Genomic DNA, 57,671 nt, shown 5'->3' with positions numbered 1-57,671 from the left:
GAGCTGATCGATCACCCGGAAGCGATAGAGCAGGGGGCAGGTCATGAAATCGCCCGCCCGGGACGGGGAGAGAGCTCCGATGATCACCGGCTCGGTCAAGGTCATGCACCGCACTCTAGGTCAAGACGCCGACAGAATAACCTTCGCGCAACGAGGATCACGTGATCCGGCGCGTAGCATCAAGGCAGCAACAGCACGTTTGGGACGAGGAGTGCGGTGAGCGAGCAGAGGCCGCGACAGGAGTTCTCCGGTCTACGCATGGGCAGACCCTTCGGCATTCCGGTGTACGTCTCCTGGACCTGGTTCCTGGTGGCGGGCTTCATCACCATGATGTTCGGCCCGCAGATGCGGCAGATGCTGCCGCAGCTCGACGAGTTCGCCGCCTACGGCGTCGCCTTCCTCTTCGCGGTCCTGCTGTACGTCTCGGTGCTGCTGCACGAGCTGGCGCACAGCGTGCTCGCCAAGGCGTACGGGCTGCCGGTGCGCCGCATCACGCTCTACCTCCTCGGCGGCGTCTCCGAGATCGAGAAGGAGCCGCCCACGCCCGGCAAGGAGTTCATGGTGGCCGCCGCGGGCCCCATGCTCTCGCTCGGGCTGGCCGGGCTCGGCCTGCTCGCCGACGTCTTCCTGATCAACGGCGGCGGCATTCTTGAGGTGCTCACCTGGCAGCTGTGGTTCGCCAACCTCATCGTCGGCGTCTTCAACCTGCTGCCCGGGCTGCCGCTCGACGGCGGCAGGATGCTGCGCGCCGGCGTGTGGAAGGTGGCGGGCAGCCCCGGCTCCGGCACCGTCGTGGCCGCCTGGGGCGGGCGGGTGCTGGCCGTGCTGCTCATCGCCTTCCCCCTGGTGACCGCGCTGACCAGCGAGCGCGAGTTCGACCCCGTCGACCTGCTGTGGCCGATGGTGCTCGCCTCGTTCATCTGGATGGGCGCCACCCAGTCGCTGCGCGTCGCCAAGATCAAGGAGAGGATTCCGCAGGTCAACGCCCGTACGCTGGCGCGCAGGGCGATCCCCGTCACCGCCGAGACGCCGCTGTCGGAGGCGCTGCGCCAGGCCGCCGAGGCGCGCGCCGGCGCGCTGGTCGTGGTCGATCACGAGGGCAAGCCGCTGGCGATCGTGAGCGAGGCCGCCGTCCAGGCCACCCCGGAGCACCGCCGCCCCTGGGTGAACGTCGCCTCGCTGGCCAAGACGCTCGAACCCACCATGATCTTGAACGCCGACCTGGCGGGCGAGGCCCTCATCGAGGCCATGCGCGACGCCCCGGGCAGCGAGTACCTGCTGGTCGAGCGCACCGGAGAGATCTACGGCGTGCTCGCCACGTCCGATGTGAACAGGGTTTTCATCGGCGTCTGATATGTCCCACTCGTTTAACCGGCTGCCCATGGATAGGGTCGTGCCCAGCAGTTTCGCACCGGCTCACCGCCGGTCCCCGTGCGATTACTGCGATGTGACGACTGGCCGATAGTGTTCTGTTTGGCCAAACTTGCACAGTTAAGAGGTTTGTTGCGGCCCACCGGTTCATCGAATCGAGACGACGGGGCCGCGACACGGCCTCTGCGTCTGGGTATGCGTATGGCTGGTGGCCAGCACGGCAGTGCGGGGTGCCGTAACATCGCCGGCTTCCGGGGAGGAGAGTTGAGTGACCGAGCGCAGCGAGGGCACCAATGAGCGCAGCACGGTCGTCTTGAGGGAGGACGCATGACCGACCATGGATTCGGAGTGGTGCGTCCGCTTCCTGGAAACGGGCTCGTCGCCTACATGGGCGGGCTGCTGCTGGTGTGCGACTCGGGAGAATCCGCCGCCGACGCGCTGATCGAAGCGCTTCGCGAGACCGCCGAGTCCGGCGGCGACGGCCGCGCGCTGGCGCGCCGCGCCGCGCAGGTCCTGGCGGCCGACATGGCGGGCGACCCCGCCACCTGCGCGGTCGCGGGACCGGTCGGCGACGGCGTCGCCGTCCTCGTCAGCGGATCCGCATCCGCCACCGTCACCACCCAGGCAGGCGAGACGCGCCTGGCCGGCAGCGACAGCCTGACCTGGGCCGACCGCCTCGTCAACGGCCCGGTCGAGCGCGTCGAGCTCAGCCTGCCCGGCGCGGGCGGTCCTCACCCCGCCGTCCGCTTCGACGGCGGTGTCGTCCACGGCGGCGGCATCATCGGCGACCTCACCGACCAGCCGCGGCAGGCCGCCCCGGCCAGGATGCTGACCAGCGAGATGCCCGCCACCGGCCTCCACATGGAGCCCGACCTCATTCAGCCGCCCGCCCAGCCGCCCGCCCAGCAGCCGGCCGAGCAGCCCCAGCCGCAGCCTGCCGAGCAGCGGCCCCCCTACCCGCTGGCCGACCAGCCGCCGGTCACGCCCGGCCCGCCGTCGGGCCCGCAGCCCGCGCCCGCCGAGCAGCCCCCGTTCCAGCCCGAGCCCGCCTACCAGCAGCAGGACTCCGGCTACCAGCAGGAGCAGCCGGCCTACCTCACGCCGCCCGAGCCGCCTTTCCAGCCGGCTCAGGAGCAGCAGCCGCCCCAGCCCGAGCAGCAGCAGTTCCCCACCTTCGACGAACCGCAGCCCGCCTCGGGCAACGGCTCAGGCGACCACCCGGTGCCCCAGCCCATGGGCCCGCCCGACCACTTCGACCAGCCGGCGCCGCCCGTGCTGGGCACCCCCGACCCCTACGACCAGCCCGGCCAGCCTCCGCAGCAGCAGGAGCAGCCCGAGCACGGCGACCGGCCCATGGTCTACGGCGTCGACTGCAAGAACGACCACTTCAACGACCCGCGCTCGCCCTACTGCGCGGTCTGCGGCATCGCCCTCGTGCAGCGCACGCTCGTCCCCTATAAGGGCCCGCGCCCCTCGCTCGGCGTCCTCATCCTCGACGACGGCACCACGCTGCCCCTCGAGACCGACTACCTGCTCGGCCGCGACCCCGAGCGCGCGCCCGAGGTGGCCGGCGGCAGCGCCAGGCCCGCCAAGGTGACCAGCCCCGACGGCTCGGTCTCCCGGCGCCACCTGCGCGTCGCCCTCGACGGCTGGGACGTCAACCTGGTGGACCTGGGCTCCGTCAACGGCACCCAGATCCAGCCGCCCGGCGACCCCAACTTCTACGACATCCCGCCGAACGAGCCCGTTACCATCGCCCCCGGCACCACCGTGCGGGTGGGCGTCTCCCGGACGCTCCGCTTCGAGGCGCACCGGGGCTAGCTCTCGTCGCGAACGCCCGCGTCCAGCGCACTGAGCGCTGAACGCCCGCGTCCAGCGCACTGAGCGCCGGACGCGGGCGTCCGCGCTCTGCACGGGGTCTTAGGTTTGCGCAGGGCACGAGGTCACCCGGCGTCGCCCGGCGCATCGAACGTCGCCCTTCGGCCGCGGAGGGACGTGAGGCGGCTCTTCGAGCAGCAAGATCGAGCAGGCCCGCACCCGCGCGGCACACGGACGCCCACGCCCGCGGGGCCGCCGCGCTGATCTTGAATGGTCTCGGGGGTGGCCGGCGCGGACGCCCACGTCCGCGGGGCCGCCGCTGCAGACCCGGCACCCCGTGACGCGCCGCACCCTCGAATGTGTGCGGTGTGCAGGGTCCCGCTCTCCGGGAAGACCGCACGGACGCTCGCGCCCCGTGACACGAAATCCAGGGCTTTCGCCGGCGGCATCTGCGACGGACCGGACGCCGGTTAGCGGAGGCCGGAGCGTCGTGCTGCGGATGAGAGGAGCGGGCGGTGTGCCCGGCACCCGGCCATGAGGGCATCCCCCAGGCCCTGTGCACGTGCCTGGGCGGGCGATGGCGACGGGTCAGGAGTGGCCGGGGGCCAGGAACTCGGAGGCGGGGCGGAGGCGGGTGTGGAGCCTGCGGCGGGTCGCCGAGCAGTCCAGGCGGACCTCCAGCGGCCCGCGCACTCCGCCGGCGGCGCGTAGCCCCGGGCGCAGGCGCTTCTCGTCGAGGCCGTCCCTGCGGGCGATGAGCAGGCCCAGCTCGTAGCGGCTCAGAGCCTGGTCCCCGGCCGCGTGGTGCACGCCGGGCAGGCCCCGCTCGGCGATCTCCAGCAGCGCCGCCGCCAGGTCCGAGACGTGGACGGGACACCGTACGTCGTCCGTGAACAGCACGCCCGTGGCCGAGCCGGTCGCCAGCGAGCGTACGAAGGCCTCGTGCGCCGAGGCGCCGTGACCGACGATCAGGGACGTCCTGACGATCGCCGCCCCGGGCACCAGGGCCCGCACGGCCGTCTCGGCCGCCGCCTTGGCCGCCCCGTACGGGTTGACCGGGTCGGGCAGGCACGTCTCGTCGTAGGAGGGCGCGTCGCCCGAGAAGACGGCGTCACTGGAGACGTGCACCAAGCGGCCACCCGAGGCGGCGACGGCGGCCGCCACGTTCGCCGCGCCGTCCGCCGTGGTCGCCCAGTCGCCCGACCGGTACGCCACATTGATCGTCACATCGGGACGGAAGCCACCGATCACGGCCGGCACAGCCGCCCGCGACCGCACGTCCAGCCGAAACCACTCACACGTCCCGCATCCGCTTGCCGCTCCCGGCGCCGGGCTCGGCCCACCGGCCACGGTCGTCGGGCTCGGCCGCGTCCGCAGGTCAGGCCCGAGCCGCTCACCCGGCGCAGGTCCGCCTGTCGCTGCCGCTCCCGGCGCCGGGCTCGGCCCGCCGGTCACCGGGCGCCCGTCCGCCGTGACCGGCTCTGGGCCCGGGCCGTCGCTTCCCGGGCGTACGTCCTGCGCGGGCCCGTTCGTGCGGGGCGTGCCGGGGCCGGGTGGCGATGAGAAGCGGGTCGCGGCCACCGTGTGGCCCTGGGCGGCGCAGAGCCGTACCAGCTCGCCGCCGAGAAGACCGCTGCCACCCACGATGAGCACCCTCATGGACGGCCACGCTACAGCCGCTCAAGTGCCCAGCAGGCTCTCGGGGCGGCGCGCGTCCCTCCGGCGGAGCCGTGCCCTTGCGAGGGGCGGGCCGGGAGGGCCGGATCCCCGGGCGCGGACGGGGATCCGGCGGTCGCGGGGGGAGGGAAGAATCGGCCGCCGAATTCCGCGCTCCCGGCAATTCACATGTATCTGCGTGCCCGGTAGAAATCGAAGATCTTTCGTCGGCTGAATGCGATTGACGACTGCTTTTCCGGGGAAAAGCGCCTGAGAACCGGCCGTCCGCATCCGGTGATCCGGCCTGTCCCCAAGAGCGCCGCCGGGATCAGCGCGGAGACGGCCGGAAGGCCCGTACGCCGCGTAACAGCCGCACCGCCGCCTCCATCCCGCTGGCCGCCTCCAGAGCCCTCCCGGCGGCGGTGGCGTACCGGCTCAGCAGGTGCTCGTCCGCGTCGGAGAACTCCCGTCCCGCGACCCACACGAAGGCGTGATCGCACGCCGACGCCGGCACGGACGCGGCCAGGAAACCGGGCTCGCCCACCGACCGGTCCGCAGAGAGCCGGAGGGCCGCCGCCGAGACGGCCAGCTCCTTCAGCACCCCCGACTCGTGCAGCCACGGCCGCAGGCGCAGCGGATCGCCGGGCGGGCCGTGCACGTGGACGCAGCACGCCTCCTCCCGCAGCGGGTCCACGCGGACGAACCCGGCGTACGCGGCGCCCGCGACCGCGGCGGCGGCGCGCGCCAGCCGATCGATCAGGTCGGTGAGCTCCACGCCGGAGAACACGGTGATGAGCTCACGCACGGCGATATCGACACGGTTGTATGGCATCGCGGTGCTCCCTCGAGGCGGGGAGTGGGCGAGATCGCGCAGCCCGTTCGCGAAACTCGCCCGCGGGGTTCCCTGACTATCGCCCTCGATGCGGCACTTGGCCAGCCCTCAAGAGGAAATCGGGATTTTTGCCCGCTCTTAACGCCTTTCCTGCCGCAACTGCACCATACGTCCCCAAAACGGAAAGGCCCTCAGGCCGCCCCGGCCTCGCCGCTATCCCTCCGGCCGGCTCCGAACTCCTCTTCCGGCCCCTGGGAGGGCAGGCAAGACCCCTCAGGAGGAGCGCAGGACCGCCCAGTGCACGTCGTCGCCCCGCGTGCCGTCCGGGCGCGGCAGCAGCTCCCGGTGCAGCCCCTCCCGCTGGAACCCGGCACGTTCCAGCACCGCCTGCGAGGCGAGGTTGCCGGCGTCGGTCCCGGCCACGATCCGGTGCAGCGGCGTGGCGGCGAACGCCCAGTCCACCAGCAGCCGTACGGCCCGTGTCATGAACCCGCGCCCGCGGAAGCCCGGCAGCAGCGAGTAGCCGATCATCGCCTGTCCCAAAGGAGGCGCGACCTCCATGAGCTGCAGATGCCCCGCGAAGGCGTCGGAGGCGGCGTCCCTGATCGCCAGCTCGATGCGCTGCCCCGACACCCACCAGTAGCCGGTGTAGCGGCAGCGCCGCTCGTCGTCCTCCAGCGACCGGGGCGGGCTCACCGAGTACGCGGCCACGCTCGGCTCGGCCATCATCCGGTGGAAGTCGCCCGCGTCCTCGACGGTCAGCGGCGCGAGCCGCACCACGCCGTCGCTCAGCTCGCCGCCGGGGAAGAACGGCAGGTACGGCTCCGTGCGCGCGCCCGCCTCGCCCCGGAGCCTGGCGAACGTCACCAGGTCGGCCCAGCGGCCGTCGCGCAGCCGCACGGCGTCGCGCCGCCGCCCCTCCTCGACGAACCCGGCACGGCAGGCCGCCAGCAGCGCCGCGACGTTCTCCACCTCGGCCTGCAGCTCGACCCTGCGCACCCAGCGGTCGAACAGCCAGTCGGTCACCGCCCGCGCCGCCGTCGCCGCCACGCCCTCACCGCGCGCCCACGGCGCCACCAGGAAGCCCAGCTCGGCCGTCTCCCAGTGGTCGGGCGGGCTCACCCAGACGGCGCCCGCGTACCGGCCGTCGCGCGTGATCGCGAAGGCGGCGCCGCCGTCCTCCCAGCGCATCGCCGCCCGCTTGATCTCCTCGCGGGCCTCCTCCACCGAGTACGGCCACGGCAGCCCCGGCAGGAACCGCGCGGTGACCGCGTCGCCGCAGGCCTCGGCGATCGCGGGCGCGTCCGCCTCCACGGGAGGACGCAGGATCAGCGGGCCGGCGGAGATCACATCGCGAGGGAGCATCCCCCATAGATATCGTGCGTCCTGACGCCCCCGAAAGCCCTATAACCTTGCCGCCATGGGTTTCCGCAGGCATGGGCCTTTCCAGGTGGGGGATCAGGTGCAGCTCACCGACCCCAAGAACAAGCGCCACACGATCACGCTCAAAGAGGACGGCGTCTTCCACACGCACAAGGGCGCCATCCCGCACAGCGATCTGATCGGACAGCCGGAAGGCTCCGTGGTGCGTTCCTCCGGCGGCACCCAATACCTCGCCTTCCGCCACCTGCTGCAGGACTACACGCTCGCCATGCCGCGCGGCGCGGCCGTGATCTACCCCAAGGACGCCTCGATGATCGTCGGCATGGCCGACATCTTCCCCGGCGCCAGGGTCATCGAGGCCGGCGTCGGCTCGGGCGCGCTGACATGCTTCCTGCTGCGCGCGGTCGGCCCCGAGGGCCGCGTCACCTCGTACGAGCGGCGCGAGGACTTCGCCGGCGTGGCGCGCAAGAACGTCGAGAAGTTCTTCGGCGGCCCCATGGAGGACAACTGGCGCCTGGTGGTGGGCGACCTGGCGGACTCCATCGACGAGGCCGACGTCGACCGCGTCATCCTCGACATGCTCGCCCCGTGGGAGTGCCTCGACGCCGCCGCCAAGGCGCTCACGCCGGGCGGCGTGATCTGCTGCTACGTCGCCACGACCACGCAGATGTCCAAAGTGGTCGAGGCCATTCGCGATCACGGGTGTTTCACCGAGCCGCATGCGTGGGAGACCCTGGTTCGCGACTGGCACGTCGAAGGACTCGCCGTACGACCCGATCACCGCATGATCGGACACACCGGGTTCCTCGTCACCGCCCGCCGCATGGCCGACGGCGTGACCCCGCCGCCGCGCCGCCGCCGACCGAAGGGGACGACCGAGGAACTATGACAATTTGGCCACGAGGGTGCGCCGGTGCGTGACACGGGAACAGATCGCCGTGTTCCTATGCTGGGAGTATTAAACGCCCTATTGGGGATTATTCACCGAATACTGATTGTCACTCTACGAACACTGCCCGGCCAGGTTACGGAGGGGCCCGAGATAGGTAAGGTCCTAAGTAGTCGCCCTCGACTGGGAAGGAGGTGACGGGGCGTGGCAGCTCGCGATGATGCTGAGGCTCGAGCCGCGCAGCGCGAACGGGAGGTCGCTGATCTTTCAACACAGGTCTCCTTCCTCCAAGAGGAGATCGCCGCGCTGAGGCGGAAGCTGGCCGAGTCACCCCGTCAGGCCAGGGTCCTCGAAGAGCGTCTCCATGAGGCACAGGCGAATCTCGCGGCCGTGACAGGCCAGAACGAGCGCCTGGTCGCCACACTCAAGGAGGCCCGGGACCAGATCGTCGCTCTCAAGGAGGAGGTCGACCGGCTGGCGCAGCCGCCATCCGGCTTCGGCACCTTCCTCGAGGCCAGAGAAGACGGCACGATCGAGGTGTTCACCGGGGGCCGCAAGCTCCGGGTGAACGTCAGCCCGTCCGTCGACATCAGCCAGCTGCGGCGTGGCCAGGAGGTCATGCTCAACGAGGCGCTCAACGTGGTCGAAGCACTCGGCTACGAAGAGGTCGGCGAGATCGTGATGCTCAAAGAACTGCTCGACGAGGGCAAGCGGGCCCTGGTCATCTCGCACGCCGACGAAGAGCGCGTCGTGCGGCTGGCCGACTCGCTCATCGGCCAGCCCATCAGGGCCGGCGACTCGCTCCTGCTGGAGCCTCGCTCGGGTTACGTCTACGAGCGCATACCCAAGTCCGAAGTCGAAGAGCTCGTGCTCGAAGAGGTCCCCGACATCTCCTACGAGGAGATCGGCGGCCTCGGCCGGCAGATCGAGCAGATCAGGGACGCCATCGAGCTGCCCTACCTGCACTCCGAGCTGTTCCGCGAGCACAAGCTCCGTCCCCCGAAGGGCGTGCTGCTGTACGGCCCGCCCGGATGCGGCAAGACGCTCATCGCCAAGGCCGTCGCCAACTCCCTGGCCAAGCAGGTCGCGGAGAAGACCGGCCAGTCCGGCAAGAGCTTCTTCCTCAACATCAAGGGCCCGGAGCTGCTCAACAAGTACGTCGGCGAGACCGAGCGGCACATCCGCCTGGTCTTCCAGCGGGCACGTGAGAAGGCCTCAGAGGGCACCCCGGTGATCGTGTTCTTCGACGAGATGGACTCGATCTTCCGCACCCGAGGCTCCGGCGTGTCGTCCGACGTCGAGAACACCATCGTTCCCCAGTTGCTGTCGGAGATCGACGGCGTCGAGGGCCTGGAGAACGTCATCGTCATCGGCGCGTCCAACCGCGAGGACATGATCGACCCGGCGATCCTGCGGCCCGGCCGCCTGGACGTCAAGATCAAGATCGAGCGGCCGGACGCCGAGGCCGCCAAGGACATCTTCTCGAAGTACCTCGTCCCCGACCTGCCGCTGCACCCCGACGACCTGGCCGAGCACGGCGGTTCCCGCGAGGCCACCATCCAGGGGATGATCCAGAGCGTCGTCGAGCGCATGTACGCCGAGAGCGAGGAGAACCGCTTCCTCGAGGTGACCTACGCCAACGGCGACAAGGAAGTCCTCTACTTCAAGGACTTCAACTCCGGCGCGATGATCCAGAACATCGTCGACCGGGGCAAGAAGATGGCCATCAAGCAGTACCTCGAGACCGGCCAGAAGGGCCTGCGCGTGCAGCACCTGCTCACGGCCTGCGTGGACGAATTCTCCGAGAACGAGGACCTGCCCAACACCACCAACCCCGACGACTGGGCCCGCATCTCCGGCAAGAAGGGCGAGCGGATCGTCTACATCCGCACGCTGGTCTCCGGCAAGCAGGGCACCGAAGCCGGCCGGTCCATCGACACCGTCGCCAACACCGGCCAGTACCTGTAGAAGTCTCCAGACGGCAGGGCCGCGCGGACACCACCGCGCGGCCCTGCCGCGTTCCCCTACGTCCCGTAAAGACGTGATGCGTCCCCCGCGCGGCGCGCCGAGGACGCCCGATCACATGCACGGCACCCCCTGCAGGCGCACACTGGCCGTGTGACCACGCTCAAACGCGTCGACGTGCACGTCGAAGGCATCGTCCAAGGAGTGGGCTTCCGCCCCTTCGTGTGCTCGCTGGCCGGCCGCCTCGGCCTGTCCGGCCGGGTCCGCAACGACGTGAACGGTGTGCACATCGAGATCGAGGGCGCCCGTACCGGCGTCGAGGAGTTCCTCACCGCGCTCGAACGCGACGCGCCCGCCCTGTCGGAGATCGAACGGGTCACCGTCGTCAGCGGCGAACCCGCAGGACACCGCGGCTTCACCATCGCCACCGCCGACCCCGGAGCCCTCCGGACCGCCGCCGCGCTCGCCGACCTCGCCCCCTGCGACGACTGCCTGCGCGAGCTGGCCGACCCGGCGAGCCGCCGCCACCGCTACCCCTTCACCGGCTGTGCGAACTGCGGCCCCCGGCTGGGCATCACCCGCGCCCGCCCCCGCAAACGGCCGCACACCACCATGGCCCCCTTCGCCATGTGCGCCGACTGCGCCCGCGAGCACGACGACCCCGACAGCCGCCGCTTCGGCGACCCCGCCACCTGCTGCCCCGCCTGCGGCCCCGCGCTCAAGCTGCGCGACGCCCGCGGCACCGAGCTGTGCGGCGACCCCGTCACCTGCGCCGCCGCGCTGCTGCGCACCGGCCGCGTCATCGCCGTCAAAGGCCCCGGCGGCTACCACCTCGCCTGCGCCGCCGCCTGCGAACCCGCCGTCGCCGCCCTGCGCGGCCGCAAGCACCGCGCCGAGCAGCCGTTCACCGTCATGGCCGCCGGCCTCGCCCAGGCCCGCCGCTGCTGCGAGATCGACGACACCGCCGCGGCCCTCCTCACCGGCCCCGCCAGGCCCGTCGTGCTGCTGCCCCGCCGCCCCGGAGCGCCCGTCGCGCCCTCCGTCGCGCCCGGCCACCGCATCCTCGGCATCGCGCTGCCCGCCACGCCGCTGCACCACCTCCTGCTCGCCGAGCTCGGCGAGCCCCTCGCGCTTACCGGCGGCGACGTCGCGGGAGAGCCCATCGCGTACGAGGACGCCGACGCCCTCACCCGCCTGTCCGGCATCGCCGACGCCTTCCTCACCCACGACCGCGCCATCTGCACCCGCGCCGACGACACCGTCCTGCGCCCCCTCGCCGGCGAGATCACCGTGCTGCGCCGCGGCCGCGGCCACGCCCCCGACCCCATCGCGCTGCGCCGCCCCGCACCCCGCGCCGTCCTCGCCTGCGGCGCCACCATCGACAGCACCTTCTGCCTGCTCGACGGCCGCCGTGCCCACCTGTCCCAGCGCCTCGGCCACCTCGACGACCACGACACCCTGCGCGCCTTCGCCAGTGCCGTCGGCCACTACTGCGACCTGCTCGGCATCCGGCCCGAGATCGTCGCCCACGACGCGCACCCCGGCCACCTCGCCACCCGCCACGCGCTCCAGCTCACCGCCGCGGGCCACGTCGCCGTCCAGCACCACCACGCCCACGTCGCCGCCTGCCTGGCCGACAACGGCGACCTCGGCCCCGTCATCGGCGTCGTGCTCGACGGGATCGGCCACGGCCCCGACGGCACCATCTGGGGCGGCGAGTTCCTGCGCGCCGACCTCACCGGCTACCAGCGCCTGGCCCACCTCGCCCAGGTCCCCATGCCCGGCGGGCCCGCCGCCGCCCGCCGCCCCCTGCGCATGGCCGCCGCCTACCTGGGCGACCACCCCTGCGACCCGGGCCTGCGCGACCGGCTCGCCGGAGCGCTCCAGCAGGCCGGCACCGGCCGCGAGACGCCGCTCACCTCCAGCGCGGGCCACCTGTTCGACGCGCTCGCCGCGCTGCTCGGCCTGCGCGACACCATCACCTACGAGGGGCAGGCCGCCGCCGAGCTCGAACAGCACGCCGATCCGGCCGAAACCGCCGCCTATCCCGCGGCGCTCACCACCGGTGAGGGACCGCTCGTCGTCGAGACCGCCGACCTCGTCCGCGCCGCCGCCGACGACCTCGCCGCCGGCACCGCCACCGCCGCCATCGCCGGCCGCTTCCACAACGGACTCGCCGCCGCCGTCACCCGCACCTGCGTCGCGCTCAGGCAGGCCACCGGGCTCACCGCCGTCGCACTCACCGGCGCGCTCTTCCAGAACGCGCTGCTCCTCGACCGCACCCTTCAGCGGCTGCGCGCGGCCGGGTTCCGCGTCCTGCGGCACGTCCGCGTGCCGCCGGGAGACGGCGGGCTCAGCCTCGGCCAGGCCGCCGTCGCCGCCGCCCGAGACCACCCGGCCGCCCCCGCCTAGCATGGCGATCATGGAATTCGCCAACCCCGCCCGCGCCCCGTACACCGCGCACGACCGCGCGCTCATCGGGGCCGGGCACGCCCGGCAGGCCCGCGCCCGCATCGCCCGCCACCCCCGCTACCGGCCCACACCCCTGCGCGCCATCCCCGGCCTCGCCGGCGCCCTCGCCGCCGACATCAAGGACGAGAGCGGACGGATGGGGCTCGGCAGCTTCAAAGCGCTCGGCGGCGCGTACGCGGTGCACCTGCTCGCCGAGCGCGAACCCGGCGGCGCCCCGTTCGTCTGCGCCAGCGCCGGCAACCACGGCATCTCCGTCGCCTCCGGCGCCGCCGAAGCAGGCGTCCCCTGCGTCGTCCACCTCAGCGAGAGCGTGCCCGAGACGTTCGCTGACCGGCTGCGCGGCCTCGGCGCCGAGGTGCGCCGCAGCGGCCGTGACTACGACGACAGCATGGCCGCCGCCCGCCGGGACGCCGAGCGGCACGGCCTGCGGCTGGTGTCCGACAGCTCATGGCCCGGCTACACCGAGATCCCCCTGGAGGTCATGCGCGGCTACAGCGTGCTCTTCGACGAGGCCGCCGACGCCGGCGGGCCGTACACGCACGTGTTCGTCCAGGCCGGCGTGGGCGGGCTGGCCGCCGCCGCGGCCGGATACGTACGCGACCGGTGGGGCGAGCAGCCCAAGATCGTCGTCGTCGAGCCCGAGAGCGCGGCCTGCCTGCTCGAAAGCGCCCGCGCGGGCGAACCCGTCCGGCTGCCCCCAAGCCGCACCGCGCTCGGGCGGCTCGACTGCCGCGAACCCTCGCTCATCGCCCACCACCTCCTGCGCACCCTCGCCGACCTCTACATCACCGTCACCGACGAGCAGGCCGAACAGGCCGCACGACTGCTCGCCGGCCACGGCGTCCACCTGTCCGGCTGCGGCGCCGCAGGAGCCGCCGGTCTGCTCCATCTCAGCTCTGCCGCCCGCGCCGCGCTCGCCCTCGACGGCACGTCACGCGTGTTGCTGGTGGGAACAGAGGGACGGATGGAACCAGAGTGATCAATGTGACGTCCAAGGGGCGTGCACGCACCCAATCGGTCACGACACGCACGGGGGAACGGCCGGTTGGCCGAACTCGACCTGCTGCGCTTCCTCGCCGCCCTGGCCGTCGTCGCCTTCCACTACCTCGTCGCCTACGCGAGCGTCTGGGGAGACCGCCCCGCCGAGCTGTTCCCCGCGCTCGCCCCCTTCGCGGGCTTAGGCATCCTCGGTGTCGAGCTGTTCTTCGTCATCAGCGGATTCGTCATCCTCATGAGCGTCTGGGGACGCGGGCTCGGCGCGTTCGCCCGCTCCCGGCTCGTGCGGCTCTACCCCGCGTACTGGCTCAGCCTCGCCGCCATCGCCGCCCTGTACGCCCTCACCGGCGCCAAGCCGCTGAACCCAAAACTTTCCCCAGGCGAGTACCTGGTGAACGCCACCATGTTCCAGCGCCTGTTCAAGATCACAGATGCCAGCGGCGTCTACTGGTCGCTCTGGGCCGAGCTGCGCTTCTACCTCCTCATCGCCATCCTCGTCATCGCCGGCGTCACCTACGGCCGCGTCCTGATCTTCGCCGGCCTCTGGCTGGCCGCCACCGTCGCCGCCAGGCTCCTCGAGAACCCCGTGCTCGACGAGATCGTCATGCCGAAGTACGCCCCCTACTTCATCGCCGGCATGGCCCTCTACCTCATCCACAAACACGGCAGCGCCTGGCTCCCGTGGCTCTACGTACTCGCCGGATACGGCCTGTCACTGCCCGCCGCGCTCGGCCGCGTGCACAGCAGGATCGACCTCGCCGGGTTCAAGAACATGCCCGTCACCGACACGAGCGTCATCGTCACCATCACCCTCATCTACCTCGCGATGGCCCTCGTCGCGCTCGGCCTCCTCCGGCTGCGGCCCTCCAAGATCCTCACCGCGCTCGGCGGCACGACATACCCGCTTTACCTCTTCCATAGCGTCATCGCGGTGGCCCTCATCCCCGTGCTCACCGGGGACCTGCCGCCCTGGGCCGTCGCCACGGTGACGACCCTGGCCGCCGTCGTGCTGTCGTATCTCGTCTACTCCTTTGCCGAACGCCCCATCCAGCGGCTACTCAAGCCCCGCAGAACCCCACAAACCCCAGCAGCTCCGGCCGTACAGGTAGAAAAGGCGTCGGTGCCATAACTCTGTGACCCTGGGGCACTGTGAAGGGCATAGGCTCGGGCATATAAACGGCGGATAGACAGACCCGGACGAACAGAGGGTGTTGCATGACGGTGCGTCGGGTGATGGGCATCGAGACCGAGTACGGCATCTCCGTACCCGGCCAGCCAGGCGCCAACGCGATGGTGACCTCCTCACAGGTCGTGAACGCCTACCTGGCCGCCTCGGCGGCCCGCGCGCGCAGGGCACGATGGGACTTCGAGGAGGAGAACCCGCTGCGCGACGCGCGCGGCTTCGACCTGGCCAGGGAGGTGGCCGACCCCACCCAGCTCACCGACGAGGACCTCGGGCTGGCCAACGTCATCCTCACCAACGGCGCCAGGCTCTACGTCGACCACGCCCACCCCGAGTACAGCTCGCCCGAATGCACCAACCCCAGGGCCGCCGTCATCTGGGACAAGGCGGGGGAGAGGGTGATGTACGACGCCGCCACCCGCGCGTCCGCCATCCCCTCCAACGCGCCCATCCAGCTCTACAAGAACAACACCGACGCCAAAGGCGCCTCCTACGGCTGCCACGAGAACTACCTCATGCGGCGCGCCACCCCGTTCGCCGACATCGTCCGCCACCTCACCCCCTTCTTCGTCTCCCGCCAGGTCGTCACCGGCGCCGGCAAAGTCGGCATCGGCCAGGACTCCCGCGGCGAAGGCTTCCAGATCAGCCAGCGCGCCGACTTCTTCGAAGTCGAAGTCGGCCTGGAGACCACGCTCAAGCGGCCCATCATCAACACCCGCGACGAACCCCACGCCGACCCCGAGAAATACCGGCGGCTCCACGTCATCATCGGCGACGCCAACATGTCCGAGATCAGCACCTACCTGAAACTCGGCACCACCGCCCTCGTCCTCGCCATGATCGAAGAGGGCTTCCTCACCCGCGACCTCGCCGTCGAAAACCCCGTCCAGGCACTCCGCGCCGTCTCACACGACCCCACCTGCCGCTACGAGATCCCCATGCGCGACGGCCGCAAGCTCACCGCCGTCCAGCTCCAGATGGAATACCTTGAGCAGGCACGCAAATACGTCGAAGAGCGCGGCACCGCCCAGGACGAGATGAACAAGGACGTCCTCGACCGCTGGGAGTCCGTGCTCACCCGCCTCGCCGAAGACCCCATGCAGCTCTCCCGCGAGCTCGACTGGGTCGCCAAACTCGAACTCCTCGAGGGCTACCGCAGCCGCGACGGCCTCCCCTGGTCGCACCCCAGGCTCCAGCTCGTCGACCTGCAGTACAGCGACATCCGCCCCGACCGCGGCCTCTACAACCGCCTCGTCGCCCGCGGACGCATGCAGCGCCTCGTCACCGAGGAAGAGGTCCAGCGCGCCGTCGAACACCCGCCCACCGACACCCGCGCCTACTTCCGCGGCCGCTGCCTCAGCCAATACAGCGAATCCGTGGCCGCCGCCTCCTGGGACTCCGTCATCTTCGACATCCCCGGCCGCGAATCGCTCCAGCGCGTACCCACCCTCGAACCGCTGCGCGGCACCAAGGCCCACGTCGGCGAGCTCTTCGACCGCTGCCGCACCGCCGCCGACCTCGTCTCGGCGCTCACCGGCGGCGAGTGACGCACCCCGGGGCCGGCCGCCCCTCATGATCGCTGCGGCCTGTGCCGCTTCTTCGGGCTGCGGCGTCCGCCGCTTCACCGGGTTGCGGCGTGCGCCGCTTCACCGGGCTGCGGCCCGCCCCGCTCTGCCGGGCTGCGGCCCGCCCCGCTCCACTGGGGGGCTCACAGCCGTCCGCTCTTCCCCGAGCGGGGGATCGTCGGCGTGCCGCGCTGGCCGTGCTCGCGGCAGGCCGGTTCCGGCGTGACCGTGCCCTGCTCTGGGCGTACCTCTCGCTCGGCCTCTGTGTTGCCCAGCCGCGTGTCGCGTTCCGCCCCTGCACCCGCTCGGCCCGTACCTCGTGCCCGGCCTCTGCAGGCGCGTGTGCGCTTCCTGCCGTCTCTCGATCGCCCCGTGCAGGCGCGCCTGCGCCCGCCCAGACGGTCACAAGCGCACCAGCGGTACTGTGATGAGGAGCACATCAGTCCTGATCGGCGACATGTCGGACATCTCCCATAGCCTGTGGATATGGGGATCCGGGCCCGGACGACCGGGCCGGCCGATCATGAAAACAAGATCGCGGGGCGATCGGCGCGAAATGTCGGCCCGTTCGGGGAAGATATCCCTAGAGGCAGTCCCCCACTGGAGGTAGGACATGGCAACCAAGGACACCGGTGGTCAGAAGCAGGCCGGACGGCGCGAGACCGAGGTCGAGGAGACCGAGGCGGCCGTGTCGCCGGACGTCCAGGAGCGCCAGGAGAAGCTCACGGACGATGTCGACTCCATTCTGGACGAAATAGACGAAGTTCTCGAAGAGAACGCAGAGGAGTTCGTGCGCTCGTACGTGCAAAAGGGCGGACAGTAGGGCAAAACGGACAGGCAAAAGGGACAAGTCAGGTGGAAGCGCCGGACGGATTCAAGCGGTGCCCCGACTGCCGGGAGGTCAAAGAGCTCTCGGAGTTCGGGGCCAACAAGCGCATGCCCGACGGGCGGGCACGCTACTGCAGGGTCTGTTTCCGGCGGCGTTCCACCGCGAGTTACCGCAAGCGCAGAGCCGAGCAGGGCAAGACCGTGCGCGAGCGGGTCGAGGTCCCCGAAGGGTGCAAGTACTGCCCTCGATGCTCGACCGTCAAGGCGAAGGAAGAGTTCGGCCGTAATCGCGCCGCGCGAGACGGCCTCACGAGTTACTGCAAGTCCTGTCACAAGCAGGTGACGCTGGAAAACCGGATCAAGAACCACGGGAGCGATCGCAACTACAAGCTGAAGCTCCGCTACGGGATCACCGAGGACGACTTCGAGCGCATGCTCGCCCGCCAGGGCGGGCTCTGCGCCATCTGCCGGGTCGTTCCCGGGACGTTCGTCGACCACTGTCACACGACCGGCCGGGTTCGGGGCGTGCTCTGCTTCAACTGCAACAACGGGCTGGGGCATTTCGCCGACAACCTGGTGTTGCTGGAGCTGGCCGCGCTCTACCTGGAAGGTGAGGTGCTGTGGCCGGAGTTCGTGGTCCTTCCTGAGGGGCGTGGCGATTCTCCGGTGGCGCGGACGCGGACGTATCACTTGTCACGGCGTTATCGGGTGCGGCATGAGGACGTCGAGCGGATGATCTCGGATCAGCACGGGTTGTGCGTGGTGTGCTGGGATCGGCCGCCGGAGCACGTGGATCATTGCCACCGGTCCGGTGCGGTGCGGCATGTGCTGTGCCTGCCGTGCAATACCGGGATCGGGCAGTTCCGTGATGATCCGGAGGTGGTGCGCCGTGCGCTCTCCTATGTGGAGGCGGCGGCGGAGTATGGGTTCGATGAGGTGGTGGTCTCTGATGAAGAGCTGGAGGAGCTGATCAGAGCCGAGGAAGAGGCGCGGTCGGAGTTCTACTCGCGGGTGACGCGGGTGGGGTGAGGGCCGCGGTTCAGGGGCCGGGGGTGGGGCCCGGCTCCGTTTCCGTCTCGCGGGCGGGCATGGTGTAGTCGACGGCCACGCCGATGAGACGGATGGGGCGGGTGAGGTCGTGGCGGGCGAGTATGGCGCGGGCCGTGTCGGTGATGACGGCGGCGTCGGTGGTGGGGGCGGGGAGCGTGGACTGGCGGGTACGGGTCAGGAACGGCGTTGAGCGGATCTTCACGGTGACGCGGATGATCTCGCGGCCGGCTTCGGTGGCGTCGCGGGCGACCTGCTGGGCGAGGGCGGTGACGTGGGCGGCGACGTCGGCCGCGTCGGTGAGGTCGCGGGTGAAGGTGGTCTCGCGGCTGTGGCCGCGGGCGATCCATGGGGTGGTGACGACTTCGGCTTCGCCTCTGCCGAGTGCGAGGTAGCGGTACCAGGGGCCGTTGGTGGGGCCGAAGTGGCGGGCCAGGTCGGCGGGGTCGGCGGCGGCGAGCTGGGCGACGGTGTGCAGGCCGTGTGCGGCGAGTTTCCTGGCGGTTTTGGCGCCGATGCCCCAGAGTGCGTCGGTGGGGCGGTCGTTCATGACCCCGGCCCAGTTGTCGCTGGTGAGGCGGTAGATCCCGGCGGGTTTGGCGAAGGCTGAGGCGAGTTTGGCCTGGTGCTTGTTGTCGCCGATGCCGATGGAGCAGTCGAGGCGGGTGCGTTCGCGTACGGCGTGCTGGAGGGCGGCGGCGAGTGCCTCGGGGTCGGCGGTGGCGGCGCCGATGAAGGCTTCGTCCCAGCCCCAGACCTCGACGCGGACGGGGTGCTCGCGCAGGACGTCCATGACGCGTTGTGAGGCGGCCTCGTAGGCGGGCGGGTCGGTGGGGAGGAAGACGGCGTCGGGGCAGCGTCTGAGCGCGGTGCGCAGGGGCATGCCGGAGTGGACGCCGTATGCGCGGGCCTCGTAGGTGGCGGTGGCGGCGACGGTGCGCGGCTGGGTGGGGTCGCCGGTGCCGCCGACGACGACGGGTTTGCCGCGGAGCTCGGGGTGGCGCAGGAGTTCGACCGCGGCGATGAACTGGTCGAGGTCGAGGTGCAGGATCCAGTCCCTGGGGCGGGCCCCAGGTGACGGGGTGGACGTGCTGCCCATGCCGCCAGTATGACGGCCGGGCGGGGGAGCGGGGCGGGCCGGGATGCGGTTACGGAAGGGGGGCTGGAGGGGCGGTTGCTTACGTCTCGGGCGTACAACATCTTTCGGGCGGGACGGGGAGCCTGGTTCGCCGTGAGCTGATCGTGGGAAGTGCAGACAGCAACCCAACATGAGTAGGGTCGCCCTAGGAACACTGAACGTTTGGAGGGAGTCGCGTGGCATCGCACAGGGATCTGCCCGTCGGCTTGGTGAATCAGCTTTTCCAGAACACCGGGAGTTCCTCGTTCACGGAGTTCGTCAGCTCGTACGCGCCGGAGCTGCTGCCACGTCGCGACGAGATGCTGGCCACCCCGATCGGCGACCAGGTTCCGCACGCGACCACGATCGTGGCCGCCACCTTCGCCGGTGGCGTGGTCATGGCGGGCGACCGGCGGGCCACGTCCGGCAACATCATCTCGCAGCGTGACGTGGAGAAGGTGTTTCGCGCCGACGACTACTCGTGCATGGGCATCGCGGGCACGGCCAGCACGGGTCTTGAGTTCGCCCGCCTCTACCGGGTGGAGCTGGAGCACTACGAGAAGCTCGAGGGCCGCACGATGTCGGTCCAGGGCAAGGCCAACAGGCTCGCCACGATGATCAGGGGCAACCTGGGCATGGCGATGCAGGGCCTGGTGGTGGTGCCGCTGTTCGCCGCCTACGACCCCGACAAGGACGAGGGCCGCATCTTCAGCTACGACGTGGCGGGCGGGCCTTATGAGCGTGACAGGTTCGACGCGATCGGCTCCGGTTCGATCTTCGCGCGCGGGTCGCTGAAGAAGCTCTACCGCGACGGCGCGACGGCCGACGACACGGTGATGACGCTGATCCAGGCGCTCTACGACGCCGCCGACGACGACTCGGCGACCGGTGGGCCCGACGTTGCGAGGAAGATCTGGCCGGTGGTGGCCGTGATCGACGCCGACGGTTTCCGCCGCCTGTCCGACGACGAGGTCAGCGGCTACGTCCAGCAGATGCTCGACGCCCGCCTGATCGCGCCCGACGGTCCCATCGCCCCGCTGCGCTAGCAAAGGATCATGACTGTGTCCATGCCATTCGGATATGCGTCCCCCGAGCAGATCATGCGGGACAAGGCCGACTACGCGCGCAAGGGCATCGCGCGGGGCCGTTCCGTGGTCGTGCTCCAATACGTCGACGGCATCCTGTTCGTCGCCCCCAACCCGTCCAGGGCGCTGCACAAGATCAGCGAGATCTACGACCGCATCGGGTTCGCGGCCGTGGGCCGCTACAACGAGTTCGAAGAGCTGCGGCTCGGCGGCATCCGGTACGCCGACATCAACGGCTACACCTACGACCGGTCCGACGTCACCGGGCGCGGCCTGGCCAACCTGTACGCCTCCAACCTGGGCCGCATCTTCACCGAGTCGATCAAGTCGCTCGAGGTCGAGGTGGTCGTCGCCGAGGTGGGCGACACCAAGGACGGCGACGCCATCTACCGGCTGACCTTCGACGGCTCGGTCTTCGACGAGCACGGCTTCGCGGCCATGGGCGGGCAGGCGGAGGCGGTCGCCTCGCGGCTGAAGGAGCGTTACCGCGAGGACATGACGCTGGCCGAGGCGCTGGAGGTGGCGCTGGCCGCGCTGACCGAGCCGGGCGGGGAGCGTCCGCCGGTGAACCAGCTCGAGGTGGCGGTGCTCGACCGTAACCGCGAGCACCGCAAGTTCCAGCGGCTGACCGGGGCGCGGCTCGAGCGGCTGCTCGCGCAGTCCGCCACGCCGCCCGCGGAGTCGTCCGACTCCGGCTCCGGTTCCGGCTCCGGCGGCGAGGGTGCTGCGTCGTCGGGTGACAAGCCCTCCACGCCGCCGCCCACGGGTCCTGAGGGTCCGGTGGACGACGGGTCGTCTCCGCTGTAAGCGATCAGGTGTTCCGCTCCGGTGGGGCCGCCGTCCTTCGGCGGCCCCACCGGCGTGTCCGGCCATGTGCGGGCCGTCCGGCCCCGTAGGGGTGTCGTTCAACCACGTGCGGGTCGTCCGGGGGTGCGGGCGTCTAGGGGGCGGGTGCGGGTCGTCTAGGCCGTCGGGGTACCTGCGGGCCGTTCGAGTGTGCGGATCGTCCGGGCTTGTGCGGATGGTTCGGGCTTGTGCGGGCCGTTCGGCTGTGCGGGCTGTCCCGGCCGTCGGGTAGCTGTGGGCCGTTCGGGCGTGCGGGTCGCTCGGGCTTGTGCCGGCCGTGAGCGGCCCGCTACGGGCCTCTGGGAGGCGTCGTGTCCTCGTGGCGCTGATCACCCCGCCGTGGGGCGGGAGGGGGCTCAGGGGCGCGGACAGGTCCCGTTACGCGGACAGGCGCCGGCCGCCGGGGGATCAAGCCGGGGCAGTCCCGATCGGTGGGGGAGGGTTCTGCCTGGCGCGGGGCCGATCGGCGAGGGGTTCCACGTGGCGCGGACTAAGTAGCTGGCCGGGGTTGCGTGGAGCGGCCGGGTAATTGGCGGACGCGGCCGGGTAGTCGGCGGGGTTGCCTGGCGCGGCCGGGTAGTCAGGAGGGCTGCGTGGCGCGGGCCGAGCTATCGCCTCGGGGGTTTCGTGTGTGGGGGCTGAGCGATGGGCGGGGAGGGGACTGTTCGGAGAGGCCCGCGCCGCGAGGGACGGACCCCGTCACGGGTGAGCCGGGCGGTGGGGGAGCGGTTCCGTTCGGGGGCTCCGCGCCGGTAGGGGAGGGCGGAAGGGCTTGCTGCGCAGGGCGAAATGGAGGTTGGCAAGGGGCGGGGCCTGTCCGTGGGGAAGGGCGGGGAGTGTGACCTGTTTCACTCTGATACGTCCGAACTTGCCAGGCCGCCCCGGGATCTTAAAAGCCGTGAGAACTCCACTACGTGGCCTGGTGGCGTTAGGAGCCGCCACGGCCGTGATGCTGGCCTCGGGCGCGCCCGCTGAAGCGGCCCCGAAGATTCCGAAGTTCAAGGCGCCGAAGATTTTCGGCACCACCTTCCAGTCCGACCCGAAGCACGACTTCACCAAGGGCATCCACTCCCGCCGCAACGGCATCCTGCGCGGCCGGATCACCCACATCCGCGGCAACGTCGCCGAGTACGAACCCGTCAAGTGGAAGCCCGCCAAGCACACCGAGGGCTACTTCGTGGGCCCGCCCGAGGGCAACGTGATGGCCTACGCCTCGCCCATCGCCAAGGACGTGATCTACCTGTCGGCCTTCGGCTGCAAATCCTGGATGGGCGAGCTGACCACCACCCGCAACAGCAGCCTGGGCAGCAAGCGGTGCTCCAGGTCCACGCTGATCAAACGGCACCGCAGGACGCCGATCCCCTCGCTCATCACCGTCTACAAGGGCAAGATCGTCAAGGTTCAGGAGATCTTCACTCCCTGACCTGCGTCGTGGCGGAACCCGCGCCCCGTGGGGGCGGGCGCGGGGATACGAACCCAGGCGCTCCGCAGGCCCGGCAGGGGAAGGCATCGACGTCCGGCGGGAAATGCCTGCGGGCAGGGTCCGGCGAGGAACAGTCTCGGGGTCCGGTCGCAACGCCCGCAGCGCACCGGCGGGAACAGCCTCGAAGCGCCGTCAGGGAGGCGTTCAGCGACAGTTTTGACATCCGGTCGGGAGACCTCCAGGCCCGGCCTGGACAGGCTTGCGGGCCCGGTCGGGGAGTCGTTCGGGGCCCGAACCGGAAAACACATGGGAAAGATCTCTCCCGCTCGCCGATCCGTGGGCATAGTGTGAGGTGATGGATCGTCGCATCTTCGGGCTGGAGAACGAGTACGGCGTGACCTGCACGTTCAGGGGCCAGCGCAGGCTGTCCCCCGACGAGGTCGCGCGGTACCTGTTCCGGCGGGTCGTGTCCTGGGGCCGATCGAGCAACGTCTTTCTCCGCAACGGCGCACGTCTGTACCTCGACGTGGGCAGCCATCCTGAGTACGCAACACCCGAGTGTGACAACGTCATCGAGCTCGTCACCCACGACAAGGCCGGGGAGCGCATCCTCGAGGGCCTGCTCGTGGATGCCGAGAAGCGGTTGCGCGAAGAGGGCATCGCCGGTGACATCTACTTGTTCAAGAACAACACCGACTCGGCCGGCAACTCCTACGGCTGCCACGAGAACTATCTGGTGGGCAGGCATGGCGAGTTCGGCCGGCTGGCGGATGTGCTGATTCCGTTCCTGGTGACGCGGCAGATCGTGTGCGGCGCGGGCAAGGTGCTGCAGACGCCGCGCGGCGCGGTCTACTGCGTGTCCCAGCGGGCCGAGCACATATGGGAGGGCGTCTCCAGCGCCACGACCCGTTCGCGGCCGATCATCAACACGCGTGACGAGCCGCACGCGGACGCCGAGCGGTTCCGCCGCCTGCACGTCATCGTGGGCGACTCGAACATGAGCGAGACCACGATGCTGCTCAAGGTGGGCGCCACCGACCTGGTGCTGCGCATGATCGAGTCGGGTACGGTGATGCGCGACCTGTCGCTGGAGAACCCGATCAGGGCCATCCGCGAGGTCTCCCACGACATGACGGGCCGGCGCAGGGTGCGGCTGGCGAACGGGCGCGAGGCGTCGAGCCTGGAGATCCAGCAGGAGTACCTGTCGAAGGCGAAGGACTTCGTCGACCGGCGCGGCGGCGACGCCATCACCCATCGGGTGCTTGAGCTGTGGGAGCGCACGCTGACCGCGGTCGACACCGGCAACCTCGATCTGGTGGCGCGCGAGATCGACTGGGTGACGAAGTACCAGCTGATCGAGCGGTATCGCCGCAAGTACGACCTGCCGCTGTCGTCGCCGCGGGTGGCCCAGCTCGACCTGGCCTACCACGACGTCCACCGCAAGCGCGGCCTGTACTACCTGCTGCAGAAGCGCGGCTCGGTGGAGCGGGTGGCGTCCGACCTGAAGATCTTCGAGGCCAAGTCGGTGCCGCCGCAGACCACGCGGGCCCGGCTGCGGGGCGAGTTCATCCGCAAGGCGCAGGAGAAGCGGCGTGACTTCACCGTCGACTGGGTGCATCTCAAGCTGAACGATCAGGCGCAGCGGACCGTGCTGTGCAAGGACCCGTTCAGGAGCGTGGACGAGCGGGTCGACAAGCTGATCGCCGGCATGTGAGCGCAGGGCGCCGGCGCGGCCCGTGTCCCTGTGTGAGGGGCCGGGGCCGCGCCGGTCGTGCGCGGGCGCCGGGCCAGGGCGGGATGTGGGGTGCCGTTTACCACGGCCCTACTGCGAAGTCGGGTAGTGTGACGCGAATCTGACGTCTCTTCCGAGGGAAATTCATGCGCCGCGCTCTGGCCGTACTGGCCGCCGTGCCATTGATCTTGTTTGCCGCCGCCTGCGGCTCCGACGACGGTTCCGGCACGACCGCCTCCACTGGCGGATCGTCCGGGCTCAAGGTCGAGGGGAACGTCGGGGCCAAGCCCAACGTGACGTTCCCGTCCGGTTCGCCCGCGACCACCTCGTCGTACGAGGTGATCGAGCCAGGGAACGGCGAGGGCGTCAAGGCGGGCGACCGCGTGATCGTGAACCTGACCGTCTACAACTGGGACGGCAAGGACAACGCGGTCCAGGGGTCGTCGTACGACACGAAGGCGCCGGAGACGATCCCGGTGACCGAGCAGCTGCCGAAGGTGCTGCAGGAGGGCTTCACCAAGGTCAAGAGCGGCGGGCGGCTGCTGGCCGTGCTGGCCAACGACTCGGTGCAGGGCCAGCAGCAGGCCGCGCAGACCGAGCCGACGAAGGTGTTCGTGTTCGACGTGGTCGGTACGCGGCCCGCGCCGCTGAAGGCCGCCACCGGCGAGGAGACCAGCGAGTCGATCAAGGGTGTGAAGGTCGAGAACCCGGGCGGTGACAAGGCGCCGACGCTGACCACGAAGACCAAGGAGAAGGCTCCCAAGGACCTCGTGGTCAAGACGCTGATCAAGGGCACCGGCGAGAAGGTGACCGCGAACCAGACGCTCACCGTGCACTACACGGGCAAGATCTGGGGGACGGACAAGCAGTTCGACTCCAGCTGGGAGCGTGGCGAGCCGGCCGAGTTCCCGCTCGCTCAGGTGATCCAGGGCTGGCAGAAGGGTCTGGCCGGGGTTCCGGTCGGCAGCCGGGTCGTGATGAGCATTCCGCCGGAGATGGGCTACGGCAGCCAGGAGCAGCAGGGCATCCCGGCCAACAGCACGCTGGTGTTCGTCGTGGACGTCCTCGGCGCTTACTGAGTCGCTGAACGGGCCCATCAGGTCTGAGGGCCCGCCAGGCGGCCCCTGGGACGCCAGATCGGCGTTCCGCCGGTTCGCCCGCGGGCGGCCCGGTAACATCGCGAGGCCCGGTGGCATGGCGCCGCCGGGCCGTTTCGCGTGGGAGGGCCGATGCGCCGCCGTGCCGCCACCCATACACCGTGCACACCAGGAAGGCCGTGGACACCACGGACACCAGGGACGCTGTGGACACCGTGGACGCCGTGGACGCCGCGAGGGCCGGTGCCGGCTCTCCGGGCCTTGCGGATCCGGTTCGTGAGCGCGCCTGTGCGGATGCTGGTGGCGGCCGTGCTGGCGCTGCCGGCGGCCGCCGGGTGCACGGGTGACGACGCCGAGCGTGAGCCGCAGGTGGGCGGGCCGTTCGGGGCGCGTCCGACGATCGTCTTCCCCGCCGCCAGGCCGGCCGCAGAGCTGCGGGTGGGCGAGCCGGTCGCCGGCAGGGGCGAGCCGCTGAAGACCGGCGATCTGGCGATCGTGCAGTACACCGCGCACGTCTGGGACGGCGCGGCCAACCGCCTTGCCGACTCCAGCTTCACCCGGGGCACCCCGGCCGCGTTCCCGGTGGGCGAGCTGCTGCCGGGGCTGGAGCGGGCGCTGCGGGGCCGCAGGGTGGGCAGCAGGGTGACCGTGGCGATCCCGCCTGAGGAGGGGTTCGGCGCGGCCCCGCCGCGCGGCCTGAAGGCGGGGGAGGAGCTGTTCTACGTCGTGGACGTCCTCGGCGCACATCACCGGGACGACGCGGTGGCGGCGGGTCCCGGCGAGCTGGCGGGCGTGCGGATCGGCGGCGGCCCCAGGCCCTCGCTGAGCGTGCCGCGCGGCGCGCCGCCGCGCGCGTTCGCCTCCACGGTGCTGCGCAGGGGAGAAGGCCCGCCGGTGCGGCCGGGGATGCTCGTGGTGACCCAGTACGCGGGCGCCGTCTGGAGCACCCGCAGGGTGTTCGACGCGACGTGGACGTCCGGCGGGCCGAAGGCGTTCAAGCTGGGCGACGGCGGCGTGATCAGCGGATGGGAGAAGGGGCTGGCGGGCGTGCCGGTGGGCAGCAGGGTCGCGATGGTGGTGCCGCCCGCGTACGGGTACGGCCCGGCCGGCCGCCCCGAGTACGGGATCAAAGGGTCCGACACGCTGGTCTTCGTCGTGGACGTCATCGGGGCCTACTAAGGCAGGATATTTCCCATGATCCGTTCACTTGTCGTGATGGTTGCGGCCTTAGCCGTTCTGCTGGGTTTGGCACCGGCCGCGAGCGCCACCGCGAACCCGCCGTTCTGCAAGGGCGTCAGACACTGCCACTTCGGCGGCGACCCCGGCGTGACCTGGGTGACCGCCTTCGCCTCGTCCCGCGCCAAGGCGAACAAGGCGGCCGCGCGCCTGCTGCGCAACGCCAAGGCCGTGCACCGCCGTTACGGCGCGCCCCGCTACATCGACATCCGCGTGCTGAAGAAGGGCGGATGCTGGAAGAAGTACGGTTCGGGCACCCGCGAGCCCAGCCGCGTCTGCGTGCTGAAGCGGGTGGAGCGGCGGCTTTAGACTCCGCGTGTGAGTAGCGAGCCCCTGAGCGGCGGCGACCTCGAGGCGCTGGCCCTGTTGCACGACCCCGTCCGCCGCAGCCTGTACGACGTCGTCGCCTCGCACGGCGGTGAGGTGGGCCGCGGCGAGGCGGCGGAGGCGGCGGGCGTGTCCAGGACGCTGGCCGGTCACCACCTCGACAAGCTGGTGGAGGCGGGCCTGCTGGAGAGCGGGTTCCGCCGGCCGGAGAAGAAGGGCCCGGGCAGCGGCCGTCCCGCCAAGGTCTATCGCAGGGCGAGCAGCGAGCGTTCTGTGAGCCTGCCGCCGCGCGACTACCTGACGCTCGCCTCCGTCCTGGCCGAGGCGGTCGACGGGCTGGGCGCGGAGGAGCGGGCGGAGGCGGCGGCGCGGGCGGCGGGCGCGCGGCTGGCCGGGAAGCGGCGGGGCGAGCCGGTGGAGCGGGTGCTGCGCGAGCGCGGCTACGAGCCGTACGAGGAGGGCGGGCGGCTGCGGCTGCGCAACTGCCCGTTCCACGTGCTGGCTCGGGAGCAGCCGCTGCTGGTGTGCTCGATGAATCTGGCGCTGTGCCAGGGCCTGCTGGAAGGGCTGGGCGACGATCCGGCCAGAGCGGAGCTGGATCCGCGCCCCGGCGAGTGCTGTGTCGCGTTCAAGCAGGTCAAGCGGTTCGAGCAACCCGATTCCCCGGTACGGCAGGACGGGGCCGGCGCTGAGTGACCGGCCCCGGGCTTCTAAAACAAATCCATATTGACATAGAAGTGTCCCCGATGGTGAGCTGAGCCCATGCATCTCGCCCAGCTCAACATCGCCCATCTGCGCGCACCCGTCGACAGCCCCGAGATCGCCGAGTTCGTCGCCCTGCTCGAACCGATCAACGCCATCGCCGACGAGGCCCCCGGCTTCGTGTGGCGGCTGAAGGAGAGCGAGACCGACCCCACGGCCACCGTCAAGCACGACTACGGCGACCTGCTGCTGGTCAACTTCTCGGTGTGGGAGTCGATGGAGTCGCTGTGGGACTACGTCTACCGCAGCCCTCATCTGGGCGTGCTGCGCCGGCGCAGGGAGTGGTTCCTGCGCATGGCGGAGCCGTACATGGTGATGTGGTGGGTGCCCGAGGGCACGATCCCGTCCCTGGCCGAGGCCATGGAACGGCTGGAACGCCTCAGGACCGAAGGGCCCGGCCCCGAGGCGTTCACGTTCAAGGACCCCTACCCGGAGCCCAGCAGCGAGGCCGCGTGCCTGCCCGCCGCCGCCGAGGCGAGGAAGTAGGCCAGGTCCTCCTCCAGCCCCCGGCCCATCGTCGACAGCCGCACCGGCGACTCGCGCAGCGCCTCGTGCAGGCCGTCCACGGGGACGGGCACCAGGCGGTGCCGTACGGCCAGCAGCTCCGCCTGATCCCTGACCCGCTCGCCGAACTCGCCGGGCAGCTCGGGCACCGGCACGTCGGCGGGCGTCAGCGCCACCCGGCCGTAGGCGGTCAGCGAGTGGTGGGAGACGCCGTAGTGGCGCTCGCGCTTGTCGCCCTCGCTGACCCGCAGTGCCGCCACGGGCCGCCCGAGCAGCACGCCCGCCGCGTTCACCGCCTCGCCGGCCGACACCCCGGAAAAGCCCCACCGGGTGCCCGTGCCCAGGTTGCCGGGCCCCTGCGCGACGATCGCCAGGTCGGCCTCCAGCACATACTTCGCCGCGAGCAGCCCGGTGTGCACGGTGACCGCCTCGACGTCGCCGCCGAACGCCTGACCCACCGTCACCACCCCGGCCAGCCAGCCGGTCTCGCGCAGCCGGGCCGCCGACATCGAGAACCACGACGGCAGCGCGCCGCCGTCCTGCATCACGTACGCCACCCGCACGCCCTGCCTGGCCTCGTACAGGCCGCACAGGATCGGCGCCAGGGCCGAGTGCAGGTCGGCCACGATCACCGGCATGCCGTCGATGGAGTCCGCCTCGCGCAGCCTGTCGTGATGCGGGGAGTCCTGCTCGTCGGCGCCCAGCACCGTGGCCTGCAGCGGCGTGTACCGGGCCTTCACCAGGTGCCCGGGGCCGGAGGGATCTTCCGGCAAACGGTTAGGGACGGCCACCACCATGGCGTAACCTCCCGTACCGAGACCCATCGCGAGCGCGGTCGTGTTGAGCAGCACCTCGTCGCCGGGTTGCGGGCGGCCCACCAACGGCGGGTACGCCAGCGCCTTGCACTCACCCTCGGGCACGGTGACGTCCAGCTCCACCGCTCCCGGCCACTCGCGTCGGATCCGTACGACCTCGCCCTTGCGCCATCTGATCACGGGGGCAGGGTAGCGTCGATGAAGGAGGAGTGAGGCAGATGTCGCGCCGGAAGACGGAACGGTTGCTCAACCTCGTGATCTGCCTGCTCGCCACCCGGCGCCCGCTGTCGGCCGAGCAGATCCGCCAGGCCGTCCCCGGCTACGACCGCGAGAGCGACGAGGCGTTCCAGCGCATGTTCGAGCGCGACAAGAACGAGCTGCGCGAGATCGGCATCCCCATCGACGTGGTGCGCGACCCGTGGGAGGACGAGCCGGGCTACCGCATCGAGCGGGAGGCGTACGAGCTGCCCGAGATCACGCTGGAACCCGACGAGGCGGCGGTGCTGGGCCTGGCGGCGCAGGTGTGGCAGCGCGCCAGCCTGGCCGAGGCGGCCTCGGGCGCGCTGCTGAAGCTGCGCGCGGGCGGCGTGGCCACCGATCAGCCGGTCGGCGGCTCGATGGGCGGCAGCGCGCTGGAGCTGCGCGTCGACACCCGCGACCCGGCCTTCCCCGCGCTGTGGAACGCGGTGCGCGACCGGCGGGTGGTCCGCTTCGACTACCGGGCGTCGGGCAGCGAGACCGTGCGCAGCCGCACCGTCGAGCCGTGGGGCGTGGTCAGCAGGCGCGGCCGCTGGTATCTCGCGGGCTTCGACCGCGACCGCAACGCGCCGCGCGCCTTCCGGCTCAGCCGGATCAGCGGCGCGGTGACCGCGGTCGGCAAGCCGGGCGCGGTCGAGGTGCCGCACGATGTCGATCTGCGGGCCATGGTGGGCTTCCCCGACGAGCCGAGCGAGGAGCGGACGGCCGTGGTGCGGGTCAGGCAGGGCGCGTGCGAGGGGCTGCGCCGCCTGGCCAGGTCCGTACGCGAGGGCCGCGACGGCTGGGACGAGGCGGAGCTGTCGTTCTCCGACGCCGAGCGGCTGGCGGGATGGATGGCCAGCCTGGGCGCCGACGTCGAGGTGGTGGAGCCGCCGGACGCCCGCGAGGCCGTCATCCGCCGCCTGAAGGGGGCGCTGGCGTGAGCACGGCGGGTCACGGGGGTCGTCGCGAGGTGAACGGGCGTCTAGGCGAGGGGGAACGGAAGTGAGCGGGTCCGCCGATCGGCTGCCGCGGCTGCTTGCGCTGGTGCCGTACCTGATGTCCCATCCGGGGGCCACGGTCGGCGAGGTCGCGGCGGTGTTCGGGCTGAGCGAGAAGCAGCTCATCGACGACCTGCAGCTCGTGTGGATGTGCGGGCTGCCCGGCCACACCCCCGGCGACCTCATCGACGTGTCGTGGGACGGCGGCGAGATCCTCATCGACAACGCCGACACCATCGCCAGGCCGCTGCGGCTCGGCATCGACGAGGCGAGCGCGCTGCTGGTGGCGCTGCGCACGCTGGCCGCCACCCCCGAGCTGGCGCTGCCCGAAGGCGGGGTGCCCGACGCGCTGCCGCGGGTGATGGCCAAGCTGGAGCGGGCCGCCGGAGAGGGCGCGGCCACCGTCAGCAGCCAGGTCGCCGTGGACGTCGACGCCGCCCCCGACGCGCTGCCGCGGGTGCGCGAGGGGCTCACCAAGGGCCGCCGCCTGTCGCTGCGCTACTACGTGCCGGGCCGCGACGAGGTGACGCCGCGCGAGGTCGACCCGATGCGGGTGCTGGTCGTGGACGGCCGCGCCTACCTGGAGGGCTGGTGCTACCGGGCCGAGGCGATGCGGCTGTTCCGGCTGGACCGGGTGCTCGGCGTGGAGGTGCTGGACGTGCCCGCCGACCCGCCGGCCGAGGCCGAGCCGCGCGACGTGACCGACGGGGTGTTCCGTCCGTCGCCCACCGACGAGCTGGTGGAGCTGGAGCTGAGCGCCGCCGGGCGGTGGGTGGCCGAGTACTACCCGTGCGAGCAGGTCACCGAGCTGGGCGAGGGGCGGCTGCGGGTGGCGCTGCGGGCCCGCGACGAGGACTGGATTCTCAAGCTGGCGCTGCGGCTCGGCGACACCGGCAAGGTCGTCTCGCCTCCTGAGATGGCCGAGGCCGTGCGCCGCGAGGCCGAACGCGCCCTGGCCCTGTACGCTCACCGGTCATGACTTTGCTGTTCGTGTCCGTGGGGATCGGCGTCGCCGGGCTGATCGTGCTGGTGGTGGCCGGTGCTCGCGTCGTGGTGGCGGCACGTACTCTGAGAAGGGAAGTGGCCGAGGCGCAGGCCCAGCTTGAGCCCCGGCGGGCCAGATTGACCGGCCAGGGGGGGTGAGACCACGCCCCCGGCAGCGTACGATCGTGGCTGAAAGAGGCAAGTGTCGCTAGAAAGGGCGTTCTCATGCCGAACCTCGGAGTGCCCGAACTCCTCATCATTCTGCTGGCGCTGGTGCTGCTGTTCGGTGCGAAGAAGCTGCCCGACATGGCCCGCGGCGTCGGCCGTTCCCTGCGCATCTTCAAGGCCGAGACCGCGAAGCTGCGCGATGACGACGACGACGTCCAGCACACCGTCCAGCAGGCGCCCGCGCAGCAGGCCCAGCCTCAGCCCCAGCCCGTCCAGCCGCAGCCGCTGCCGGCCTCCACCCCGCCGGCCCCCACGCCCGGGCTGTCGCTGGAGGAGCAGGCCCGCCAGCTGGAGGAGCAGGCCGCCAAGCTGCGCGCCAGTGCCGCCCAGACCGACAACAAGCACGCCTGATCTCCGCCCTTCCTCCTCTTCCTGATCTGGACTGCTAGATGGCGCTGCTCAAACGATCGAGCAATTCGAGGCGAGAACGCGACCCCGAAGGTCGCATGCCCCTCATGGAGCACCTGCGGGAGCTGCGCAACCGCCTGCTCATCGCGCTGGCCGCCGTGGTCGTGGGCATCATCATCGGCTTCTTCTTCTTCGATCCGGTGTGGGCGTACATCAAGGCGCCGTTCTGTGACACGCCGCAGGCGCAGCAGCTGCGCGTCGGCCAGTGCACGCTCACCTACGGCGGCATCTTCCAGTCGTTCTTCCTGACGCTGAAGGTGTCGGCGCTGGTCGGCCTGGTGGTGTCCTCACCCGTCTGGCTCTACCAGATCTGGGCGTTCGTCACGCCCGCCCTCTACCGCAACGAGAAGCGGTATTCGATCACGTTCATGTCGATCGCGGTCCCGCTGTTCCTCATCGGCGCCGCGCTCGCCTACATCATCATGGACACCAGCCTGGCGATCCTGCTGGGCTTCGCGCCGAGCGACACCGTCGCGACCATCCAGATCGATGAGTACCTCAACTACGTGCTCATCATGCTGGTGATCTTCGGTGTGTCGTTCGAGCTGCCACTGCTGCTGGTGTTCCTCAACATCATCGGCGTCCTGTCGCACGCCACGGTCAAGAAGCACCGGCGCACGGTCGTCTTCATCATGTTCGTCTTCGGCGCGGTCATCACGCCCGGCGGCGATCCGCTGACGATGATGGCGCTCGCCATGCCGATGATCGTGCTGTACTTCATCGCCGAGGGCGTCATCTTCCTGCGCGAGAGGCGCGCGCCGGCCGAGGGGGACTTCTCCCACCTGTCCGACGACGAGGCCTCGCCGCTGCCCGAGGAGAGCACGCCGGTCGAGCCCTCCGGGTTGACCGATGAGGAGCCGCCGGGCACCGACAAGCGCTGAGGCATTCCCGTGCCGCCCCGGAAACGATAGGTTCCGGGCGTGTCCCCCCATATCGCCCTGCTCGTCAACCCCGCCGCCCGCGGCGGGCGTACGCTGCGCCTGCTCGAGCCCGTGGCGCGCCGGCTGCGCGCCGGAGGGGCCGAGCTGTCGGTGATCGTCGGTGACGACGCCGCCGACGCGCTCGCCCGCGCCTGCACGGCCGTCTCCGAACGTCCCGACGCGCTCGTCGCCTTCGGCGGCGACGGGCTGGTCCACCTGGCGGTGCAGGCGGTCGCCGGCACCGACGTGCCGCTCGGCATCATCCCGGCGGGCACCGGCAACGACATCGCCGCCGCGCTCGGCGTGCCGCGCAAGGATCCGCTCGCGGCGGCCAGGGCCGTGCTGCGGATGAAGACCCGGCCGGTGGACGCCGCCCGCATCGCGGCGGGCGGTGCCGAGGAGCTGTTCGCCGGGGTGGCGTGCTGCGGGTTCGACTCCCGCGTCAACGAGCGGGCCAACACCCTCACCTGGCCGCCCGGCATGGCCCGCTACCTGGTGGCGACCGCGCGGGAGCTGCGCGCGTTCCGGCCGATCCCGTACCGCGTCACCTTCGACGACGGCGAGCCGGTCGAGCGGGAGGCGATGCTGGTCGCGGTGGCCAACACCACCTCCTACGGCGCGGGGATGCGGGTCTGCCCGGACGCCAGGCCCGACGACGGGCTGCTGGACGTCGTGATGGTGGGCGCGCTGTCCACGGGGGAGTTCGTGCGGGTCTTCCCGAGCGTCTACCGGGGCACCCACGTCACGCACCCGGCGGTGTCGGTGCGGCGGGTGCGCAGCGTCCGGGTGGAGGCACCCGAGGTGATCGCCTACGCCGACGGCGAACGCATCGGGCCGGCCCCGCTGCACTGCGAGGTGCTGCCGGGCGCGTTGCGCGTCATCGTATGAGATCTACTTTGTAAAGGCGCCGGGTCGGAAGGCCCGGCGCGGGCGGCTCCCTGGACGGACCGGAATGGCGGTTTCGGTAGGCTGGCGATTATGACAACGCCAGCGGAACGCTATGCGGCCTTCCGTCAGAAGTTCGGGGACGACGGGGCCGCGCTGAGATCGTTCCGAGGTCTCTACGACTTCCCGCTGGACGACTTCCAGATCGACGCCTGCCGCGCCCTGGAGGCCGGCGACGGCGTGCTGGTGGCGGCGCCCACGGGGTCGGGCAAGACGGTGGTCGGCGAGTTCGCCGTCCACCTCGCCTTGGAGCAGGGCCTGAAGTGCTTCTACACCACCCCCATCAAGGCGCTGTCCAACCAGAAGTACAACGACCTGGTCAAGCGCTACGGCACGGGCAAGGTCGGGCTGCTGACCGGCGACAACAGCATCAACGGCGAGGCGCCGATCGTCGTCATGACGACCGAGGTGCTGCGCAACATGCTCTACGCGGGCTCGGCGACGCTGTCCGGGCTCGGGTTCGTGGTGATGGACGAGGTCCACTACCTCGCCGACCGGTTCCGCGGCGCGGTCTGGGAAGAGGTGATCATCCACCTGCCGGAGTCGGTGCGGCTGGTGGCGCTGTCGGCGACGGTGAGCAACGCCGAGGAGTTCGGCGAGTGGCTGGGCGCGGTGCGCGGCGACACCACGGTGATCGTGGACGAGCACCGTCCCGTGCCGTTGTGGCAGCACATGATGGTCGGCAAGCGCATCTACGACATGTTCATCACCGACGATCTGACGCCGCGGATCAACCCGACGCTGATGCGGGTGACGCGGGATGCGGAGCGGCTGATGGCGGGTCGTGGCCGGCGCGGCTACGGCCGGGTGCCGCGCTCGCGCCCGCCGGACCGGGTGCAGGTCATCGAGAAGCTCGACGCCGAGGGGCTGCTGCCGGCGATCACGTTCATCTTCTCCCGCGCGGGCTGCGACGCGGCGGTGCAGCAGTGCCTGTACGCCGGCATCCGGCTGACGAGCGACCGCGAGCGGCACGAGATCCGGCAGATCGTCGACGAGCGCACGGCGCACCTGCCCGATGAGGATCTGGCGGTGCTGGGCTACCTGGAGTGGCGCGAGGGCCTGGAGCGGGGCCTTGCGGCGCATCACGCGGGCATGCTGCCGGCGTTCAAGGAGGTCGTGGAGGAGCTGTTCACCCGCGGCCTGGTCAAGGCGGTGTTCGCCACGGAGACGCTGGCGCTGGGCATCAACATGCCGGCGCGCACCGTGGTGATCGAGAAGCTGGACAAGTGGAACGGCGAGACGCACGCCGACCTGACGCCGGGGGAGTACACCCAGCTCACCGGCCGGGCGGGGCGGCGCGGCATCGACGTCGAGGGCCACGCGGTGGTGCTGTGGCAGCCGGGCATGGATCCGCTGTCGGTGGCGGGCCTTGCGGGCACCCGTACGTATCCGCTGCGGTCGAGCTTCCAGCCGTCGTACAACATGGCGGTCAACCTGGTCGGGCAGTTCGGCCGCGAGCGGGCCAGGGCGCTGCTGGAGGAGTCGTTCGCGCAGTTCCAGGCGGACCGTGCGGTTGTGGGGCTGGCCAAGCAGCTGCGCAAGCACGAGGAGGCGCTGGAGGGCTACCAGGAGGCGATGACCTGCCACCTGGGTGACTTCGCCGAGTACGCGGCGCTGCGGCGGCGGCTGTCCGACCGCGAGGCGGAGCTGTCGCGGCAGCGCGGTGCGGCGCGGCGGGCGGCGGCGGCGCGGTCGCTGGAGGCGCTGCAGCCGGGCGACGTGATCCGGGTGCCGGGCGGCCGGCGCGCGGGCCTTGCGATCGTGCTGGACGTGAGCCGCAATCCGCGCGGTCACGGGCCGAGCCCGCTGGTGCTGACCATCGGCAAGCAGGTGAAGAAGCTGGATCCGTCCGACTTCCCGGTGCCGGTGGAGCCGCTGGAGAAGGTGCGCATCCCGAAGAACTTCAACTCCCGCTCGCCGAAGGAGCGGGCGAACCTGGTCTCGACGCTGATGGCGAAGATCGGCGACCGGGACCTCGGCAAGCCGCCGCGGGTGCGCGACCACACGGTGGAGGACCCCGAGGTCAACGACCTGCGGCGGCAGATCAGGCAGCATCCGTGCCACGGCTGCGACGAGCGCGAGGACCACGCCCGCTGGGCCGAGCGCTACTACAAGCTGCTGCGCGAGACCGAGGGGCTGCGGCGGCGGGTCGAGGGGCGTTCCCACGTGATCTCGCGGACGTTCGACCGGATCTGCTCGGTGCTGCAGCAGCTCGGCTACCTGCGCGGCGAGACGGTGACCGACGAGGGGCGGCGGCTCGGCCGCCTCTACACCGAGCTCGACCTGCTGACCGCCGAGTGCCTGCGCAACGGGCTGTGGGAGGATCTCGATCCGGCGGAGCTGGCGGCGTGCGTGTCGGCGCTGGTGTTCGAGTCGCGGGCGTCCGACGACACGCGGCGGCCGAAGATCCCGGCGGGTAAGGCGCAGGACGCGCTGTCGGCGATGATCCGGCTGTGGGGCGAGCTTGAGGGCATCGAGTCGGACCACGGGCTGTCCACGATCAGGGAGCCGGATCTGGGGTTCGCGTGGGCGGCGTACCGGTGGACGAAGGGGCACAGCCTCGACGCGGTGCTGATGGACGGCGTGGGCGGCAACGAGCTGGCGGCCGGTGACTTCGTGCGGTGGATCAAGCAGCTGATGGACCTGCTGGGCCAGCTGGGGAACGCGGCGCCGGAGGGCAGCAAGATCCGGCAGACGTCGGTGAAGGCGATGGACGCGATGCGGCGGGGTGTGGTGGCGTACTCGTCGCTGAACTGACCCCCGGCCGGGCGTTGTGGCCCGGCGTGGCCGGTGTGGTCGGCGCGCTGATGTCGGCTCGGTAACCCGCTGCGGGCCGGTGTGGCCCGTGTCGGTCGCGTGTGGCCGGCTCGGTACCCGCCGCGGGCCGGTGCGGTCGCGTCGTCACGTGAGGTCGGCCCTGCGGCGTGAGGCCGCTTGACGGCCGTTGGCGGACGGTCTGAGGGCGCTCCGGAAGCGCGGCTTCTGGGGCGCCTTTTGGCGTTATATGACGCTGGTTTTACGTTTTTACTGGTGGGCGGGCGCCTTTACTTCTTCGCCGGAAACGCCTTTCCGCTCGGGTTTTACCGGTCAAGCCTTCCTGAAATCAACGATTATCTGCTGATTTATCGCATTTCGGGTGCTAGCGTCCGATTTGTCAGTGTTCAGCCAACGGGGGAGGAATCATGGCGAACACGCAACTGTCCGCGGTCGGCTTCAAGCAAGGATGGGGATGCCGCAGGCGCCGCCGCTGGCGCCGGTGGGGCTGGGGCTGGTGCGCCCGTCGTAGGTGGTGGGGGTGCTAGACACCCCCGATGAGGGCCGGCGGCCAGGCCGCCGGCCCCCTTTGAGCGCCTCCGGCCGTGAACTCGCGCCGGCGATCACCATTCGCCGCACGTTCCGCGAGTTCTGGCCGGACACCCGCGGGTTGCGGCGCCATTTCGCGGCCGGGGTGGTTTTCGCCATCCTCGCCGCGCTCTGTGAGGTCGCCGCGATCCGCCTGTTCGGGCACATCACCGACGAGGTGCTGACGACCCGGAACCTTGACGCTTTCTGGTCTCCCGCGGCCATCTGGCTCGGGCTCGCCGTCGGTGCCGGCGCGCTGTCCTTCGCGGGGGCCTACCTCACCGCGCTGGGCGCGGAGCGGTTCCTGCTGGCCCTGCGCGACCGCGTGTACGCGCACGTACAGACGCTCGCCCCCGACTTCTCCGAGAAGCGGCGGCTGGGCGACCTGATGGCGCGCATGACGGACGACGTGGAGGCCATCGAGGAACTGGTCGGCTCAGGACTGGTCAAGGCCGTCACCACCGTGGCCGGCATCGTCTTCTTCGCCGGGGCGGCGTTCTTCATCCGCTGGGACCTGGCACTGCTGACGATGGCGTTGATCCCGCTGTTCGTGATCACCTCGAAGGTGTTCGCCTCGAAGTTCAGGACGGCGGCGGCGCGCGAGCGGGCCAGCAACGGGGCGATGAACAGCGTCCTGGAGGAAGGGCTGGCCAACCAGCCGCTCGTGCAGTCGTACAACCGGCAGGACGAGGAGTCCCGCAGGCTGCACAGCGAGGGGCGCACCTGGCTGCGGGCCAACATGTCGCAGGCCTGGCTGTCGGGTCTGTACAACCCGGCGGTGCAGGTCATCGAGACGATCTGCCTGATCGCCATCCTCGGGTTCGGCGCGTGGGAGATCGCGGCCGGGCGGCTGACGATCGGCGGGCTGCTGTCGTTCGCGGCGTACCTGGCCCTGCTCTACCCGGCCGTGCAGAGCCTGGGCGAGCTGGCCCTGACGGTGTCGGAGGCGGCGGCGGGATCGGACCGCGTGATCGAGATCCTGCACACCAAGCCCGCCGTACGCGACGCCCCGGACGCCGTCGCGATGGGCCGCTGCAGCGGCCGGATCGTCTTCGACCGGGTGAGCTTCACTTATCCGGGACGGAGCCGTCAGGTGCTGCGCGACCTGTCGTTCACCGCAGAGCCCGGCGAGGTCGTCGTGATCACCGGGCCCAGCGGGGCGGGCAAGTCCACGATCGCCAAGCTGCTGCTGCGCTTCTACGACCCGGACTCCGGGCGCATCCTGCTGGACGACACCGACGTCCAGGGCATCACACGGCAGTCGCTGCGCGACAACATCACCGTCCTGCACCAGGAGACGCTGCTGTTCTCCGGCACCGTACGCGACAACATCGCCTACGGGCGTCCCGGCGCCTCGTTCGACGAGGTGGTCAGGGCGGCCGAGGTGGCCGGGGCGCACGACTTCATCAAGCTGCTGCCCCAGGGGTACGACTCGCCGGTCGGTCAGCGCGGCCGGCTGCTGTCCGGCGGGCAGCGGCAGCGCATCGCGATCGCCAGGGCCATCCTGCGCGACACGCCGGTGCTGGTGCTCGACGAGCCCGTCACCGGACTGGACGTCGCCACCGCCGCCCACGTCATGCGGCCGCTGCGGCGGCTCATGGCCGGGCGTACCACGCTGCTCATCACGCACGACCTGCGGCAGGTGCCGGAGGGGGCGCGGGTGATCGAGATCGAGCCGGCTCCGCGGGAGGAGCGGATCCGGCTCAAGCGGGTCGGCGCGCGGTCCGGCTGGGGAACGTCCACGTGACCCCGGTCTCGCCGGCCCGGCACCCGTCCCGACGCTCCGGGGCGGGTGCCGGGCTTTCGGCGACCGTTCGCCCTCGGCCGCCGGTCGCCGCTGTGCCGGCGGGTCGTTGTCGTGGCGCTGACTGCTGCGACGCTCGGGAGGATTTCGGAGTTTCGCGTACGGCGCCGCGAAGGTCCCTGGCGGCTCCGGCGCGACGCCCCCGGAACAACAACCACCACCACCGCCGCGCATCCCCGGAAAGCCATCACTTTCATCCCCGGAACGCCATCGCGGCGGAATCTCTGAACGCCGCCATCACTGCGTGAGCCACGGACGCTGCCGCCGCCGCGGAACCCCCTGAACGCCGTACTGCCGTGGAATCGTCGCCCCATCCACCTGGTGTTGGGTTTTAGCGGGATATTGCGGGATCGGCGGCGGTCGGCTGCTGGGGTGTTTCAGGGGTTGCGGTGGGATTTTGGGGGTGTATGTCGGGGAATCTCCCGGGATAGAATCGGAGAGCATTCTCCGTTTGTCGCCGCGGGCCCGCTTTCCGCCTGCCGGCAGGCCGAAGGCAGGTGGAGATCATGGGCGACGATCACGGCGCCGCCAGGCCGCTGCGGGCCGACGCCCGGCGTAACAGGGAGCGGGTGCTGCAGATCGCCCAGCAGGCCCTGGCCAGCGACGGCCTGACCATCTCCTTCGATGAGATCGCCCGGCGTGCCGGGTTCGGGGTCGGCACCGTCTACCGGCACTTTCCCACCAAAGAGGCGCTGTTCGAGGCGGTGCTGCTCGGGCGGATCGAACGGTTCGTGGCCGACGCCCGCGCGCTGGCCACCGCCGAGGACGCCGGTCGGGCGTTCTTCGGCTGGTTCGCCGCAGTGGTCGAGCAGGCGTCGGGCAACCAGGCGCTGTGCGACATGCTGGACAGCGGCACGGCCATGCCGGTACGGCCCGGCTCCACGCTGGCCAGGGACTTCGCCGCGGCGCTCGGCCGATTGCTGGCGCGGGCCCAGCGGGTGGGGGCCGTGCGCGCCGACCTCACCGCCGAGGACGCCCTCGACCTGCTGCGCGGCTGCCTGGTCGCCGAGCGCGGAGCCCGGGCCAGGGGAGGGGCGGTGCGGATGGCGGACGTGGTCTGCGACGGGATGCGGCCCCGGTCGCTCTGACGCTCCTGACGGTCAGGGGCCTGGTGCGTGCGGCCTGACGGTCCCTGACGGTCAGGTGCCTGGTGCGTGCGGCCTGATCGTCCCTGACGGTCAGGCGCCTGGTGCGTGCGGCCTGACCGTCCCTGACAGGTGGGCGCGTGGTGCGTGCGGACCTCGCGACAAATAATGTCGATTACCAAATGGGAGAAACCTCATCTTGGTCGTCGTATGCCGCGCTGCGCCCGCTGATCGCTATTTGCGGAAATTCCAGTGTTTGTGGGGATTGATCACACTACGCTGCTACCGCTTGCCAAGTACGAGGGGAAAGCGGGCAACAACGTGTTCATCGCAGTCACAGTGCTGGCCGCCGCTGTTGTCGGCGCGGTGGTCTGGTGGCTCCGCCGGGGGACGGGGGAAGGTGCCGCCGACGACAGGTTCGAGGTGGACCGTTCGTGGGGGTTGCTGCCACCTGATGTGGAGGCGGCCTTCGTGGAGGGGCTGCGGGCGTACCACGATTCCGGCAGCGCGCTGCGGGTCCACGAGGAGCTGGAGGTGCTGGTCGCCTACGACCCGCCGCGGTCGATCTCCCTGCGCCTGCTCGCCGACGCCTTCGCCGCCCGCGGGGACGCCGCCCTGCACGACCCGCAGGGCACGGTCACGGAGCTGATGGCCGAGCTGGCGACGGCCGAGCGCCCCGGCGTCCTGCACCTGCGCGGCGAGTGGCCGCCGGCCGAGCCGGAAGGGGTGCGCGGCCCTAAGGTTGCGGATGGCCCGGAGATCGCGGACGGCATGGACGCCGAACGCTTCGCCACCGCCGTGGCCGAGACCGTGACGGAGCTGGTGAGGGGACCGGCGGGGGCAGCGGCCTCTGCGGCGGTCGCGGACGCGGCCGCCGAAGCGGTGGTAACGGACACGGCGGCCGAAGCCGCGGTAACGGGCACAGCGGCCGAAGCCGTGGTAGCGGGCACAGCGGCCGAAGCCGTGGTAGCGGGCACAGCGGCCGAAGCCGCGGTGATGGGTACAGCGGTAGCAGATGCGGCAGTAGGCGTAACGGCCGCACCGGACGGGGCGGCGACGACCGAAGCGTCTGCGGGCGGAACGGCGGTGGCGGATGTGATCGGGGATGTGCCGGTCGTGCAGGTCTCCGAGGGACGAGGGCTGTGGGCCGTGGAGGCGAAGCTCGGCGCGCTGCATGTCCGCGTGCCCGCGCAGCCCCGCGCCGGAGAAGCCGCTCTGCCCAGCACAGGAGAAGCCGCCCCGCTCCGCGCCGGAGAGGCCGCCCTCCCGGGCGCCGGAGAGGCCGCCCCGCTTCGTGGGGAGGCCGCCCTTCCCGGCACCGGAGAGGCCGCCCTGCCCGGCGCCGGAGGAACCGCACCGCTCCGAGATGGGGACGCGGCACGGCCCGAGCTCGAGGAGGCGGCGCTCTACGGGACGGGGGAGGCGACCTCGGCCGGAGCCGGAGGGGCGCTGTCAGCCGGACCCGGGGAGGCGGGCTCGGCTGCCGGAGGGCCGGGCGAGCGGACGCACGTCAACGGCACGCCCATCAAGCCGCTGCCCGCCATCCGGGACGGCGTCCAGGACGTGCAAGCCGCTGCGGAGGCGGAGGCCGAGGAGGAAGCGGACCGGCCGAACACGCTCATGCTGGACCTCGCCTACGTGCTCGACCGCTATCGGGAGGCGCGCGAGCTGCGTCCGGACGCGCCGGCCGGGGAGGTTCTGCGCGAGGCCGTCACGGGCCTGATCGCCGACGACGGCCCAGGCGTGACGTGGGCCCGCCCGCCGACCCCGGCCCAGCGCCGCCTGGTCCACGACGGCCCACCCGAGCTCCACTGATCGCCCCGCACCCGGCCAGGGCCTGCGGGGGCTGATTCGCACGTCCCGCGCCCCCGGCACAGCCGCGTCGCCCGCCCCGCGCGCAGCCGCGTCGCGCGTCCCGTGTCGCGCGTCCCGTGTCGCGCGTCCCGTGTCGCGCATCCCGCGCGTAGCCACGGCCCCGCGGCCGGGCCTCGATCGAGCCTCCCTGACTGCCCCGGCGCAGCGCAGCTGCGGCCGACGGCCTCGCCAGTTGCTCCAACGGCCCCGGGGCGCGACTCGCTCATCGCCGCCCAGGGGCGGGTCGTGGTCGAACACGTCGGCGTGCACCGCTACTCAAACACGTGAAGCTGAGGGGAGGGATGGCAGCGCGTGGGGGCGGTCGGTCGGTGGCGGGGCTCGCCCATGCTGCATCGGCCGCCCGGTGCTCGGTTCAGCGGAGCCTGCTGGAGAGGCGGCTCGCCCGGTGCGCGGCTCGCTCATCGCCGCCCAGGGGCGAGTCGTGGTCGGAGTCGTGGGGCGGAATGGCAGCGTGGGGGCGGGCGGTCGGTGGCGGGGCTCGCCCATGCTGCATCGGCCGCCCGGCGCTCGGTTCAGCGGAGGTTGCTGGAGGGGTGGCTCGCGCGGACTCCGCCGGCCGTCAGGTGCGCGACTCGCTCACTGGCGCGCTGGGGGCGAGTCGCGGGTGGGGCCGGGGGGAGGCATCGTCGCGCAGGGGGCGGTAGGCCGGTGGTCTGGCTCGCGCGAAAAACGCCGACGGTGCTCGTGCTCATTTAGGCCAGGCGAAGGGATGGCTCGGCAGAGGGGAGCCGGTGGGCGGGCACCGGGGGAGGTCCGATGCCTGAGGAGGTCAGCCGGTGTTCTCTGCGCGGCCGAGGCGCCAGTAGCCCATGAAGGCGACCGCGCGGCGGTCCATGCCGCGTTCGGCCACCAGGTGGCGGCGGAGGATCTTGATGACGCCGGCCTCGCCGGCCAGCCACGCGTACAAGGGACCATGCTCGGGCGCCTCCTGCGGGACCTCCCACAGCTCCTCGGCGTCGACGTCCACGTCCTCCAAGGAGCCGGGTGCGGCGGCCGGAGTGGGCAGCAGGCGGGCGGCGGCGGCCTGGACGGCGGGGATGAGCTCGGCGCCGCGCTCGCCGCCGTTGCGGGCGAGCCAGGTGACCTTGACGTTGGCGGGCGCCTCGATGGGCAGGGCGTCGGCGTCGAAGGGCACCTCCATGAGCACCTCGCCGGCCAGGTGGGCGGGGAGGCGTTCGAGGATGGCGCAGATGGCGGGGACGGCGGTCTCGTCACCGGCGATGAGTACGCAGCCGGTGCCGGCGGGCGGCCGGAACTCCAGGCCGCCGTGCGGGCCCTCGTGGTCGGCGTTGGGGCCGAGGAGCGCGGCGACGTCGCCGGGCTGCACCTGTTCGGCCCAGCGGGCGACGGGGCCGCCGTCGGGGTGCATGACGACGTCCACATCGACCTCGCCGGCCTCCCGGCGGACCGTCCTCGCGGTGTACGTGCGCATCACGTTGCGCTTGCCGGGGTCGAGCGTCCGCCAGCGCTGGTACCAGTCGGGCCCCTTCGGCAGGTACGCCATGCCGTGCTCGGGGGTCGGGAGGAAGAGCTTGACCCGCTGGTCGAAGCCGTTGTCGGCGAAGTGGCGCAGGTCGTCGCCGGCGAAGGTGACGCGCAGGAAGGACGGGCTGAGGCGGTCGAGCCGGTCTACTCGTACGTCGAACATGCGAAAGGGCTCGGTCATCCCCGGAATCCTCCAACGGCGATTTATTAGGTGAGCCTAACCTAAACGATCGCGGGGATTTAAGCGAGCCGGGGTTAGTGCATCGGCCCCACTCGGGACGATAGCGTCGTGAAGCATCGTGAACGGTGAAAACCGGGCCACCGTGCCCGCCCCCCAGATTGGAGTCCCGAACTTGTCTTCCGTGATCCTCTCCGCGGCGGGTGCCGCGCTGGTGCTCGACACCTCCGGCCCGGGGCTGCCCCGGGTACGGCACTTCGGCGCGGACCTCGGAGCCGGCGGACAGGACCTGGCAGCGGTGCTGCCGCCGTCGCCGGGCGCGCCCGCGCCGTCGCTGCTGCCCGCCCAGGCGGAGTCCTGGTACGGCAGGCCCGGCCTGTCCGGCGTGCGGGACGGCGAGCACTGGCCGGTGCGCTGGAGCGTGGAGAACGTGGAGGTGTCCGCCGAGCCGGGCGGCGGCGGCACGGTGACCGTGACGGCCGCCGACGAGCGTGCCGGGCTGCGGCTGGTGTGCGAGCTGGTCATGGAGGGCAGCGGCCTGGTACGGATGCGGCACGCGGTGATGAACACGGCCGCCTCGCCGTACCGGCTGGAAGGGCTGGTGTGCACGCTGCCGGTGCCCGCCCGCGCGGCCGAGCTGCTCGACTTCACCGGCCGGTGGGCGCTGGAGAAGGTGCCGCAGCGCAGGGAGTTCACCCGCGGGGTGTGGTCGCGGGAGAACCGCAGGGGACGCACCGGGCATGACGGCACCGGGCTGCTGATCGCCGGGACCGGTGGGTTCGGGTTCAGGAGCGGCGAGGTGTGGGCCGTGCACGCCGGCTGGAGCGGCGACCACGTGCACTACGCCGAGCGGCTGCCCGAGGGCGTGTCGCTGCTGGGGGCGGGCGAGCTGCTCGAGCCCGGCGAGGTCGTGCTGGCCCAGGACGCCACGTACCGTACGCCGTGGGTGTTCTTCACCTGGTCGGGCAGCGGCCTCGACGACGCCTCGCACCGGCTGCACGAGCACCTGCGCGCCCGCCCGCTCCCGGTGCGGCCGGTCACGCTGAACAACTGGGAGGCCACCTACTTCGACCATGGCCTCGACCGGCTGCTCGAACTCGCCGAGCGGGCCGCCGCGGCCGGCATCGAGCGGTTCGTGCTCGACGACGGCTGGTTCCGGCACCGCCGCCACGACCGGGCCGGGCTCGGTGACTGGTACGTGGACGAGGGCGTCTGGCCCGACGGCCTGCACCCGCTCGCCGATCGGGTGCGCGAGCTGGGCATGCAGTTCGGGCTGTGGTTCGAGCCCGAGATGGTCAACCCCGACTCCGACCTCGCCCGCGAGCACCCCGACTGGATCCTCGCCAGGCCGGAGCGCATGCCGCCGCCCCAGCGCAACCAGCAGGTGCTCGACCTGGCCAGGCCCGAGGCGTACGCGTACCTGCTGGAGCGGATCGACGCTCTGGTGCGCGAATACCGGCTCGACTACATCAAGTGGGACCACAACCGCGACATCGCCGAGCCCGTGCACGACGGCGCGCCCGGCGTGCACGCGCAGACGCTCGCCACCTATCGGCTGCTTGACGAGCTGCGCGAGCGCCACCCCGGCCTGGAGATCGAGTCGTGCTCGTCCGGCGGCGCGCGTATCGACTACGGCATCCTGGCGCGCACCGACCGGGTGTGGACCTCCGACTGCAACGACGCGCTCGACCGGCAGTCCATCCAGCGCTGGACCGGGCTGCTGGTGCCGCCGGAGCGGATGGGCGCCCACGTCGGCGCGAACCGCGACCACAGCACCGGGCGGATGCTGCCGCTGGCGTTCCGGGCCGCGACCGCGCTGTTCGGGCACATGGGCGTGGAGTGGGACATCACCTCCGCCACCGCCGAAGAACTGGAGGAGCTGGCCACCTGGATCGCGCTGCACAAGCGGCTGCGGCCGGTGCTGCACTCCGGCCGGGTCGTGCGGGCCGACCACCCCGACCCGACCGCGTTCCTGCACGGCGTGGTGCTGCCCGAGCGGGGCGTGTTCGCGTACGTGCAGCTCACCTCGCGGCTGGACGTCGGGCCGGCGCCGCTGCGGCTGCCCGGGCTCGACCCGGAGGCCACCTACGAGGTGCGCCTGGCCGGGCCCGTCCCCGAGCGGACCGTGCTGCCCGAGTGGGCCGCCGAGCCCGTCCGGCTGCGCGGTTCCGTGCTGGGCGAGCTGGGGCTGCCCGCGCCCGCCATGCGTCCCGCCTCCGCGCTCGTCATCGAGGTCGAGCGGGTCTGAGCCGGTGCCCGCGGAGTGCGGGTCGGTGAACGGGGTTTAATCCGGCCGCAACGCGGACACCCGTGGCCAGGTAACACGGGTGCCGCAGACTGTCGGTCATGGATGATGCACCCAAAGTGACGCAGGCCCGCCCCGAGCCCGCCACGACGCCCCGGACCGGTGACGGAGACGTGCCCGGTCTGGTCGACGCGGCCGGGCTCGGGGCCGGGCCACGCGCCGTTCCGGCCGCCGGGCCCGGGGCGGCGACGCGTGCCGTCTCCGCCGGCGGGCACGGGCGGGCCTGGTGGCGGGAGCTCGTCGAGATCGCCGCGCTGTTCGTCGCGGTCGGGCTGGCGCACCTGCTCGCCACCCTGCTCGGCCACCACGAGCCGGGGCCGGTCGTGCTCATCGGGCTGGGCGTGGCGTTGATCGCGGGATCGGCGGTCCACCGGTGGCTCGCCCATCACCGCCCGGTGGCGTCCGTACGGCGGCGGGCGCGGCGCAGGGCACGGGAGACGCCCGAGGCCCTGATAGAAGAGAGCGGGCGCGTCATGACGCTGTGGCGGATCCGGATGCGGGTGGTGGAGCGGCCGGGGCGGCTGGCCACCGTGGCGGGCGCGTTCGGACGGCTCGGCTGCAACATCCTGGCCCTGCACATCGCGCCGACCGGCGGCGGTGCGATCACACCGGCCGGGTGCGACGCGCTGGACGAGTTCGTCATCGAGGCGCCGCGCGACCTCGCGCCCGCCGTGCTCGCCGAAGCCCTGCAGGAGGCGGGCGGGCAGGACGTGGTGATCGTGCCCGCCAGGGTCACCGACCTGACCGACCCGGGCGTGCACGCGCTGGTGCTGGCGCAGCGCGTCGGCGACGACCCGGCGCGGCTGCCGGAGGCGCTGGGCGAGCTGCTGCGCGCCCCCGACGTGGAGTGGCGGCGGCCGGGCGACACCGCCGACGACGACGCCGACCCGGCCACCACCATGGTGGTCGCGGTGAACCCGGACAGGGCGCTGCTCGTCCGGCGGCCCGAGCTGCCGTTCACGCCGACCGAGGCGGCCCGCGCCTCCGCGCTCGCCGCCGCGGCCGCCCACGCCCGCTACCACTCCGGATGACACCGGGGGCGGTCCAGTCCGCTCGCGCCCGCTACCACGCCGGCGACATCCGCTACACGCCCGGTGAAACTCGACGGTAGCCCCGCCGCCCAGCAGGTTCAGCTGGCCCGGCGCCAGGTATGGAACCGTGCCAGGCGTCAGCGGTAGCCCTTGGCGAGTACCTCGCGGGTCTGCCTGGTGATCTGGGCCTCCTGCTCGGTGGTGAGGGCGACGCGGGGCGGGCGGCAGGGCCCGCCCTTGCGTCCCGCCAGGTCCATCGACAGCTTGATCGACTGGACGAACTCCGTTTTGGAGTCCCACCGCAGTAGCGGGTGCAGGTCGCGGTAGATCGGCAGCGCCTTCTCGACGTCCCCGGCGACCGCGAGCCGGTAGAGCTCGACGGTGGCGCGGGGGATCATGTTGGGGTATCCGGCGATCCAGCCGACCGCGCCGGCGATGGCCAGTTCGAGCAGCACGTCGTCGGAGCCGATCAGCAAATCGAGGCCGGGCGCGCGCTCGGCCAGCTCGTACGCCCTGCGCACGTCCCCGCTGAACTCCTTGACGGCCACGATGAGCCCTTCGTGGTGCAGCTCGGCCAGCAGCTCAGGGGTGAGGTCGACCTTGGTGTCCAACGGGTTGTTGTAGGCGACGATCGGCAGCCCCACCTTGGCGACCTCGCGGTAGTGGGCGACGACGGCCCGCCGGTCGGCGCGGTAGGCGTTGGGCGGCAGCAGCAGCACGGAGGAGGCGCCGGCCTCGGCGGCCTGCTCGGCCCAGCGCCGCGACTCGGCGGCCCCGTACGCGGCCACGCCCGGCATCACGTGGAAACCGCCGGGGGCGGCCTCGACGGCGGTGCGGACGACGCGGGCCCGCTCGTCGGCGGTGAGCGTCTGGTACTCGCCGAGCGACCCGTTGGGGCAGACGCCGTCGCAGCCGCCGTCGGCGAGGAAACGGACGTGCTCGGCGTAGGCGTCGTAGTCGATGGTCAGGTCGTCGTGGAAGGGCAGCGCGGTGGCGACGTGCACGCCGTGCCAGACCGGAGCGTTCGCCTGGGCGGTCATGATGTCCTCTCTTTGGTCCAGATCTCCAGGCCGCTCGCGGTGATGGGCAGCGCGGCCGACAGGTTCTCGGCGCCGTCGGCGGTCACCAGCAGGTCGTCCTCGATGCGGACGCCGATGCCGCGCAGCTCGGGCGGGACGGTGGTGTCGTGGGCGTGGAAGTACAGGCCGGGCTCGACGGTGAGCACCATGCCGGGCGCCATGTCGGCGCCGTGGTAGGCCTCGGGCCTGGACTGGGCGCAGTCGTGCACGTCGAGCCCGAGGTGGTGGCCGATGCCGCAGACGAGGTAGCGGCGGTGGTGCTGGCCCTGATCCGACAGGGCCTCGTCCACGGAGACGGGCAGCAGGCCCCAGTCGTGCAGGCCGCGCGCGATGACCTCCATCGCGGCGTGGTGGAAGGCGGTGAACGGCTTGCCCGGCCCCACCTGAGCGAGCCCGGCCCGGTGGGCCTGCTCGACGAGGTCGTGCACCTGCCGCTGTGCGGGGGTGAAGGCGCCGGATGCGGGGATGGTGCGGGTGACGTCGGCGGTGTAGTGAGAGCGGGTCTCGACGCCCATGTCGAGCAGCAGCAGCTCGCCGGGCAGGACGGGGCCGTCGCAGCGCACCCAGTGCAGGGTGGGGGCGTGCGGGCCGCTGCCGACGATGGAGGCGTAGCCGGGGCCGTTGCCGTAGGTGCGGGCGTAGCGGTCGAAGGTGCCCTGCAGCCAGCGTTCGCCGCCGGCGCGGATGGCGGCGGGCACCTCGGCGGCGACGGCGGCGAAGCCTTCGACGGTGCGGTCCACGGCCTCGCGGAGCTGGGCGATCTCCCACTCGTCCTTGATCATGCGGAGTTCGGCGAGCACCTGCCGCAGCTCGTCGGCGTCGGCGGTGAGCGCGCCGTCGGGGGTGCCCGGGTAGTCGGGCAGCGGCAGCACCGTCACGCCGAGCGCGGCCGACCACTCGGCGAGCGAGGGGGACGGGCCGACCCACAGCTCGCCGTAGGCGGCGTCGGCGAAGAAGCCGGTCTCGCCGGGGCGGGCGGGCGGCGGCAGGTAGAGGGTGGCGTCGCCGTCGCGGACGACGGCGATCGCGTTCTCGGCGGCGCAGCCGGTCAGCCAGTAGAAGTCGCTGTCGACGCGGAAGCCGTAGGCGGTGTCGTTGGAGCGGGTGGGCGCGCGGCCCGCGGCCACCACGACGGTGCGGCCGGGCAGCGCGGCGGCCAGGCGGGCGCGGTGGGCGGCGGCCGCTTCCGCGGCCCCCGGCACCAGGTCGGGGGTGCGGGCGGGGGACTCCCAGCCCTGGGCGATGTACTCGGCGAACGCGGGGATCTCCGACAGCCGGGGCAGCCTGCGGTCACTCATCGGTGATTCCTCCTCCCATCTGGCGGACGAGCTCGGTGAGGCGGGCGAAGACGCGTTCGTCGCCGATGCCGTCGTGCTCGTACTCGTTGGTGACCCAAGCCTGGGTGTTGCCGACCCGGGCGGCGGTCTGCAGTTGCAGGCCGGAGTCGACGTACATGTCGTCGAAGTAGACGGCGGCGGCCACGGGCACCTCGTTGGCGGCCAGCCGGTCGGTGTCGTAGAGGGGCGGCCAGTCGTCGCGGGCGGCCAGCAGCTCGACGGCGCCGCGGAAGGGCCGCAGCGCGCGGATCTCCTCGAACATCCAGGGGTACATCATCTCGCCGGTGAACAGCAGCGGCCTGGCGTCCTCGGCGAAGGCCGGGTGGCGCTCGCGCTCGCGCTGCGCGGCCCAGGCGGTGGCGCCGGGGCCCGAGCCGTAGATGCTCTCCTGAAGCGCGGCGAACAGCGGGTTGTCGGCGTAGGAGGAGCGGGCGAGCACCTGGTGCAGGAACGTCTCGGGCAGCCCGTCGGACTCGTCCAGCAGCCAGTGCATGCGCTCGTAGCCGGGTTTCATGCCGAAGTCGATGCCGAGCGACTGCAGCCGCCGTACGGTGAGGACGTCGCCGTCGGGCAGCAGCACGTCGCCTGCGGCGAGCCGGTCGGCCAGGCGGGCGGTGGTCTCGACGTGGTGCGGGTAGCGGCGGTAGAACTCGGCGTTCTTGGCGGCCACCCGCGGATAGGTGCGGCGGTAGACCTCGGCGGCGTCGGGGTCGAGCGAGGGCAGGCCGCCGGTGACGTAGCAGGCGCTCAGGCCCTGCGGCGCGCGCGACAGGTAGGTGAGGGTGAGGAAGCCGCCGTAGCTCTGGCCGAGCGTGGACCAGCGGCGGCCGCCGAAGACGGCGGTGCGCAGGTGCTCGGCGTCGGCCACGATGGAGTCGGCGCGGAAGTGGGCGAGGTAGGCGGCGCCCTGCTCGGCGGTGAGCGTGCTCATCAGCCGGCCGTCGACGCGGGAGCTGCGGCCGGTGCCGCGCTGGTCGAGCAGGATGACCCGGTACGTCCGCAGCGCGTGCCCGAGCCAGCCGGACGTGCCGACGGGCCGGGGCGCCTTGCCGCCCGGGCCGCCCTGGAGGAAGAGCAGGCAGGGCAGCTCCTCGCGGTCGCGGGCCGGGTCCACCAGCTCGCGGGCGAAGACCTCGATCGTGCGGCCGCCGGGGTCGGACCAGTCGAGCGGGACGCGTTCGACGTGGTCGCGCACCCGCATGCCGGGGATGGTGTAGGTGGCGGTGATCAACTGTTCTCCCTCCTGCGGCGGTCCCACTCGGGGTTGATGCGGGGGATGGCCGCAAGCAGCGTGCGCGTGTACTCGTCCTGGGGATCGCCGAAGACCTGCTCGGTGGTGCCGAGCTCGACGATGCGGCCCTTGCTCATCACGGCGACGCGCTGGGCGATCTGGCGCACCACGGCCAGGTCGTGGGCGATGAACACGTAGCTGAAGCCGCTCTCGCGCTGCAGCCGCCGTAGCAGCTCGATGATCTGCGCCTGGACCGAGACGTCCAGCGCGGAGACGGCCTCGTCGCAGATCACCAGCTTGGGGTTGACGGCCAGGGCGCGGGCGATGCCGATGCGCTGGGCCTGGCCGCCGGAGAATTGGGCCGGGTAGCGCAGCGAGTGGTCGGGGTTGAGCCCGACGCGTTCCATGAGTTCCTTGGCGTACGCCCGCCGGCCGCCCTTGGGGGTGCGGCCCTGGTAGATGAGGGGCGCGTTGATGATGCGTTCGACGGTGTGGCGGGGGTTGAGCGAGGAGAACGGGTCCTGGAAGACGACCTGGACGTTGCCGCGGAAGCGGGTCAGCGCCTCGCCCTTGGCGTGGGTGACGTCCTCGCCGTCGAACTCCAGGGTGCCGGAGGTCGGGTCCATCAGCTTGGCGATCATGCGGGCGGTGGTGGACTTGCCACTGCCCGACTCGCCGACCACGGCGAGCGTCTCGCCGAGCCGTACGTCGAAGCTGACCCGGTCCACGGCGGTGAACTCGGCTTTGGAGCCGAGCGGGCCGCGGGTGACGAACCTCTTGGTGAGGTCCTTGGCGCGCAGCAGCGTCATGGGGCCACCTCGTCGTCGATGCGGGGGATGCTCTCCAGCAGCATGCGGGTGTAGGCGTGGCGGGGCTCGGCGAAGATCTGCTCGGCGGTGCCGTACTCGACCTGCTCGCCGCGGCGCATCACCAGCACGCGGGTCGCGATCGAGCTGATCACGGCCAGGTCGTGGGTGATGAACACCATGCCGGTGCCGCTCTGGCTGCGCAGGTCGGCCAGCAGGCGCAGGATCTGCGCCTGCACGGTGACGTCCAGGGCGGTCGTGGGCTCGTCGGCGATGAGCAGCTTGGGCCGGCACACCAGCGCCATCGCGATCATGATGCGTTGCCGCTGACCGCCGGAGAACTGATGCGGGTAGTGGTTGACGCGCCGCTCGGGGTCGGGCAGGCCGACCTGGGCGAGCGCCTCGATGGCGACCTTTCTGGCGGCCTTTCTCGACCGGTCCCGGTGCGCGCGGTACATCTCCTCGATCTGCAGCCCGACCGTGTAGTACGGGTTGAGCGACGACAGCGGGTCCTGGAAGATCATCGACATCTGGTCGCCGCGGAGCCTGCGCAGCTCGCGCTCGGGGCGGCCGAGCAGCTCGGTGCCGTCGAGCCTGATGCTGCCGCTGGTTATGGCGCCCTTGGGCAGCAGGCCCATGACGGCCAGGCTGGTCATCGACTTGCCGGAGCCCGACTCGCCGACGATGCCGACGGTCTCGTCCCTGCCGACGGTGAAGGAGACGTTCTTGACCACGTCCACGGGGCCGCGCGTGGTGGGGAACGTGACGGTGAGGTCTTCCACCTCCAGCAGCTCGCTCATGGCGACGTGATCCTCACTCTCGGGTCGAGCCGGGTGTAGACGAGGTCGACCACGACGTTGCCGACCACCACGAAGAACGCCGCCAGCAGGGTGACCGCCATGATGACGGGCTGGTCGTTCTTGGCGATGGAGTCGGCGGCCATCTTGCCGACGCCGTTCAGCCCGAAGACGGTCTCGGTGATGAGCGCGCCGCCCAGCAGGCCGGCGAAGTCCATGCCGAAGATCGTGGCGATCGGGGTGAGCGCGGGCCGCAGCGCGTGCCTGCGCATGGTGAGCAGCGGCGGCAGGCCCTTGCTCCTGGCGGTGCGCATGAAGTTCTCGGCCAGGGTGTCGATGACGTTGGCGCGGGTGAGCCGGGCGTACAGGCAGGCGTAGCCGGTGGCCAGCACGATCCACGGCATCAGGTACGACTGGAACCACGTCAGCGGGTCGTCGGAGAACGCCACCGCCTGCGGGAACGGCAGCACCTGGAGCTGGACGACGAGCACGTACTGCAGGGCGAGCGCCAGCACGTAGTTGGGGATGCTGGAGCCGCCGAGCGCCAGGCCCATCGCGGTGCGGTCGATCCAGGTGCCCTCCTTGACGGCGCTGAGCAGGCCGGCGGCGATGCCGACGAGCAGCCACAGCACGGCGGCGCCGATGGCGACGGTGGCGCTGACCGGCAGCCGCTCCACCACCATCTCCATGACGGACTGGTTGGTCTGGAAGCTGTAGCCGAGGCAGGGCGCGGGGCAGTGGACGAGGTTGGCGCCCTCGCCGTAGTCGCGCCCGGCGAAGATGCCGGCGAGGAAGCCGAAGAACTGGGTGAAGAACGGCCGGTCCAGGCCGAGCACGCCGCGGATCTGGTCGATGCGCTCCGGTGTGCAGGTCTTGCCGCAGATCATCACGGCCGGGTCGGGCTGCAGGGTGAAGAACAGCACGAACGTGAACAGGCACACCAGGAACAGGATGACCACGACGCCGGCCAGCCGGCCGGCCACGTAACGGGCCATCATGCGGCCTCCCCCGCGTCGTAGGCGGCTCTGATCCGGTCGCCGAGCACGGTCAGCGACAGCACGGTGAGGAACAGGAAGCCGCCGGGGATGACGAAGTACATCGGATCGACGGCGTACCAGCCGACCGAACTGGAGATCATCTGGCCCCACGACGGGGTGGGCGGGGTGACGCCGACGCCGAGGAACGACAGCCCGGCCTCGGTGCCGACGTACCCGGGCACGGCCAGGGTGGTCATGACGATGAGGGAGCTGCGCAGGTTGGGCAGGATCTCCTTGAACACCAGCGCTCCGGTGGAGGCGCCGCAGGCCCGCGCGGCCTCCACGAACTCCCGGTTGACCAGCGTCAGCGTCTGCCCGCGCACCACCCGCGCCAGGTACGGCCAGCCGAACACGCTGATCACCACGACCAGCAGCACCGGCCGGTTGCCCTGGGGCAGCGCCGACAGGATGGCGATCATGAAGATCAGCGCGGGGAAGGCCATGAGGAAGTCCATGACCCGGCAGATCACCTGGTCCACCCAGCCCTGGTAGAACCCGGCCAGCATGCCGAGCACGACGCCGAGCAGCGTGGTCAGGGCGGTGGCCGAGGCGGCGATGATGAGGGAGACGCGGGCGCCGTAGGCGATGCGGGCGAGGATGTCGCGGCCGTTCTGGGGTTCGACGCCCAGCGGGTGCTCGGCGCTGATGCCGCCGAGCGTGCCGTACGGGACGCCGCCCAGGTCGGTGTCGACGGCGGCGGTGTCGAAGTCGTTGGGGCCGTGGCCGGTGATCGCGGTGATGAGCGGGGCGCAGATCGCCATCAGCACGATCAGCGCGAGGTAGGCGCCGCTGAGCACGGCGCCTCGATCGCGCAGCAGCACGCGCAGGACGCGCCGGCCCGAGGTGGCGGGCGCGCCGCCCGCCACCTGTTGCTCTGGATGCGCTGCGACCGTCATCTACTTCGTCGGGTCCGCAAGGCCGACGGAGACGAGGTCGACGCCGCCGGAGTAGGAGTTGTGCTGGTAGGCGCCGGCGATGTTGGCGCCGTTGACGAGGATGAGCTTCTCGTAGGCCAGCGGCACGACCGGGGCCAGCTCCATGATCTGCTTGTCCAGCTCGCCGTAGGCGGCGTTGGCCTCGTTGACGTCGGTCATCTCGGCGATCTCGTCGATCCTGGCGTTGATGGCCTTGTCGTTGATCTGGGCGATGTTGGAGTTGCCCTTGGCGGTGATGTTGCGGCCGTCGAACAGCGGCGGCAGGAACGTCGCGCCGGACGCCCAGTCGGGGCACCAGCCGGTGACGGCCATGTCGTTCTGCTTGGCGGGGGTGCCGATGACCTCGTAGAAGGTGGACGCGTCGATGTTGTTGATCTTGACGTCGATGCCGATCTTCTTCAGCGACTCCTGCACGGCGACCGAGACGGCGGCCATCTTCGGCTGCGCCCTGGTGTCGAGGGTGAGCGAGAAGCCGCCGGACAGGCCGGCCTCGGCCAGGAGCTGCTTGGCCTTCTCCACGTCGTACGGGTAGGGGTCGTAGTCGACGCGCCCGGCGACGGTGGGCGGCTGGATCGAGGTGCCCTTCTCGGCCAGCGTGGAGCCGCCCAGGGCGGCGACGATGGTGTCCTTATCGATGGCGTGGTTGATGGCCTGCCGGACGCGGACGTCCTTGAGGTACTTCTTGGTGGTGTTCAGCCCCATATAAGTGGTGCAGCCGTTGAGGCCGGACAGCGTGCGCGCCTTGATCTGCGGCGCCTGCACGCGGGCGACGGTGGCGGCCTGGATGCTGGGGCCGATCGCGTCGGCGTCGGTGCCCTGACCGGCGAGCATGCGCTCGTCGATGGTGGCCGGGTCGAGGCCGAAGGTCCACTCGAAGCCGTCCGGCCTGGCCGAGCGCACGGTGTCGGTCTCGGGTTTCCAGTGCGGGTTGCGCTCCAGCTTCAGCGACACGTTGCGCTGGTAGGAGGCCACCTTGTACGGCCCGCTCGCGATGGGCTTGCTGTCGAAGGCGCCGCCCGCGCCGGTGCCCTTGGGGAAGGGGGTGAAGTTGGGCAGCGCCAGCGCGCTGGGGAAGTCGGCGTACGGCTTCTTGAGGTGGATGACGACGGTCTTGTCGTCGGGGGTCTCGATGGTGTCGAGGTCGCCGGACAGGTAGGGGCCCTTGTAGTCCTTGGGGGCGTCCAGCAGCAGCCTGCCGTACGGGGAGCCGATGCCGGCCTCGGGGTCGAAGGCGCGGGAGAAGCCGAACTTGACGGCCTCGCTGGTGATGGGGGTGCCGTCTTCGAAGAAGATGTCGTCCTTGAGGGTGAAGGTCCAGGTCTTGGCGTCGTCGGACGGCGTGCCGGTGTCGGTGGCGAGGTCGGGGACGATCTTCGTGCCCTCCTCGCCGGGCCCGGCGCCGAACGTGGTCAGGCCCCGGTAGATGAGCCGGTAGAAGTTGTTGACACCGCCGTCGAAGCCGCGCGCCGGGTCCAGGTGGGAGAAGTCCGCGTTGGCCAGCACGTGCACGATGCCGCCCGTGGCGGGGGTGGCGGACGTGCCGGTAGCGCCGGTGCCGCCGGGGCCCTGGGCCGCTCCGCCGCCGCATGCCGACAGTGCCAGCACGACGGTCATCGTGGCGCTCGCGAGCGCCGCCGGTCGTCTCATGTCGCCTTCTTTCCGTTGGTCGTGTTCGGGGTCCTGACCCAGACCCGCATCGCCGCGGGGCCGCGGTTGCCCCACAGGAAGTAGGGGACGAAGGTCACGGGAACCTGCGTCTCGGGCTGAGAAGTGTCGGGGGCCGGCAGCTCGGGGTAGAGCTCGGGCGGGGGAGGGGGAGCGGTGCGCGCGGTGACGTTCAGCACGACCGCGCCGGGCGCGAGGTCGTCACGCCGCCCGATCTCGGCTTCGAGGGCCTCCGGTACGCCGACCAGCAGGTCGTCCACGGCCGCCTGCGGGCTGTCGTGCTGCTCGACGCAGTAGACGATCGGGCCGCGGGCCAGCGCGATGGCGCCTCTGGTGGCGTCCAGGTAAGGGTGTGAGCCGTGCGCCCTGACCGGCATCGGCAGGGTGAGCCGCACCTCGTCGCCCGGCGACCAGAAGCGCTCGACGGTGAGCCAGCCGCCGTCCGGCTCGCCGGTCCACGTCTCGCCGTTGACGGTGGCGGTGGCGCCGCGGGCCCAGCCGGGCACGCGCAGCGCCAGCGCGTACCGGCCGGTGGGGGCGCGGCGGACGGTGAGCCGCACGTCGCCGTCCCACGGGTAGCCGGTCGCCATGTCCAGGTCCAGCTCGGCCGTCTCGACGCGGGCGGTGGCGTACTGGGCGATGAGCACCGCGCCGTCGCGCTCGGCCGCCACGTAGTCGGCGAGCTGCGCCATCCAGCGCACGATGTTGGGCGGGCAGCACGGGCAGCCGAACCAGGCGCGGCGCAGCGGCTCGCCGTCCGCCTCCGCGCCGCTGCGCTGGGCGTGGTCGGGGCGGCGCTGCAGCGGGTTGTCGTAGAAGAACGCGCGGCCGTCGGCGGACAGGCCGACCGCGTAGGCGTTGTAGAGCACCCGCTCGAACACGTCGAGGTAGGAGGCGCCGCCGGTGGCCAGGAACATGCGCCAGGCCCACTGCATGAGGGCGATGGCGGCACAGGTCTCGGCGTAGGCGCGCTCGGACGGCAGCTCGTAGCGGTCGCCGATGGCCTCGTCGGAGTGGCGGCTGCCGAGCCCGCCGGTGATGTAGAGCTTGGTGGCGACCATGTCGTCCCACAGCCGCGTGAGCGCCTTCTCCAGCGTGCGGTCGCCGGTCTCCAGCAGCACGTCCGCGGCGCCGGCCGCCAGGTACGCCATCCGCACCGCGTGACCGGTCACAGACGGCAGCTCGCGGAAGGGCACGTGATCCTGGAAGTAGTCGCCGGGAAAGATGCTGTGCGTGAGCTGGCCGGAGCCGCGCCGGTCGATGAACGCGGCGGCCAGGTCGAGGTAGGCGCGCTCGCCGGTCTCCCGGTAGAGCTCGACCAGCGCCATCTCCACCTCGGGGTGCCCGTCGATACCGCCGCCGGCGAAGCGCTCGGTCACCAGGTCGGCGAAGCGGCGGGCGACGCGCAGCAGCCGGTCGTCGCCCATGCGCCGGCTGGCGGCCACGGCGGCCTGGATGAGGTGGCCCAGCGTGTACAGCTCATGACCCCAGGCCAGGTCCTCCCACGGCTTCTTGGCGGCGGCCGGGTCCTGGAAGAACGAGTTGAGGTAGCCGTCGCCGGCCTGCACGCGTTCCAGCAGGCAGACGACCTCCTCGTAGAAGTCGCGCACCCCTTCCTCCGCGGTGCCGTCGCCGAGGTCGTAGGCGAGCCCCTCCAGGGTCTTGTAGAGGTCGGTGTCCAGGAAGGGGTAGCGGCCCCGGTACGGCGGAGGGTCCTGCTCCAGAAGCCGGCTCAGGTTGGCCACGTTGCCCGCCGCGCGGAGCTGCTCGATGGTGTGCGGGATCGTGGCCGTGCTGTTGCGGACCCGGAAGTGGTGGAGCAGGCCGCCGGTGATGCGCACTCCGGGAAGCGGGCGTACCGCCCCGGAGGCGGCCCCGGGAGTGAGACGCACGGCACCGGCCGGCGGCGTGACCTGCTTAGACGTCATGAACCATCCCAGTAATGTGTGGCATTGCACTGAACCATAGAAGTCGGGACGGTTCCTTGCCAAGGGTTACGGGCCCACT

The 57,671-nt window shown here is 71.5% G+C and carries 47 protein-coding genes (1 of these 47 running past the window's edge); 31 read left to right on the top strand and 16 right to left on the bottom strand.

Going from position 1 to position 57,671, the window contains the following annotated elements:
• Positions 1–105, bottom strand: partial view of a RecB family exonuclease gene (locus AB0K67_RS26555; RefSeq protein WP_364065414.1) — the start only. The gene continues 756 nt to the left of window position 1, outside the view; 105 of the gene's 861 nt are visible here — the first part of the coding sequence; it begins with the start codon at positions 103–105; the stop codon falls past the left edge of the window.
• A gap of 153 nt (positions 106–258) precedes the next feature.
• Here AB0K67_RS26555 and AB0K67_RS26550 point away from each other — a divergent pair, with 153 nt between their 5' ends.
• The gene (locus tag AB0K67_RS26550; protein ID WP_364065411.1) at positions 259–1,353 is read left to right on the top strand and encodes a site-2 protease family protein; all 1,095 of its coding nucleotides are present in this window, start codon (positions 259–261) and stop codon (positions 1,351–1,353) included.
• Between the two features lie 345 nt (positions 1,354–1,698).
• On the top strand, positions 1,699–3,192 hold the full coding sequence (locus tag AB0K67_RS26545) for an FHA domain-containing protein (RefSeq protein WP_364065408.1): 1,494 nt from the start codon (positions 1,699–1,701) through the stop codon (positions 3,190–3,192).
• Between the two features lie 585 nt (positions 3,193–3,777).
• Here the strand turns inward: AB0K67_RS26545 and AB0K67_RS26540 are convergent.
• From AB0K67_RS26540 to AB0K67_RS26530, 3 genes are all read right to left on the bottom strand, one after another.
• Positions 3,778–4,848 (bottom strand): sugar nucleotide-binding protein, encoded by a 1,071-nt coding sequence (locus AB0K67_RS26540; RefSeq protein WP_364065405.1) that lies wholly within the window; start codon positions 4,846–4,848, stop codon positions 3,778–3,780.
• A gap of 325 nt (positions 4,849–5,173) precedes the next feature.
• Positions 5,174–5,677, bottom strand: a complete 504-nt coding sequence (locus AB0K67_RS26535; RefSeq protein WP_364065403.1) for a hypothetical protein — start codon at positions 5,675–5,677, stop codon at positions 5,174–5,176.
• A 273-nt stretch (positions 5,678–5,950) separates the two neighbouring features.
• Positions 5,951–7,042, bottom strand: a complete 1,092-nt coding sequence (locus AB0K67_RS26530) for a GNAT family protein (protein WP_364065401.1) — start codon at positions 7,040–7,042, stop codon at positions 5,951–5,953.
• Between the two features lie 55 nt (positions 7,043–7,097).
• On the opposite strand from AB0K67_RS26530, the gene AB0K67_RS26525 reads away from it, so the two are divergent.
• The 8 genes from AB0K67_RS26525 to AB0K67_RS26490 all read left to right on the top strand — a co-directional run bounded on the left by AB0K67_RS26525 (position 7,098) and on the right by AB0K67_RS26490 (position 17,987).
• On the top strand, positions 7,098–7,949 hold the full coding sequence (locus tag AB0K67_RS26525; RefSeq protein ID WP_364065398.1) for a tRNA (adenine-N1)-methyltransferase: 852 nt from the start codon (positions 7,098–7,100) through the stop codon (positions 7,947–7,949).
• A gap of 204 nt (positions 7,950–8,153) precedes the next feature.
• The gene (arc, locus tag AB0K67_RS26520; RefSeq protein WP_364065395.1) at positions 8,154–9,917 is read left to right on the top strand and encodes a proteasome ATPase; all 1,764 of its coding nucleotides are present in this window, start codon (positions 8,154–8,156) and stop codon (positions 9,915–9,917) included.
• 150 nt (positions 9,918–10,067) lie between these two features.
• Positions 10,068–12,326 carry a carbamoyltransferase HypF gene (gene hypF, locus AB0K67_RS26515; RefSeq protein WP_364065392.1) on the top strand — a complete coding sequence of 753 codons (2,259 nt, stop codon included), beginning with the start codon at positions 10,068–10,070 and terminating at the stop codon, positions 12,324–12,326.
• Between the two features lie 10 nt (positions 12,327–12,336).
• The gene (locus AB0K67_RS26510) at positions 12,337–13,365 is read left to right on the top strand and encodes a pyridoxal-phosphate dependent enzyme (protein ID WP_364065389.1); all 1,029 of its coding nucleotides are present in this window, start codon (positions 12,337–12,339) and stop codon (positions 13,363–13,365) included.
• Positions 13,366–13,431: 66 nt separating this feature from the next.
• Entirely contained in the window at positions 13,432–14,511 is a 1,080-nt protein-coding gene (locus AB0K67_RS26505) for an acyltransferase (RefSeq protein WP_364065386.1), read from the top strand.
• A gap of 86 nt (positions 14,512–14,597) precedes the next feature.
• A complete protein-coding gene (gene dop / locus AB0K67_RS26500; RefSeq protein ID WP_364065384.1) occupies positions 14,598–16,112 on the top strand; it encodes a depupylase/deamidase Dop in 1,515 nt (504 codons plus the stop codon).
• 631 nt (positions 16,113–16,743) lie between these two features.
• Complete coding sequence (locus AB0K67_RS26495; protein WP_364065382.1) at positions 16,744–16,953, top strand: ubiquitin-like protein Pup; 210 nt, start codon at positions 16,744–16,746, stop codon at positions 16,951–16,953.
• A 32-nt stretch (positions 16,954–16,985) separates the two neighbouring features.
• The gene (locus tag AB0K67_RS26490) at positions 16,986–17,987 is read left to right on the top strand and encodes an endonuclease VII domain-containing protein (protein ID WP_364065379.1); all 1,002 of its coding nucleotides are present in this window, start codon (positions 16,986–16,988) and stop codon (positions 17,985–17,987) included.
• Between the two features lie 10 nt (positions 17,988–17,997).
• Here the strand turns inward: AB0K67_RS26490 and AB0K67_RS26485 are convergent, their stop codons facing one another.
• Positions 17,998–19,104, bottom strand: a complete 1,107-nt coding sequence (locus tag AB0K67_RS26485; RefSeq protein ID WP_364065377.1) for a DNA polymerase IV — start codon at positions 19,102–19,104, stop codon at positions 17,998–18,000.
• A 215-nt stretch (positions 19,105–19,319) separates the two neighbouring features.
• Between AB0K67_RS26485 and prcB the strand changes: the two genes are divergently transcribed.
• From prcB to AB0K67_RS26440, 9 genes are all read left to right on the top strand, one after another.
• A complete protein-coding gene (gene prcB / locus AB0K67_RS26480) occupies positions 19,320–20,168 on the top strand; it encodes a proteasome subunit beta (RefSeq protein WP_364065374.1) in 849 nt (282 codons plus the stop codon).
• A gap of 21 nt (positions 20,169–20,189) precedes the next feature.
• The gene (prcA, locus tag AB0K67_RS26475; RefSeq protein ID WP_364065941.1) at positions 20,190–21,014 is read left to right on the top strand and encodes a proteasome subunit alpha; all 825 of its coding nucleotides are present in this window, start codon (positions 20,190–20,192) and stop codon (positions 21,012–21,014) included.
• Positions 21,015–21,951: 937 nt separating this feature from the next.
• Entirely contained in the window at positions 21,952–22,476 is a 525-nt protein-coding gene (locus tag AB0K67_RS26470; protein ID WP_364065372.1) for a hypothetical protein, read from the top strand.
• A 355-nt stretch (positions 22,477–22,831) separates the two neighbouring features.
• Complete coding sequence (gene pafA / locus AB0K67_RS26465; RefSeq protein WP_364065370.1) at positions 22,832–24,190, top strand: Pup--protein ligase; 1,359 nt, start codon at positions 22,832–22,834, stop codon at positions 24,188–24,190.
• A gap of 164 nt (positions 24,191–24,354) precedes the next feature.
• Positions 24,355–25,287 (top strand): FKBP-type peptidyl-prolyl cis-trans isomerase, encoded by a 933-nt coding sequence (locus AB0K67_RS26460; protein ID WP_364065368.1) that lies wholly within the window; start codon positions 24,355–24,357, stop codon positions 25,285–25,287.
• Positions 25,288–25,581: 294 nt separating this feature from the next.
• Complete coding sequence (locus AB0K67_RS26455) at positions 25,582–26,484, top strand: FKBP-type peptidyl-prolyl cis-trans isomerase (protein WP_364065365.1); 903 nt, start codon at positions 25,582–25,584, stop codon at positions 26,482–26,484.
• 15 nt (positions 26,485–26,499) lie between these two features.
• Positions 26,500–26,850 carry a hypothetical protein gene (locus AB0K67_RS26450; RefSeq protein WP_364065363.1) on the top strand — a complete coding sequence of 117 codons (351 nt, stop codon included), beginning with the start codon at positions 26,500–26,502 and terminating at the stop codon, positions 26,848–26,850.
• A 9-nt stretch (positions 26,851–26,859) separates the two neighbouring features.
• Complete coding sequence (locus tag AB0K67_RS26445) at positions 26,860–27,564, top strand: helix-turn-helix domain-containing protein (protein ID WP_364065362.1); 705 nt, start codon at positions 26,860–26,862, stop codon at positions 27,562–27,564.
• Positions 27,565–27,630: 66 nt separating this feature from the next.
• Positions 27,631–28,116, top strand: coding sequence for a DUF3291 domain-containing protein (locus AB0K67_RS26440; protein WP_364065359.1), 486 nt, complete (start codon positions 27,631–27,633; stop codon positions 28,114–28,116).
• Here AB0K67_RS26440 and AB0K67_RS26435 read toward each other — a convergent pair.
• Positions 28,056–29,129 carry a DUF3866 family protein gene (locus tag AB0K67_RS26435; RefSeq protein WP_364065357.1) on the bottom strand — a complete coding sequence of 358 codons (1,074 nt, stop codon included), beginning with the start codon at positions 29,127–29,129 and terminating at the stop codon, positions 28,056–28,058. The two genes, AB0K67_RS26440 and AB0K67_RS26435, sit on opposite strands and share 61 nt — an antisense overlap.
• A gap of 38 nt (positions 29,130–29,167) precedes the next feature.
• Here AB0K67_RS26435 and AB0K67_RS26430 point away from each other — a divergent pair, with 38 nt between their 5' ends.
• The 10 genes from AB0K67_RS26430 to AB0K67_RS26385 all read left to right on the top strand — a co-directional run bounded on the left by AB0K67_RS26430 (position 29,168) and on the right by AB0K67_RS26385 (position 41,718).
• The gene (locus AB0K67_RS26430) at positions 29,168–30,130 is read left to right on the top strand and encodes a WYL domain-containing protein (RefSeq protein ID WP_364065355.1); all 963 of its coding nucleotides are present in this window, start codon (positions 29,168–29,170) and stop codon (positions 30,128–30,130) included.
• Positions 30,131–30,191: 61 nt separating this feature from the next.
• Complete coding sequence (locus AB0K67_RS26425; protein ID WP_364065353.1) at positions 30,192–31,166, top strand: WYL domain-containing protein; 975 nt, start codon at positions 30,192–30,194, stop codon at positions 31,164–31,166.
• Positions 31,163–31,330: a hypothetical protein gene (locus tag AB0K67_RS26420; protein ID WP_364065350.1), complete on the top strand. Its 168-nt coding sequence runs from the start codon at positions 31,163–31,165 to the stop codon at positions 31,328–31,330. Before AB0K67_RS26425 ends, AB0K67_RS26420 begins: the two co-directional genes overlap by 4 nt.
• 66 nt (positions 31,331–31,396) lie before the next feature.
• A complete protein-coding gene (gene tatA / locus AB0K67_RS26415; RefSeq protein ID WP_364065348.1) occupies positions 31,397–31,750 on the top strand; it encodes a Sec-independent protein translocase subunit TatA in 354 nt (117 codons plus the stop codon).
• A 95-nt stretch (positions 31,751–31,845) separates the two neighbouring features.
• Complete coding sequence (tatC, locus tag AB0K67_RS26410) at positions 31,846–32,688, top strand: twin-arginine translocase subunit TatC (protein WP_364065345.1); 843 nt, start codon at positions 31,846–31,848, stop codon at positions 32,686–32,688.
• A gap of 39 nt (positions 32,689–32,727) precedes the next feature.
• Positions 32,728–33,615 (top strand): YegS/Rv2252/BmrU family lipid kinase, encoded by an 888-nt coding sequence (locus tag AB0K67_RS26405; RefSeq protein ID WP_364065343.1) that lies wholly within the window; start codon positions 32,728–32,730, stop codon positions 33,613–33,615.
• 90 nt (positions 33,616–33,705) lie between these two features.
• Positions 33,706–36,429, top strand: a complete 2,724-nt coding sequence (locus AB0K67_RS26400) for a DEAD/DEAH box helicase (RefSeq protein WP_364065340.1) — start codon at positions 33,706–33,708, stop codon at positions 36,427–36,429.
• Between the two features lie 538 nt (positions 36,430–36,967).
• A complete protein-coding gene (locus AB0K67_RS26395) occupies positions 36,968–38,761 on the top strand; it encodes an ABC transporter ATP-binding protein (protein WP_364065338.1) in 1,794 nt (597 codons plus the stop codon).
• Positions 38,762–39,324: 563 nt separating this feature from the next.
• Positions 39,325–39,906 carry a helix-turn-helix domain-containing protein gene (locus AB0K67_RS26390; protein ID WP_364065335.1) on the top strand — a complete coding sequence of 194 codons (582 nt, stop codon included), beginning with the start codon at positions 39,325–39,327 and terminating at the stop codon, positions 39,904–39,906.
• 249 nt (positions 39,907–40,155) lie between these two features.
• Positions 40,156–41,718: a hypothetical protein gene (locus AB0K67_RS26385; RefSeq protein ID WP_364065333.1), complete on the top strand. Its 1,563-nt coding sequence runs from the start codon at positions 40,156–40,158 to the stop codon at positions 41,716–41,718.
• Between the two features lie 829 nt (positions 41,719–42,547).
• Here the strand turns inward: AB0K67_RS26385 and AB0K67_RS26380 are convergent.
• Complete coding sequence (locus tag AB0K67_RS26380; protein WP_364065331.1) at positions 42,548–43,444, bottom strand: siderophore-interacting protein; 897 nt, start codon at positions 43,442–43,444, stop codon at positions 42,548–42,550.
• Positions 43,445–43,616: 172 nt separating this feature from the next.
• On the opposite strand from AB0K67_RS26380, the gene AB0K67_RS26375 reads away from it, so the two are divergent.
• Positions 43,617–45,689, top strand: a complete 2,073-nt coding sequence (locus AB0K67_RS26375; protein ID WP_364065329.1) for an alpha-galactosidase — start codon at positions 43,617–43,619, stop codon at positions 45,687–45,689.
• A 98-nt stretch (positions 45,690–45,787) separates the two neighbouring features.
• Positions 45,788–46,777, top strand: a complete 990-nt coding sequence (locus AB0K67_RS26370) for an ACT domain-containing protein (RefSeq protein WP_364065327.1) — start codon at positions 45,788–45,790, stop codon at positions 46,775–46,777.
• 137 nt (positions 46,778–46,914) lie between these two features.
• On the opposite strand, the gene AB0K67_RS26365 is transcribed toward AB0K67_RS26370, so the two are convergent.
• From AB0K67_RS26365 to AB0K67_RS26325, 9 genes are read right to left on the bottom strand one after another with little or no spacing between them, the layout of a single operon-like run.
• Complete coding sequence (locus tag AB0K67_RS26365; RefSeq protein ID WP_364065324.1) at positions 46,915–47,817, bottom strand: dihydrodipicolinate synthase family protein; 903 nt, start codon at positions 47,815–47,817, stop codon at positions 46,915–46,917.
• On the bottom strand, positions 47,814–49,154 hold the full coding sequence (locus AB0K67_RS26360; RefSeq protein WP_364065322.1) for an aminopeptidase P family protein: 1,341 nt from the start codon (positions 49,152–49,154) through the stop codon (positions 47,814–47,816). Before AB0K67_RS26360 ends, AB0K67_RS26365 begins: the two co-directional genes overlap by 4 nt.
• A complete protein-coding gene (locus AB0K67_RS26355; protein WP_364065320.1) occupies positions 49,147–50,424 on the bottom strand; it encodes an alpha/beta fold hydrolase in 1,278 nt (425 codons plus the stop codon). Before AB0K67_RS26355 ends, AB0K67_RS26360 begins: the two co-directional genes overlap by 8 nt.
• A complete protein-coding gene (locus tag AB0K67_RS26350; RefSeq protein WP_364065317.1) occupies positions 50,421–51,233 on the bottom strand; it encodes an ATP-binding cassette domain-containing protein in 813 nt (270 codons plus the stop codon). Before AB0K67_RS26350 ends, AB0K67_RS26355 begins: the two co-directional genes overlap by 4 nt.
• Positions 51,230–52,030, bottom strand: a complete 801-nt coding sequence (locus AB0K67_RS26345; protein ID WP_364065314.1) for an ABC transporter ATP-binding protein — start codon at positions 52,028–52,030, stop codon at positions 51,230–51,232. The genes AB0K67_RS26350 and AB0K67_RS26345 overlap by 4 nt, the downstream gene beginning before the upstream one ends.
• Positions 52,027–53,025 carry an ABC transporter permease gene (locus AB0K67_RS26340; protein WP_364065311.1) on the bottom strand — a complete coding sequence of 333 codons (999 nt, stop codon included), beginning with the start codon at positions 53,023–53,025 and terminating at the stop codon, positions 52,027–52,029. The genes AB0K67_RS26345 and AB0K67_RS26340 overlap by 4 nt, the downstream gene beginning before the upstream one ends.
• Positions 53,022–53,960 (bottom strand): ABC transporter permease, encoded by a 939-nt coding sequence (locus AB0K67_RS26335; RefSeq protein WP_364065308.1) that lies wholly within the window; start codon positions 53,958–53,960, stop codon positions 53,022–53,024. The genes AB0K67_RS26340 and AB0K67_RS26335 overlap by 4 nt, the downstream gene beginning before the upstream one ends.
• Positions 53,961–55,646 (bottom strand): ABC transporter substrate-binding protein, encoded by a 1,686-nt coding sequence (locus AB0K67_RS26330; protein ID WP_364065306.1) that lies wholly within the window; start codon positions 55,644–55,646, stop codon positions 53,961–53,963.
• On the bottom strand, positions 55,643–57,592 hold the full coding sequence (locus AB0K67_RS26325) for a beta-L-arabinofuranosidase domain-containing protein (RefSeq protein WP_364065304.1): 1,950 nt from the start codon (positions 57,590–57,592) through the stop codon (positions 55,643–55,645). Before AB0K67_RS26325 ends, AB0K67_RS26330 begins: the two co-directional genes overlap by 4 nt.
• Between the last annotated feature and the right edge of the window lie 79 nt (positions 57,593–57,671).

Origin of the sequence: Nonomuraea sp. NPDC052634, assembly GCF_040678535.1 — a bacterium.
Taxonomy (GTDB): domain Bacteria; phylum Actinomycetota; class Actinomycetes; order Streptosporangiales; family Streptosporangiaceae; genus Nonomuraea; species Nonomuraea fastidiosa.
The sequence above is the reverse complement of the archived record's forward strand: the minus strand, read 5'-3'. Positions and strand labels throughout refer to the sequence as shown.

Excerpts from the sequence above, each read along its gene's own strand:
- AB0K67_RS26345 (WP_364065314.1), bottom strand. The coding sequence starts at position 52,030 with ATGAGCGAGCTGCTGGAGGTGGAAGACCTCACCGTCACGTTCCCCACC.
- dop (WP_364065384.1), top strand. The coding sequence starts at position 14,598 with ATGACGGTGCGTCGGGTGATGGGCATCGAGACCGAGTACGGCATCTCC.
- AB0K67_RS26340 (WP_364065311.1), bottom strand. The coding sequence starts at position 53,025 with ATGATGGCCCGTTACGTGGCCGGCCGGCTGGCCGGCGTCGTGGTCATC.
- AB0K67_RS26325 (WP_364065304.1), bottom strand. The coding sequence starts at position 57,592 with ATGACGTCTAAGCAGGTCACGCCGCCGGCCGGTGCCGTGCGTCTCACT.
- AB0K67_RS26450 (WP_364065363.1), top strand. The coding sequence starts at position 26,500 with ATGATCCGTTCACTTGTCGTGATGGTTGCGGCCTTAGCCGTTCTGCTG.
- AB0K67_RS26330 (WP_364065306.1), bottom strand. The coding sequence starts at position 55,646 with ATGAGACGACCGGCGGCGCTCGCGAGCGCCACGATGACCGTCGTGCTG.
- AB0K67_RS26430 (WP_364065355.1), top strand. The coding sequence starts at position 29,168 with ATGTCGCGCCGGAAGACGGAACGGTTGCTCAACCTCGTGATCTGCCTG.
- AB0K67_RS26510 (WP_364065389.1), top strand. The coding sequence starts at position 12,337 with ATGGAATTCGCCAACCCCGCCCGCGCCCCGTACACCGCGCACGACCGC.
- AB0K67_RS26495 (WP_364065382.1), top strand. The coding sequence starts at position 16,744 with ATGGCAACCAAGGACACCGGTGGTCAGAAGCAGGCCGGACGGCGCGAG.
- AB0K67_RS26390 (WP_364065335.1), top strand. The coding sequence starts at position 39,325 with ATGGGCGACGATCACGGCGCCGCCAGGCCGCTGCGGGCCGACGCCCGG.
- AB0K67_RS26440 (WP_364065359.1), top strand. The coding sequence starts at position 27,631 with ATGCATCTCGCCCAGCTCAACATCGCCCATCTGCGCGCACCCGTCGAC.
- AB0K67_RS26420 (WP_364065350.1), top strand. The coding sequence starts at position 31,163 with ATGACTTTGCTGTTCGTGTCCGTGGGGATCGGCGTCGCCGGGCTGATC.
- AB0K67_RS26460 (WP_364065368.1), top strand. The coding sequence starts at position 24,355 with ATGCGCCGCGCTCTGGCCGTACTGGCCGCCGTGCCATTGATCTTGTTT.
- AB0K67_RS26550 (WP_364065411.1), top strand. The coding sequence starts at position 259 with ATGGGCAGACCCTTCGGCATTCCGGTGTACGTCTCCTGGACCTGGTTC.
- AB0K67_RS26370 (WP_364065327.1), top strand. The coding sequence starts at position 45,788 with ATGGATGATGCACCCAAAGTGACGCAGGCCCGCCCCGAGCCCGCCACG.
- AB0K67_RS26535 (WP_364065403.1), bottom strand. The coding sequence starts at position 5,677 with ATGCCATACAACCGTGTCGATATCGCCGTGCGTGAGCTCATCACCGTG.
- pafA (WP_364065370.1), top strand. The coding sequence starts at position 22,832 with ATGGATCGTCGCATCTTCGGGCTGGAGAACGAGTACGGCGTGACCTGC.
- AB0K67_RS26365 (WP_364065324.1), bottom strand. The coding sequence starts at position 47,817 with ATGACCGCCCAGGCGAACGCTCCGGTCTGGCACGGCGTGCACGTCGCC.
- AB0K67_RS26335 (WP_364065308.1), bottom strand. The coding sequence starts at position 53,960 with ATGACGGTCGCAGCGCATCCAGAGCAACAGGTGGCGGGCGGCGCGCCC.
- AB0K67_RS26400 (WP_364065340.1), top strand. The coding sequence starts at position 33,706 with ATGACAACGCCAGCGGAACGCTATGCGGCCTTCCGTCAGAAGTTCGGG.
- tatC (WP_364065345.1), top strand. The coding sequence starts at position 31,846 with ATGCCCCTCATGGAGCACCTGCGGGAGCTGCGCAACCGCCTGCTCATC.
- AB0K67_RS26485 (WP_364065377.1), bottom strand. The coding sequence starts at position 19,104 with ATGGGCAGCACGTCCACCCCGTCACCTGGGGCCCGCCCCAGGGACTGG.
- tatA (WP_364065348.1), top strand. The coding sequence starts at position 31,397 with ATGCCGAACCTCGGAGTGCCCGAACTCCTCATCATTCTGCTGGCGCTG.
- AB0K67_RS26525 (WP_364065398.1), top strand. The coding sequence starts at position 7,098 with ATGGGTTTCCGCAGGCATGGGCCTTTCCAGGTGGGGGATCAGGTGCAG.
- AB0K67_RS26350 (WP_364065317.1), bottom strand. The coding sequence starts at position 51,233 with ATGACGCTGCTGCGCGCCAAGGACCTCACCAAGAGGTTCGTCACCCGC.
- AB0K67_RS26545 (WP_364065408.1), top strand. The coding sequence starts at position 1,699 with ATGACCGACCATGGATTCGGAGTGGTGCGTCCGCTTCCTGGAAACGGG.
- AB0K67_RS26540 (WP_364065405.1), bottom strand. The coding sequence starts at position 4,848 with ATGAGGGTGCTCATCGTGGGTGGCAGCGGTCTTCTCGGCGGCGAGCTG.
- AB0K67_RS26360 (WP_364065322.1), bottom strand. The coding sequence starts at position 49,154 with ATGAGTGACCGCAGGCTGCCCCGGCTGTCGGAGATCCCCGCGTTCGCC.
- AB0K67_RS26380 (WP_364065331.1), bottom strand. The coding sequence starts at position 43,444 with ATGACCGAGCCCTTTCGCATGTTCGACGTACGAGTAGACCGGCTCGAC.
- prcA (WP_364065941.1), top strand. The coding sequence starts at position 20,190 with ATGCCATTCGGATATGCGTCCCCCGAGCAGATCATGCGGGACAAGGCC.
- AB0K67_RS26530 (WP_364065401.1), bottom strand. The coding sequence starts at position 7,042 with ATGCTCCCTCGCGATGTGATCTCCGCCGGCCCGCTGATCCTGCGTCCT.